Annotated in this window: 53 protein-coding genes and 1 pseudogene (1 of these 54 running past the window's edge); 28 read left to right on the forward strand and 26 right to left on the reverse strand. The window is 38.0% G+C overall.

All coding sequences use genetic code 11. The features are described from left to right. Nucleotides 1-191 precede the first annotated feature (191 nt). The 4 genes from hrpB to GQR56_RS06985 all read left to right on the forward strand — a co-directional run bounded on the left by hrpB (nt 192) and on the right by GQR56_RS06985 (nt 5,104). Nucleotides 192-2,618, forward strand: coding sequence for an ATP-dependent helicase HrpB (hrpB, locus tag GQR56_RS06970; protein WP_166109761.1), 2,427 nt, complete (start codon nt 192-194; stop codon nt 2,616-2,618). Between the two features lie 194 nt (nt 2,619-2,812). Further along, the gene (locus GQR56_RS06975; protein WP_166109763.1) at nt 2,813-4,219 is read left to right on the forward strand and encodes a hypothetical protein; all 1,407 of its coding nucleotides are present in this window, start codon (nt 2,813-2,815) and stop codon (nt 4,217-4,219) included. A 64-nt stretch (nt 4,220-4,283) separates the two neighbouring features. Next, the gene (locus GQR56_RS06980) at nt 4,284-4,640 is read left to right on the forward strand and encodes a hypothetical protein (protein WP_346775751.1); all 357 of its coding nucleotides are present in this window, start codon (nt 4,284-4,286) and stop codon (nt 4,638-4,640) included. 119 nt (nt 4,641-4,759) lie between these two features. Next, complete coding sequence (locus GQR56_RS06985) at nt 4,760-5,104, forward strand: hypothetical protein (protein ID WP_166109766.1); 345 nt, start codon at nt 4,760-4,762, stop codon at nt 5,102-5,104. A gap of 90 nt (nt 5,105-5,194) precedes the next feature. On the opposite strand, the gene GQR56_RS06990 is transcribed toward GQR56_RS06985, so the two are convergent. Together GQR56_RS06990 and GQR56_RS06995 are read right to left on the reverse strand one after the other, a co-directional pair. Next, nucleotides 5,195-6,019, reverse strand: coding sequence for an alpha/beta hydrolase-fold protein (locus GQR56_RS06990; protein WP_166109769.1), 825 nt, complete (start codon nt 6,017-6,019; stop codon nt 5,195-5,197). A gap of 22 nt (nt 6,020-6,041) precedes the next feature. Further along, the gene (locus GQR56_RS06995) at nt 6,042-6,257 is read right to left on the reverse strand and encodes a hypothetical protein (RefSeq protein WP_024610844.1); all 216 of its coding nucleotides are present in this window, start codon (nt 6,255-6,257) and stop codon (nt 6,042-6,044) included. Between the two features lie 171 nt (nt 6,258-6,428). Here GQR56_RS06995 and GQR56_RS07000 point away from each other — a divergent pair, with 171 nt between their 5' ends. The 4 genes from GQR56_RS07000 (at nt 6,429) to GQR56_RS07015 (ending at nt 11,972) form a co-directional block, all read left to right on the forward strand. Next, nucleotides 6,429-8,336, forward strand: a complete 1,908-nt coding sequence (locus tag GQR56_RS07000) for a DUF1800 domain-containing protein (RefSeq protein WP_166109772.1) — start codon at nt 6,429-6,431, stop codon at nt 8,334-8,336. Between the two features lie 10 nt (nt 8,337-8,346). Further along, nucleotides 8,347-9,687, forward strand: coding sequence for a DUF1501 domain-containing protein (locus GQR56_RS07005; protein WP_166109775.1), 1,341 nt, complete (start codon nt 8,347-8,349; stop codon nt 9,685-9,687). A gap of 108 nt (nt 9,688-9,795) precedes the next feature. After that, nucleotides 9,796-10,509 (forward strand): DUF1499 domain-containing protein, encoded by a 714-nt coding sequence (locus GQR56_RS07010; protein WP_166109778.1) that lies wholly within the window; start codon nt 9,796-9,798, stop codon nt 10,507-10,509. A 416-nt stretch (nt 10,510-10,925) separates the two neighbouring features. Continuing rightward, on the forward strand, nt 10,926-11,972 hold the full coding sequence (locus GQR56_RS07015; RefSeq protein WP_166109781.1) for an NAD(P)-dependent alcohol dehydrogenase: 1,047 nt from the start codon (nt 10,926-10,928) through the stop codon (nt 11,970-11,972). A gap of 57 nt (nt 11,973-12,029) precedes the next feature. Here GQR56_RS07015 and GQR56_RS07020 read toward each other — a convergent pair whose 3' ends face one another. Then, on the reverse strand, nt 12,030-13,229 hold the full coding sequence (locus tag GQR56_RS07020) for an MFS transporter (protein WP_166109784.1): 1,200 nt from the start codon (nt 13,227-13,229) through the stop codon (nt 12,030-12,032). A 360-nt stretch (nt 13,230-13,589) separates the two neighbouring features. Here GQR56_RS07020 and GQR56_RS07025 point away from each other — a divergent pair, with 360 nt between their 5' ends. From GQR56_RS07025 to GQR56_RS07035, 3 genes are all read left to right on the forward strand, one after another. Continuing rightward, nucleotides 13,590-14,888 (forward strand): PAS domain-containing methyl-accepting chemotaxis protein, encoded by a 1,299-nt coding sequence (locus GQR56_RS07025; protein ID WP_166109787.1) that lies wholly within the window; start codon nt 13,590-13,592, stop codon nt 14,886-14,888. Nucleotides 14,889-15,021: 133 nt separating this feature from the next. Next, nucleotides 15,022-17,193: a TonB-dependent receptor gene (locus tag GQR56_RS07030; RefSeq protein WP_166109790.1), complete on the forward strand. Its 2,172-nt coding sequence runs from the start codon at nt 15,022-15,024 to the stop codon at nt 17,191-17,193. Between the two features lie 215 nt (nt 17,194-17,408). Next, nucleotides 17,409-18,371 carry a TDT family transporter gene (locus GQR56_RS07035; protein ID WP_166109793.1) on the forward strand — a complete coding sequence of 321 codons (963 nt, stop codon included), beginning with the start codon at nt 17,409-17,411 and terminating at the stop codon, nt 18,369-18,371. 2 nt (nt 18,372-18,373) lie between these two features. On the opposite strand, the gene GQR56_RS07040 is transcribed toward GQR56_RS07035, so the two are convergent. After that, nucleotides 18,374-18,565: a DUF2986 domain-containing protein gene (locus GQR56_RS07040; RefSeq protein ID WP_024610949.1), complete on the reverse strand. Its 192-nt coding sequence runs from the start codon at nt 18,563-18,565 to the stop codon at nt 18,374-18,376. A 137-nt stretch (nt 18,566-18,702) separates the two neighbouring features. Between GQR56_RS07040 and GQR56_RS07045 the strand changes: the two genes are divergently transcribed. Next, complete coding sequence (locus tag GQR56_RS07045) at nt 18,703-20,190, forward strand: dipeptidase (protein WP_166109796.1); 1,488 nt, start codon at nt 18,703-18,705, stop codon at nt 20,188-20,190. 48 nt (nt 20,191-20,238) lie between these two features. Here the strand turns inward: GQR56_RS07045 and GQR56_RS07050 are convergent, their stop codons facing one another. After that, complete coding sequence (locus GQR56_RS07050) at nt 20,239-21,015, reverse strand: EAL domain-containing protein (protein WP_166109799.1); 777 nt, start codon at nt 21,013-21,015, stop codon at nt 20,239-20,241. A 231-nt stretch (nt 21,016-21,246) separates the two neighbouring features. Here GQR56_RS07050 and GQR56_RS07055 point away from each other — a divergent pair, with 231 nt between their 5' ends. Further along, the gene (locus tag GQR56_RS07055) at nt 21,247-21,420 is read left to right on the forward strand and encodes a 2TM domain-containing protein (protein WP_231613090.1); all 174 of its coding nucleotides are present in this window, start codon (nt 21,247-21,249) and stop codon (nt 21,418-21,420) included. Between the two features lie 84 nt (nt 21,421-21,504). On the opposite strand, the gene GQR56_RS07060 is transcribed toward GQR56_RS07055, so the two are convergent. The 3 genes from GQR56_RS07060 to GQR56_RS07070 form a co-directional block, all read right to left on the reverse strand. Next, nucleotides 21,505-21,942: an OsmC family protein gene (locus GQR56_RS07060; protein ID WP_008136991.1), complete on the reverse strand. Its 438-nt coding sequence runs from the start codon at nt 21,940-21,942 to the stop codon at nt 21,505-21,507. A 500-nt stretch (nt 21,943-22,442) separates the two neighbouring features. Further along, a complete protein-coding gene (locus GQR56_RS07065) occupies nt 22,443-22,577 on the reverse strand; it encodes a DUF2256 domain-containing protein (RefSeq protein WP_166109805.1) in 135 nt (44 codons plus the stop codon). Nucleotides 22,578-22,579: 2 nt separating this feature from the next. Beyond that, entirely contained in the window at nt 22,580-24,121 is a 1,542-nt protein-coding gene (locus GQR56_RS07070; RefSeq protein WP_166109809.1) for a deoxyribodipyrimidine photo-lyase, read from the reverse strand. A 106-nt stretch (nt 24,122-24,227) separates the two neighbouring features. Here GQR56_RS07070 and GQR56_RS07075 point away from each other — a divergent pair, with 106 nt between their 5' ends. The 5 genes and pseudogenes from GQR56_RS07075 to GQR56_RS07095 all read left to right on the forward strand — a co-directional run bounded on the left by GQR56_RS07075 (nt 24,228) and on the right by GQR56_RS07095 (nt 29,268). Next, nucleotides 24,228-24,836: a flavin reductase family protein gene (locus tag GQR56_RS07075; protein WP_166109812.1), complete on the forward strand. Its 609-nt coding sequence runs from the start codon at nt 24,228-24,230 to the stop codon at nt 24,834-24,836. A 99-nt stretch (nt 24,837-24,935) separates the two neighbouring features. Continuing rightward, a pseudogene (locus GQR56_RS07080) lies at nt 24,936-26,515 on the forward strand (YHYH protein). A gap of 9 nt (nt 26,516-26,524) precedes the next feature. Further along, nucleotides 26,525-27,055, forward strand: a complete 531-nt coding sequence (locus GQR56_RS07085) for a hypothetical protein (RefSeq protein WP_166109818.1) — start codon at nt 26,525-26,527, stop codon at nt 27,053-27,055. Beyond that, a complete protein-coding gene (locus tag GQR56_RS07090; RefSeq protein ID WP_166109825.1) occupies nt 27,055-28,500 on the forward strand; it encodes an ATP-binding protein in 1,446 nt (481 codons plus the stop codon). Before GQR56_RS07085 ends, GQR56_RS07090 begins: the two co-directional genes overlap by 1 nt. A 93-nt stretch (nt 28,501-28,593) precedes the next feature. Then, entirely contained in the window at nt 28,594-29,268 is a 675-nt protein-coding gene (locus GQR56_RS07095) for a response regulator (RefSeq protein ID WP_166109832.1), read from the forward strand. A gap of 72 nt (nt 29,269-29,340) precedes the next feature. Here the strand turns inward: GQR56_RS07095 and GQR56_RS07100 are convergent, their stop codons facing one another. Further along, a complete protein-coding gene (locus GQR56_RS07100) occupies nt 29,341-30,198 on the reverse strand; it encodes a PA4780 family RIO1-like protein kinase (protein ID WP_024610940.1) in 858 nt (285 codons plus the stop codon). 350 nt (nt 30,199-30,548) lie between these two features. Here GQR56_RS07100 and GQR56_RS07105 point away from each other — a divergent pair, with 350 nt between their 5' ends. Together GQR56_RS07105 and GQR56_RS07110 are read left to right on the forward strand one after the other, a co-directional pair. Continuing rightward, nucleotides 30,549-30,824, forward strand: coding sequence for an EF-hand domain-containing protein (locus GQR56_RS07105; RefSeq protein WP_024612250.1), 276 nt, complete (start codon nt 30,549-30,551; stop codon nt 30,822-30,824). A gap of 12 nt (nt 30,825-30,836) precedes the next feature. Next, nucleotides 30,837-31,289, forward strand: a complete 453-nt coding sequence (locus GQR56_RS07110) for a hypothetical protein (RefSeq protein WP_024612251.1) — start codon at nt 30,837-30,839, stop codon at nt 31,287-31,289. A 127-nt stretch (nt 31,290-31,416) separates the two neighbouring features. Here GQR56_RS07110 and GQR56_RS07115 read toward each other — a convergent pair whose 3' ends face one another. From GQR56_RS07115 to GQR56_RS07130, 4 genes are all read right to left on the reverse strand, one after another. Beyond that, complete coding sequence (locus GQR56_RS07115; protein ID WP_166109838.1) at nt 31,417-32,796, reverse strand: VCBS repeat-containing protein; 1,380 nt, start codon at nt 32,794-32,796, stop codon at nt 31,417-31,419. Nucleotides 32,797-33,162: 366 nt separating this feature from the next. Continuing rightward, nucleotides 33,163-34,002, reverse strand: coding sequence for a glutathione-dependent disulfide-bond oxidoreductase (yghU, locus tag GQR56_RS07120; RefSeq protein ID WP_024612253.1), 840 nt, complete (start codon nt 34,000-34,002; stop codon nt 33,163-33,165). A gap of 255 nt (nt 34,003-34,257) precedes the next feature. Next, nucleotides 34,258-34,839, reverse strand: a complete 582-nt coding sequence (locus GQR56_RS07125) for a rhomboid family intramembrane serine protease (RefSeq protein WP_166109841.1) — start codon at nt 34,837-34,839, stop codon at nt 34,258-34,260. A 161-nt stretch (nt 34,840-35,000) separates the two neighbouring features. Then, on the reverse strand, nt 35,001-35,684 hold the full coding sequence (locus GQR56_RS07130; RefSeq protein WP_166109844.1) for a type 1 glutamine amidotransferase domain-containing protein: 684 nt from the start codon (nt 35,682-35,684) through the stop codon (nt 35,001-35,003). 157 nt (nt 35,685-35,841) lie between these two features. On the opposite strand from GQR56_RS07130, the gene GQR56_RS07135 reads away from it, so the two are divergent. Continuing rightward, complete coding sequence (locus GQR56_RS07135; protein ID WP_166109847.1) at nt 35,842-36,765, forward strand: LysR family transcriptional regulator; 924 nt, start codon at nt 35,842-35,844, stop codon at nt 36,763-36,765. Between the two features lie 43 nt (nt 36,766-36,808). Here GQR56_RS07135 and GQR56_RS07140 read toward each other — a convergent pair whose 3' ends face one another. From GQR56_RS07140 to GQR56_RS07160, 5 genes are all read right to left on the reverse strand, one after another. Further along, entirely contained in the window at nt 36,809-37,543 is a 735-nt protein-coding gene (locus tag GQR56_RS07140; RefSeq protein ID WP_166109851.1) for a dienelactone hydrolase family protein, read from the reverse strand. Nucleotides 37,544-37,625: 82 nt separating this feature from the next. Next, nucleotides 37,626-38,957 (reverse strand): glycerophosphodiester phosphodiesterase family protein, encoded by a 1,332-nt coding sequence (locus GQR56_RS07145; protein ID WP_166109854.1) that lies wholly within the window; start codon nt 38,955-38,957, stop codon nt 37,626-37,628. Nucleotides 38,958-39,026: 69 nt separating this feature from the next. After that, nucleotides 39,027-39,878, reverse strand: a complete 852-nt coding sequence (locus GQR56_RS07150) for a carboxylate/amino acid/amine transporter (RefSeq protein WP_166109857.1) — start codon at nt 39,876-39,878, stop codon at nt 39,027-39,029. Nucleotides 39,879-39,995: 117 nt separating this feature from the next. After that, nucleotides 39,996-42,131 (reverse strand): M3 family metallopeptidase, encoded by a 2,136-nt coding sequence (locus GQR56_RS07155; RefSeq protein ID WP_166109860.1) that lies wholly within the window; start codon nt 42,129-42,131, stop codon nt 39,996-39,998. A gap of 222 nt (nt 42,132-42,353) precedes the next feature. Next, on the reverse strand, nt 42,354-42,563 hold the full coding sequence (locus tag GQR56_RS07160) for a hypothetical protein (protein ID WP_166109863.1): 210 nt from the start codon (nt 42,561-42,563) through the stop codon (nt 42,354-42,356). Nucleotides 42,564-42,761: 198 nt separating this feature from the next. On the opposite strand from GQR56_RS07160, the gene GQR56_RS07165 reads away from it, so the two are divergent. The 6 genes from GQR56_RS07165 (at nt 42,762) to yegD (ending at nt 49,818) form a co-directional block, all read left to right on the forward strand. After that, complete coding sequence (locus GQR56_RS07165) at nt 42,762-43,625, forward strand: mechanosensitive ion channel domain-containing protein (protein WP_024612262.1); 864 nt, start codon at nt 42,762-42,764, stop codon at nt 43,623-43,625. 434 nt (nt 43,626-44,059) lie between these two features. Next, nucleotides 44,060-46,327 carry a TonB-dependent receptor gene (locus tag GQR56_RS07170; protein WP_024612263.1) on the forward strand — a complete coding sequence of 756 codons (2,268 nt, stop codon included), beginning with the start codon at nt 44,060-44,062 and terminating at the stop codon, nt 46,325-46,327. A gap of 112 nt (nt 46,328-46,439) precedes the next feature. Continuing rightward, nucleotides 46,440-46,739, forward strand: a complete 300-nt coding sequence (locus GQR56_RS07175) for a hypothetical protein (RefSeq protein WP_166109866.1) — start codon at nt 46,440-46,442, stop codon at nt 46,737-46,739. Between the two features lie 119 nt (nt 46,740-46,858). Beyond that, nucleotides 46,859-47,515, forward strand: coding sequence for an HAD family phosphatase (locus GQR56_RS07180; RefSeq protein WP_166109869.1), 657 nt, complete (start codon nt 46,859-46,861; stop codon nt 47,513-47,515). A 33-nt stretch (nt 47,516-47,548) separates the two neighbouring features. Further along, complete coding sequence (locus GQR56_RS07185; protein WP_166109872.1) at nt 47,549-48,391, forward strand: DNA ligase; 843 nt, start codon at nt 47,549-47,551, stop codon at nt 48,389-48,391. 62 nt (nt 48,392-48,453) lie between these two features. Beyond that, complete coding sequence (yegD, locus tag GQR56_RS07190; RefSeq protein ID WP_166109875.1) at nt 48,454-49,818, forward strand: molecular chaperone; 1,365 nt, start codon at nt 48,454-48,456, stop codon at nt 49,816-49,818. 18 nt (nt 49,819-49,836) lie between these two features. Here the strand turns inward: yegD and GQR56_RS07195 are convergent, their stop codons facing one another. The 3 genes from GQR56_RS07195 to GQR56_RS07205 all read right to left on the reverse strand — a co-directional run bounded on the left by GQR56_RS07195 (nt 49,837) and on the right by GQR56_RS07205 (nt 52,210). Beyond that, nucleotides 49,837-50,301: a methylglyoxal synthase gene (locus GQR56_RS07195; RefSeq protein WP_024612267.1), complete on the reverse strand. Its 465-nt coding sequence runs from the start codon at nt 50,299-50,301 to the stop codon at nt 49,837-49,839. 68 nt (nt 50,302-50,369) lie between these two features. Then, a complete protein-coding gene (locus GQR56_RS07200) occupies nt 50,370-51,014 on the reverse strand; it encodes a LysE family translocator (RefSeq protein WP_166109961.1) in 645 nt (214 codons plus the stop codon). Between the two features lie 2 nt (nt 51,015-51,016). Continuing rightward, the gene (locus tag GQR56_RS07205; protein ID WP_024612269.1) at nt 51,017-52,210 is read right to left on the reverse strand and encodes a multidrug effflux MFS transporter; all 1,194 of its coding nucleotides are present in this window, start codon (nt 52,208-52,210) and stop codon (nt 51,017-51,019) included. A 183-nt stretch (nt 52,211-52,393) separates the two neighbouring features. Between GQR56_RS07205 and GQR56_RS07210 the strand changes: the two genes are divergently transcribed. Beyond that, nucleotides 52,394-52,867 carry a hotdog fold domain-containing protein gene (locus GQR56_RS07210; protein WP_166109878.1) on the forward strand — a complete coding sequence of 158 codons (474 nt, stop codon included), beginning with the start codon at nt 52,394-52,396 and terminating at the stop codon, nt 52,865-52,867. 1 nt (nt 52,868) lies between these two features. On the opposite strand, the gene GQR56_RS07215 is transcribed toward GQR56_RS07210, so the two are convergent. The 5 genes from GQR56_RS07215 to GQR56_RS07235 all read right to left on the reverse strand — a co-directional run. Further along, complete coding sequence (locus tag GQR56_RS07215) at nt 52,869-53,369, reverse strand: polymer-forming cytoskeletal protein (RefSeq protein WP_024612271.1); 501 nt, start codon at nt 53,367-53,369, stop codon at nt 52,869-52,871. After that, a complete protein-coding gene (locus GQR56_RS07220) occupies nt 53,359-54,522 on the reverse strand; it encodes a M23 family metallopeptidase (protein ID WP_166109881.1) in 1,164 nt (387 codons plus the stop codon). The genes GQR56_RS07215 and GQR56_RS07220 overlap by 11 nt, the downstream gene beginning before the upstream one ends. Before the next feature lie 142 nt (nt 54,523-54,664). Then, nucleotides 54,665-55,978: a fumarylacetoacetase gene (fahA, locus tag GQR56_RS07225; protein ID WP_166109884.1), complete on the reverse strand. Its 1,314-nt coding sequence runs from the start codon at nt 55,976-55,978 to the stop codon at nt 54,665-54,667. 135 nt (nt 55,979-56,113) lie between these two features. After that, the gene (hppD, locus tag GQR56_RS07230) at nt 56,114-57,160 is read right to left on the reverse strand and encodes a 4-hydroxyphenylpyruvate dioxygenase (RefSeq protein ID WP_024612274.1); all 1,047 of its coding nucleotides are present in this window, start codon (nt 57,158-57,160) and stop codon (nt 56,114-56,116) included. A gap of 315 nt (nt 57,161-57,475) precedes the next feature. Then, a protein-coding gene (locus tag GQR56_RS07235; RefSeq protein WP_166109887.1) for a metallophosphoesterase crosses the window boundary here: on the reverse strand, nt 57,476-57,671 show its end. 2,549 nt of this gene lie beyond the right edge of the window; 196 of the gene's 2,745 nt are visible here — the last part of the coding sequence; its start codon lies beyond the right edge, outside the window; the stop codon is at nt 57,476-57,478.

Below are 57,671 nucleotides of genomic sequence, written 5' to 3' on the forward strand. Positions count from 1 at the left end.
CATGAGGGTTCGGTGTAACGTTTTTTAGCGAATTCAATTATACCTCATCCTCATGCTGTTTGTTTTTTATACCGCAAAGATCAACACGCCCTAGTATCGGGTAGTTAATAGCAATTATTAATAAACATCAACCGCAGCTAGGCTTTGGTTTTTTGTTACAATGCCTGCAAAGCAATTTAGGGTAAATAGCTGTGCTGCCTGTTCAAGACATATATCAACAACTCGTTACTACATTACAAAGTAATCCTATTACGTTATTACAAGCGCCGCCTGGTGCGGGTAAATCTACGTGGTTGCCGTTACAGCTTATGCGCGACGGGCATTTTAAACGTATTGTAATGCTAGAGCCTCGCCGAATAGCTGCACGTAATATTGCCAGTTATTTAGCAAAGTGCCAAAACGAGAGTGTTGGGCAAAGTGTGGGCTTGCGGATTAGGGGCGAGAGTAAAGTAAGTGCTAATACGCGCCTCGAAATAGTCACCGAAGGCATGCTAACGCGTATGCTGCAAAACGACCCCGAATTAAGCGATATAGATTTACTTATATTTGATGAATTTCATGAGCGTTCAATTGCAGCCGATACCTCACTTGCCTTTGCGCTCGAGACCCAAAGTGCACTGCGTGAAGATTTAACCATTATGCTTATGTCGGCAACGCTAGATACTGAGCGTTACACTGCGTTTTTTGATTGCCCTGTAATTCAATCAAGCGGTCGCAGCTACCCAATAGACGAAATATACATACCCATAAAAGATGAAAGCCGTTGGCTTGATGCAATTCCTACCATAATAAAACAAGCACTTAATGAGCAAACAGGCAGCGCATTGGTGTTTTTACCTGGGCAATTTGAGATACTACGTGTGCAACAAGCACTGAACGATTTACCCAGTAACTGCATAGTCGCAACGCTATTTGGCGAGCAAGATAAAGCTAATCAGCAAGCTGCTATTGCTCCTGCACCAAACGGCATGCGCAAAGTAGTGCTTACCACCAATGTAGCCGAAACCAGTTTAACTATTGAAGGCATACGCATTGTAATTGACAGCGGCAAGCGCCGTGCAGCGACCTTTAATTTAAAAACAGGTGTTACTGAGCTCACAACACAAAGTATATCGCGCTCGTCTGCTGTGCAGCGTGCAGGGCGTGCAGGACGAATAGAGCCGGGCATTGTTTATCGAATTGGCTCAAAGCAAACCTTTGAGCGACGTAATAGTCACGACAATCCCGAAATACTCACATCAGACATAAGCCAACTTATGCTTGAGGCAAAGCAGTGGGGAGCCAGTATTGATGAGCTAACCTTACTCGATAAACCCACTGAGCAACAAGGCGAGCAAGCAAGTAACCTGCTTAACATGCTAGAAGCTATTGATAAAAAAGGTAAACTTACACCGCTTGGCAGTAAAATATTAGGATTTGGTGCTGATATTCGTTTGGCACATATGCTATTAAAAGCACAAATACTTGATGACCAACTCCCTGGTATTTTTAGGCTCGCTATTTATTTAGTGGCATTACTTGAGAGCCGAGTAAACAGTGCAAACGAGTTGAGTTTAGCGTTGCATAGCCAACAGCAACGTCCGCATCCGGTATTTAAGCAACAGTTAAAATATTGGCAAAGCCGTTTAAAAGTAAAAGACGAAAACAGCGAATTAAATACGCATTATATTAGTTTGCTAGTGGCATTGGCATACCCCGATCGTATTGCTAAAAAACGCGGTAATGGTTATTTACTCGCCAATGGTGCAGGTGCTGAGTTAAATGCCGATTACTGGCACAACGACGATTACTTAGCTATAGCAACCATGGGCGGGCACAAAGGAGGGCGTATATTTACAGCCACTGCGCTTAACCCATTTGAGTTACAAGAATTTTTACCGCATTTATTTAGTGAACTTACTCGCTGTGAGTTTGACGAAAAATCAGCACGTTTTATTCATCAAGATGAAGTGAAACTCGGGGCTATAACACTCACCAGCCAACCTAGTAAACAAAAACTAGATAAGAGCGAGCGTGCTAAAGCGTGGCTTAACTTATTTGCTAAACACGGTTTTGCATTATTTAACGAGCAACCTGATGCGCAGCAATTGCTGATACGTATGAGCTTAGCAAGTAATTTAATGCCCGATAAATTCCCAAAAATAAATGAGCAACAACTTATTCAAAATGCAACGCAGTGGCTAGGTGTGTTTTTAGAAGATATTAAAACGCTCACGCAGCTTAAAAAGTTTAACTACTTTGAAGCATTACAAAACTGTTTTGATTGGCAACAACAAGCAGCGTTAAAAGCACTGTTACCACTGCGCTTAACGGTGCCAAGTGGCTCAAATATAAAAATAGAATACCAGCTTGATGGCCCCGCAAAGCTAAGCGTGCGTATGCAAGAAGTTTACGGCTTGACCAGTACGCCTATGCTTGCCAACGGTAAACTGCCACTGCTTATGGAGTTGCTATCGCCAGGTAAACGCTCACTGCAACTTACTCAAGATTTAGCGCACTTTTGGGCTAGCAGTTACCGCGATGTGCAAAAGGAAATGAAAGGTCGTTACCCTAAGCATTTTTGGCCAGACGACCCTGCCAACAGCGTTGCAACCAATAGAGTGAAAAGCAAAATGTAGATGTTAGTTACTTCGAGTATGAGCTCATTTATTTGTGTTGAAATGAAGTGTTTAATTATTACAGGGTTTATATAAAAGCAGTTCAATAAACATAAATATAAATGTATTTTAACATTTGATTGTTTTTTGTAACTGCATTAATATGTTTTTGGGTACAAAACACTTCAAATTTAATAAATAATAAAGGATTTATAATGAAATTTAAAAGTCTAGCTATTTCAAAGTTAGCTATATTTTTTTTGCTTTCGACACAAGCAGGAGCTAAAACAGTTGTAGTTGAAGATACTGGGCTTACTAGTAGTTTTTTCTGTTTAAACAAAGCTCATAGATATAGCGATGGTTCAAGTAGTGGCAGTGCACAGCTGTTAAACGGCATCCCCAAGTACTGTGGGGCAACTGGTACATACACGCACAAGCATATTCCAGCTGCAGTAAGTCAGGATGGGCATCGTTATGAAGTTTTCAGTGACAACACTCAAAATGGCAATATATTTTATGAAGATAAAGCTTTAAGGATATATTTAGTTAAGGATTCGGGTCCTAAAGTACTAATACATACTGAAGAAAAATGGCACGATGCTCATATGAATGCGGTTGTTGATATTGATGAGGAGGGTTATGTATCAATACATGTTAGCTCTAGAGGTCTGCTACATAATCTTAGAAGTGGTTATGTTTACAAATCGATTGCACCACATTCAGTGGTTATGAAAAGAATTGAGGGGGGGGAAAGTAATCCGCAAAATGAGTCTTATCCTCAATTACATCATACTGGCTTTGGGAAGGTAGTATTATTTACTCGTTATGAAAAGACAGGCTCAATAACTAATAGAACTATTTGGGTTAACAAAGAGGGATCAGAACCTTATAAATTAGTGGAGGGTGGTCATTATCAAGTTAGCTGGTATGACAAATCTACCTCTACGTTATATACAGCATATAATTATCATCCTAATGGTTTATTAGATAATAGAGCCAATGTTTTTGTCCTGAAAACAACAGATGGGTTGACGTGGAAAAATGTTAAGAATCAACAGGTCGCCAGTGTCGGTAGTCCTTTGCCTACACGTTCTGTAAATAGCTTAGTTTACGATAGTGAATTTAGAGGTTTAACAATTTATCTAAAAGATATAATAACGGATTGTGATGGTAGTTTACGAGTGCTAATGACAGAATCCGTATCATTTAATCCAACTAAAGGTGCAAGACAGCTAAGTGAATTGAAAATAAGTCCAAATGGGAATGCAACAATTCAAACTTTACATATGACTAATCATAATTATAGTGCCGGTGCATACTTATATGAGGGGTGCCAATTATACACTCTTAGTAATGGTGATAATGGAGAACCATACTTTGGTGGTGATCTAATACTTAAAAAACTGGTGGGTGGGAGTTATAAACTTGAAATGGAATATAAAGATGGAAAAAATTATAGCTACGTAAGGCGAGTTCGAGGAGCTGGTATGAGTGCAGTTGCATCTCAAGGTAGTATAGAGATTGAACCTTATGAGTCGAACAATCCTAACTCATCACCATTGGAAGGTAATAGAATTATCGATAGTACAACGAGTACTCAAGTAAGGATTTCAGTCGAGTAATTACTTAAAATTATTAGTTTTATTATTATTTAAATTTCTTGCTGAGGGAACACTCATTGTAAACGTGTTATCTCAGCACTACTTTACCTTTATACAATATTCGGACACTTACCTTGCATTGTTAACCGATGATATTGGCAATCAGCACATTCCGTATCAACCGGATGACTCACGTACTCCTGATGGTAAAAAGCAGATGCGCAAAGGTATGAGTTTTTACTTAGGTGCGCACTCGTTGTTTGAAAGCACACTGCTTAATACATTCGTATTTAACGATACAGGCTTTGCTATTCGTTATAAAAACTATGTAAAAGGTATTCACCCGCAAAATAAGCAGCCAATAGAGTACACCTCCACAATGCTGGAAGTGATCGAAATTGAAAACGGCAAAGTGGCGATGATCCGCAAGTATAACGAATAAACGAATAAACGAATAAACGAATAAACGAATAAACGAATAAACGAATAAACGAATAAACGAATAAACGAATAAACGAATAAACGAATAACTAATAACTAATAAAACAAATAAGGATATATATGAAACATTTACTTATCGCACTATCAATATTAATGCTTAGTGCATGCGTTAGTACAAAAAGTGATTTTAGATTTGATGGCTCCACACCAGAGTCAACTCAAATGGGAGTTAATAAAGTTTTAAAAGCATTAAAGCCTCAAGATTCAATGCGCTTTTTAGGCGCCTTAATCTCAATTCAATTTTCTGACGTGCAAAGCGTAGAAGATATTATGGGCGACCCGACCATGATGGGCGAAATGAATTACTTTATTATTGGCAAAAAAATAGATGGTTTAAATTATTATGAAGTATTGGAGCTTGCTAGTTCGTCTTCATCAAAAGTGGAATTTTCTGTAGAGGAATGATTTCAGTTTTTGTTAATTAAAAATATAATTTTACGCCAATGATGCGCTGCATCATTGGCGTTTTTATATAGTAAAGCTATTCATAATTAACTATTTTGAATGGTAGTTAATTTTTGTAAAAGCGTCATATACGGCTAAATGTAGTGTTTCGGTGTGGTCTAGGTTTTCAAAATAGCCAAATTGCACTTGGCTTTTATTACTAAGAATAGGCGCTATTTTTTTATGTAATTGCTTTGCCAATCCTTCCATTAACTCTCCTTCTTTACCTACTCCAATATAAACCGACTGTGGAAAGGTAGTTGGCTCAAAAGGTCCATTCAGTAATTCATTATCGGCCCACCATAAGCTAGGGCTAATTATTACGTAATGATTAAACATTGCAGGTTGATTAAATAAAATCTCTGTAGCTAGCAAACCTCCTAGCGATTGACCAATTAAAGTACTTGTTGAGTTGGTACGATATTTTTTATTGATCAGTGGGCGCAGCTCGTCATTTATAAAGCTAATAAACTTTTTTGAGCCGCCGTGTGTTGGCAAATCTTTTAAATCGAGTGCGTTATTACTAGGGGAGGTAAAGTCGTGCTTACGATCTATATTTGCTATACCCACAACAATAGCTTCGGGTATGTGGTTTATCCATGAAAAAGAGGCAAACTGTACTAGCCCTGCAATATGAATAAAGTCTTCATCTTTTGAGCCATCAAGTAAGTAAATGACGGGGTAATGTTTGCTTGAATTTTGCTGGTAACTATTAGGTATATACACATTTATAGTACGCTGCTGGTCAAGCGTTACCGAATTAAAGGTTAAGATTTCGCCGATGCTAAATGGCTCAGTTTCAAGGTGCTCTGCATAGCCAAAAGAACTCATTAATAAGCATATTATTACGAATGGTTTTAAAATTATATTTATCATTAAGTACCTTTAGTTATTGGTTTTAAACTTCTTTACCACTGTGCTTTTCGGCTAAGTCATCAAGCTCTGTAATTGTGTAATCAAATCCACTTTCATCGTGTTCATACATAACTTTTACGCTGTCGCCACCATTAAAAAGACGCGTTTTTACGTCGTTTACCGACCAGTCTTTTAGCTCGTGTAAAAATCGGTTAGCAACTTGTGAGGATTCAAAACGATAGCTAATTTCTGTTTTCATAAATAATAAGGCTCTGGCTAAGTTAAACCCCACAGTTTGCGTATTTTTGAGGGGTGTTTAAGTTTCGGTTACAAAAAATAAAGAGTTTAATTGTAAATTTTGTGTTTCAATAAATGCATCAAACTCGGTACACATTAACGTACCTTTATTAAAAGACGATGACGACTTTACATGCATTATAAATTTGTTTTAATGGCAAGCTCTGTTTTATTACTTAGTGCTTGCGGTGGTTCTGGCACAGATGATACGCCAACCATTAACGGAAATAAAATCCCCATTTTATCAATAGCGAATATTGAAAACGATATAACCAAAAACCAAACTATTCAATTAGCTGCAACAGCGAGTGATAAAGACGGCACAATTACAAGTGTTATCTGGGAGCAAACTGCTGGGCTCAAAGTACTTGATGAACCAATAAGCGCAAACACTGTAACAATAAACCTTCCTCCTGCGTTGAGTTATGCACCAAGAGAGTATGCCTTTAACGTAACGGCAACCGACAACGAAGGTGCAACTAATGTTAAAACGGTTAGCTTTGTTGCCAGAAACTCGATGGACGAATTTACTGCAGCACGTTTACTGCATCAAGGCAGTATGGGACCAAAACTTAGCGAAATACGCAAAGCCCAAGGATTAAGTGAGCAGCAATGGCTTGAAAGCCAAATTGCATTACCCATTGAGTATCATCGTGGCTATTTAGTTAAAAGCCAAGGCGAGGATGAATTTAGGTATATCAACCGTATTGATGGTTGGTGGAAAGCAACGCTACGCAGTGACGATCAGCTTCGTCAGCGGGTTGCATTTGCACTGAGCGAAATATTAGTCGTGTCGGATGCAAATAGCGGTTTGAGTTCTCAACCTGAGGGTATGGTTAACTACTACGATTTATTACTTAAAAATGCTTTTGGTAATTACCGAGAGTTATTAGAAGATATAACGCTTTCGCCTATTATGGGTACTTATTTAAGCCATTTAGGTAACGAAAAAGCAGACGATGCACTTAACATTCGCCCAGACGAAAATTATGCACGTGAAGTAATGCAGTTATTTACCATCGGGCTTGAAGAGCTAAACCAAGACGGAACTGCAAAGCTTGATGCACAAGGTAATACAATTGCCACTTATGGTCAGTCGCAAATTGAAGGCTTTGCGCGGGTGTTTACTGGTTGGACATTTGCCGGTAGCGAAACATTTAAGCGCAAAAGTCGTGATTATATAAAGCCGATGGAAGCGTTTAGTGAGTACCATTCAAGTAAGCAAAAAACACTTTTAAACGATGAAGTTATTCCTGAGGGTTACGGGCCCGAAGAGTCATTGCAAATAGCGCTCGATAATTTATTTAATCATGCCAATGTAGCGCCATTTATTACTAAGCAGCTAATTCAACGTTTAATTACATCAAACCCAACACCTCAATATATTGAGCGAGTGGCGAATGTGTTTAACGATAATGGTAATGGTGTGCGTGGTGATTTAGCCGCTGTTATTAAGGCAATTTATTTAGATGACGAAGCACGCCATTTTGGCTCAGTTTTAAGTTATCAGGGGAAGCTAAAAGAGCCTTTATTAAAAACAGTGCAGTTTTGGCGTAACCTCGATGCAAAGTCTTTAGAGGGATATTACAGAACATGGAATATGTTTGATAACTACGGACAAGGACCAATGCGCTCGTCATCGGTATTTAACTTTTTTAGACCCGATTACCAGCCAGCTCAATTACGTGATGATGAATTAGTAGCCCCCGAATTACAAATTGCAGGCGATGCGACGCTAATAGGCACCATGAATGAGCACTTTGCCGACTTAGTATGGAGCGCAGCCGAGGGGCATAACGATTTAAACTCAAGCGGATTATACGTATATATTAAAAATGATATGAACACCTTAAAAAAGGAGGGTATTAATACCTTGCTTGATGAGTACAACGTTTTATATTTTGCAGGCTCAATGAGTGCCGACACTCGCCAAGCATTGCTTGATTTAGATGCGTACTTTGATGATGACCAATATCGAGAACGGGTATCGTATTTGCTTTATATGATTGCTATTTCACCTGAATTTAATTTGCAGTATTAGGAGAGACATAATGAGCATTAATAGAAGACAGTTTTTGTCGTTATGTGTAAAAGGTGGCGTATCGGCAGCGGCGTTAACTAGTTTACAACTTCAAGCATTAACAGGTTCGGCAAATGCCGTTGAACTGGGCGACTATAAAGCCTTGGTATGTATATTTTTATATGGCGGAAATGACTCGCTTAATATGCTAGTACCATTAGAGGGCGAGCAGCGTAATTTGTATGAACAGAGCAGGCAAAACCTTGCAGTTGCTTCGCCTATTGCACTAAATAGTACAACTGTATTTGCTGGTGGAGTAGGGTTACATCCTTCTCTTTTACCAATTAAAAGTGTGTTTGACTCTTCTAACTTAGCGTTTGTTGGCGGGCTTGGCACTTTACTTGCTCCTACAACAATTGATGATTATAAAAATAAAACAGTGGTGCTTCCCAAGCATTTATTTTCGCATAATGATCAGCAGGCGTCGTGGATGTATGGACGTGAAAAACAGTCTTTAAATAGTGGCTGGGGCGCACGTTTATTGGAGCGTTTAGATCAGCAAGATCAGTTTGCCGCTAATATATCGCTTGATGGCACAAACCTTTGGCAAACGGGTAGTCAAACTAAAGCATTTGCACTTAACAAAAGTGGAATCAGTAAAATTAATGCATTTGGTGGCTACCAGCCTCGTACAGATCACGTAACCAATATAATGAACCGTATAATGGGCAATACTCAGCACCCGCTTAGCAGTGCTTATGCTAATAGTTTTAAGTCGGCAATTAATAACACCCAAGCGATGAACAATGCACTCGAAACAGCGCCTGAGCTAATTACGTCATTTAGTGATACGAGTTTATCAGAGCAATTAGCTGCGGTAGCTAAAACTATTAGTGTGCAGTCAAAATTAAGTACTCAGCGCCAAGTGTTTTTTGTATCTATGGGTGGATTTGATACGCACGATGATCAACTTGATACACACCCTGCATTATTAAGTACGTTAGCCCAAGGGCTTAGCGAATTTGATAGTGCTATGAAAGAGCTTGATGTTGCCGACAAGGTAACTGCGTTTACTATGTCGGATTTTGGTCGCACACTTACCTCTAATGGTGATGGGACTGACCATGGTTGGGCAGGAAACCAAATAGTAATGGGTGGTGCTGTAAAGGGTGGTGATATATATGGTGAGCTTTTAACTCAACATTTAGATGGACCGCAAGACACAGGTGATGGGCGTTTAATACCACAAGTAGCTAATGAGCAGTATTTTGCTACATTGGCTCAATGGTTTGGCGTACCGCGTTCAGAACTTGTTGATATTTTCCCTAACTTAAATAATTTTGATCAAACAACATTGGACTTTTTTGTTTAATTAGCCGCTAATGGTAATCCAAAAACATTTATTAACGTACAAAGTAGTCGGCTAGTCGCACTAGGCTGTTTGAAAAATAATAATCACACATAATAATGGAGCAATTTAATGAAAATTTTAGTAAGCCTTGTAAGCTTAATCGCCTTTTTACTGGTTTTGTTACCGGGTCCTTTGTATAAGTTTGGCGTTGTAGAGCTAGGTACTGCTTTTACTGGCTTTAAATTTGGTGTTTACGCTGGTGGTGCAGCGCTTTTACTGCTTTTAGTGCAAGTTATTTTTATGCGTAAAACAGTCACACTTGGTAGTGCTGCAACTGCTGTTATATTTTCGGCGATAGCAATTGCAATGCCTTTAAATATGATGAACACAGCTAAAAGTGTACCGCCAATTCATGATATTTCTACCGATTTAGTTAACCCGCCGGAATTTATAGCTATTGCCCCTCTTCGTGCTGATGCGTCAAATCCTGTGGAATATGCAGGTGAAGAAACCGCAGTACAACAACGTAAAGCTTACCCAGAACTCGCAACACTTAACTTTGCCCAATCAAAAACAGATCTTGTTAAAGCAACAGAGCAAGCCGTTCAAAACTTAGGTTGGGAGTTAGTAAATACAGATATAAGTAAAGGCATTGTTGAGGCAACAGAAACAACAGCATGGTTTGGCTTTAAAGACGATGTAGTTGTGCGTATTAATGATGAAGGCAGTGAACGTTTTGTTGATATTCGTAGTAAATCGCGCGTTGGTCGTAGTGATTTAGGAAAAAATGCAGAGCGCATTCATACATTAATTAATGAGCTAAATGCTGTACTGACAAAATAACTAAATTTAGCGCCTAAGTTACCAGGGCGTGTTGACCTTTCGTGGGTGAATTTACAGCAGTATGTTTGGTTTTTAGGCAAGGCAGAGCCTATGTAGTGTGGTTACTTCCCATAAATAGGAGATAACGCAGCATAAATACCAAACATGCGCTGCCCTTTGGGTTCTTTCTAGGGACGATTAACTCTTTGTTGCTCGGTTTTTACTTAGCCCGCTAGGTTACAAACCTCGCGCCGCGATTAAATCCCCCCTAGATTGAACAAATTTCAATCCACAAAGAACAACACGCCCTAGCACTAACGATTAAGCCCAAACACTGTTTGGGCTTTTTTTGTGCCTATTTTATATTGTCAGGTTCTATTCACAGGCTATGTACTATGCTGTTGATGATTTAAATTTTTAACAACTATGGAGTTATTATGAAAACAGTAGGATATGCAGCAAAAAGTCAAGGTTCTGAACTTTCAGAGTTTTCTTTTGAGCGCCGCGATTTACGAGATAACGATGTAGAAATTGAAATTTTATACTGTGGTGTGTGCCATTCAGATTTACATGCCGTGCGAAACGATTGGGGTGGCAGTGATTATCCGCTAGTGCCTGGTCACGAAATTGTAGGTAAAGTCATGTCGGTAGGTAGCGACGTGAAAAAATATAAACAAGGCGACACTGTTGCTGTTGGTTGCATGGTTGACTCGTGTCAAAGTTGCGATCAATGTGATAATCACGAAGAGCAATTTTGCAGAGAAGGCATGATAGGTACATACGCAGGTAAAGACCGTATTACAGGTGAAATGACCCAAGGTGGGTATTCTAAACATGTTGTTGTACGTGAAGAGTTTGTACTTTCAGTACCAGAGAGTTTAGACCTTTCGCGCGTTGCGCCATTGCTTTGTGCTGGTATTACTACTTACTCACCACTGCATAAATGGGGCGTAAAAAAAGGTAGCCGAGTGGGTGTAGTTGGCTTAGGCGGACTTGGTCATATGGCTGTTAAAAATGCAGTTGCGATGGGTGCAAGCGTAACGGTTATTGGTCGTAGTGAATCTAAAAAAGATGATGCCGTTAAATTAGGTGCTCAGCATTACTTAGTGTCATCGAATGACGAAGACATGAAAAAAGCACAGTCAGCATTTGATGTAATTATAGACACTGTACCGGTAAAGCACGACCTATCTGTATATACACCATTGCTTGATGTAGATGGTACTTTAGTTATTGTTGGTCAGGTTGGTCCGGTAGATGAAGTAAATACAGTACCATTATTAACGGGGCGTCGTCGTATTGCCGGTTCGTTAATTGGTGGTATTGAAGAGACGCAACAAATGCTCGATTTTTGTGGTGAACATAATGTGCTACCAGAGTGTGAGATGATCAACATTGACGAAATTAATACAGCATACGAGCGAATGGAACGCTCTGATGTTCGTTATCGTTTTGTTATTGATATGGAATCGTTAAGCGCATAGTTAACGCTAACTATTTAATAAAGAGCTGCTAATATGCAGCTCTTTTTATTTGAGTTATTAAACCTCAGCAGCGATGCTCTTTTTATTCATTTGAAAGTAGCTAAGAATCCACATAATAAATCCACCTACAAATAAAGCGGCTGCAACATAGCCCGTTTGATTAGGCGCAGCACCTTGCGCTATTGCAATTCCACCTACCCAAGGACCAATTGCATTAGCAACATTAAATGCGCACTGCACTAATGCGCCAATCATTGCGTGTCCATCAGGCGACACGTCCATTAATAATGTTTGTACAAGTGTGGCTAAACCTAGGCTACAACCTATAAAAAATATTACCGCATAAAGCATCCAAATATTATGGCTAGCGGTTACATAAGCAAAAGCGAATACAGTAGTACAAATAAGTACCAAACCAGTGGTTTTAATTGCAGATTTATCGGCTGCTTTACCAAGTACATAATTACCGAGGGTTGAGCCTATACCAAACATTACCATTGCAATAGATATTGTATAAGGCGCTGTTTTTGTTACATCTAAAATAGTATCTGCAATGTAAGTATAAATACAAAATACACCACCAAAACCAATAATTACAATGCCTAAAATAGACCACACAAGCTTATTTTTTAGTACGCCAAATTCGTTAAGTAAATTAGATGGCTTAGCATTATCAACATTTGGAACAACTTTATAAACAAAAATAAAAGCAATAAATGCAAGTACGGCAGCGCCTGCTAAACAGTATCGCCAGCTTAGGTTTTGTCCAACAAGTGTAACAATAGGCACACCAACAATAGTGGCCACAGTTAAACCCATAAACACCTTAGACATAAAGCTAGCACGCTTACCTTTTGGGGCAATATCAGATGCTAATAAAATAGCCGCGCCAAAATATGCACCATGAGGTAAACCACTTAAAAATCTAAATATGACAAGTTGCTCAAGCGAAGTTGACATCGCGCTCAACCCATTTGAAATAAACATTAAGCTTATAAAAATGAGTAATGCTTTGCGCTTTCTCATATTTGCTGTTGTTAACATTAAAATAGGTGCACCAACTACAACTCCCATAGCATAGGCACTAATTGCGTAGCCGCTTTGTGATGGTGTTGAGCCAAATGTTTCGCTAATTAGTGGCAGCATAGGCATCATCGAAAACTCAGATAATCCTAAAATAAATGTGCCTAGCGCTAATACGAGTAAAATAGCGGTTCTGTTAAGTTGACTAGATGCCGACGTTACATCTGATGTCATAGATGATCCCTTAAGGTTTAATTTTAAAAATGAAACTGCACAATAGATCTTGAATAGGAAATATTATGTGTATGCTTAAATTTTGGTGTGAGAGGGTAGTCTGTGAGGGCGCTATTTTAAGTTAAAAAAAGTACAGAGTCATGCATAAATTAGTGGTTTTATTAGGTTTTTAAAATGTTAATTAGAAGAAAATACTACTTAACATTTATAAAATAAAAAAACTATTTATAAAGCATATATATATAAGATATTAAATATTAGCCGAAAGGTTATTTAAAGCTTATATTTACAGTACAGCTACATATTGATATCACATTAATTTGCTAATTTTTGTACTAATTCACTCCTTAAGGTTTTTATATGTTTGGTATTTCTAAAAGAAACGCAAAAATTGAAGAAATGGAGCTTCAATTAATTCAAAAACAATCTATTTTATCGGCAATTAACAAGCATGTGGCCTATATTGAATTTACACCTGAAGGAATAATATTAGACGCAAACCAATTGTTTTTAACAACCATTGGTTACAGAAAAGAGCAAATAGTTGGTAATCATCACCGCATGTTTTGCGAGCCTGAATATGCAAAGTCAAGCGAATACAGCCAGTTTTGGCAAGCTTTAAAAGCAGGAAAATCTAAAGCAGGATCATTTTTAAGATACAAAGCTAATGGCGATAAGCTTTGGCTTGAAGCAACTTACTTTCCTGTAGAAGAGCGCGGCGTAGTAACCAAAGTTATTAAAATAGCCTCTGACATTACAACTAGTTATGTACAAAGAAAGGCACAAGAAGCTATTGCAAACGCACTCGATAAAGCATTAGCTGCAATAGAGTTTACCCCTGAGGGTAATATTTTAAAAGCAAACCAAAACTTTCTAGCAACAGTAGGTTACAGCTTAAAAGATATTGTAGGTAAGCATCATAAAATGTTTTGTACTAAAGTGTTTTATGAGAAAAATCCACGCTTTTGGAATGAATTAGCGCAGGGTCAATTTAAGTCTGGAAAGTTTAAACGCATTGCTGCCGATGGTTCAGAAATTTGGCTAGAGGCTACTTACAATCCAATATTAGATAGCAAAGGTAATGTAACTAAAATCATCAAGTTTGCATCAAACATTACTGATCGTATAAACAATAATAATGCAGTGACTGAAGCCGCTGCAATCGCACACGAATCGGCCGTTTCTACAGTAGAAACAGCTAAAAAAGGATCTGAAATACTGCAAAGATCCATAGCAAACTCCGACGCAATTGTAAGCCAAGTACTTAAATCGGTAGATTTAATAAAAGACCTTAATGAGCAATCTGCTGTAATAGGCTCTATTGTTTCTACAATTAGTAGCATTGCAGATCAAACTAATTTATTGGCACTTAATGCAGCCATAGAGGCTGCACGTGCTGGTGAATACGGTCGAGGTTTTGCGGTAGTAGCAGATGAAGTAAGGCAACTTGCAGCCAGTACGAGTCGTTCTACTAATGAAATAGCAACGGTTGTTAAAAATAACCAAGAGTTAACTAATGATATATCAAAGCAAATAACGTCAGTTTCAGATTCATCAAAGCAAGGAAGAGAGCTTATTGCTAATGTATCTGAGGTCATTAAAGAGATTGAACGCGGAGCAGATATTGTTTCTCAAACGGTCGCTAAGTTAAATGCTTAATTTATTATATGACCTTTTAGATTAAACACACCTAACAACATTCTAAATTGATAAAGTGCGACAATATGTCGCGCTTTTGCTTTTGCAACTCATTATATAATTACGCCAATTATTACAGTGGCATAAATTAACAATGGTTTATAAAAGCAAAACTCAAAAAACATATTTACTAACGCCTGTCGCACTTTTTATTAGCGGTGTGCTATCTCCTTTTGCATTTGCCGACGATACGTCTTTAGAAGTGATTGAAGTACACGGACATGCTCAAAATAAGCATTTAGCACTTGGTTCGTCAGAATCGTTATTAAGTGATTTAGGTGTCGACTTTTCAGCAGCGGGCGGCGTATCTAACCTACCTATTTTAAATGGTTTAATGGGCGACAGAGTTAAAGTGTTAGTTGATGGTGCAGATGTAACCGCTGCATGCGCTAATCATATGACCCCGCCACTTTCGTATATCTCGGCTAATCAAATTACGTCTTACAATGTGGTTGCAGGCGTGTCGCCAGTAAGCGCGGGCGGCGATAATATTGCTGGTGTAATAAGCGTTAATTCTATTTCACCGCAGTATAGCGATAGCAATGAATTAGGTTGGCACTCAGGTTATGTGTCAGCAAAGTACAGTAGCGTTGATAACGGACGTAAACTTGGCGTTGGTGCACGTTTAGCAAGTGACACGTTTAGCCTTAATTATCAGGGTTCGTTTAGTGACGCAGATAGTTATGAAGACGGTAACGGCGATGTAGTATTAGATACATTGTATCGAGCACAAAATCATAGTTTAACCGCAGCTATGCGCGATGATAAACAGCAATTAGTTATAAAGCTAACGCATCAAAAAATCCCGTATCAGGGATTTGCAAATCAGTATATGGATATGACCGATAACACCAGTTACGGTGCAATAGCTCAATACAAGCGTTCCTTTGAAAACAGCGAACTTGAAGGGCAAGTTAACTGGCATAGTGTAAAGCACGAAATGGGTTTTTTCAGTGAAGAAAAAACAGGCATGATGCGAATGAAAACCGATGCACAAGATATAAGTACGCAGCTTAAATGGCGTATCGCGCTTGATAAAAACAGCAGCATTTTAATCGGTCAAGAATATTACAATTACAGCATTGATGATTGGTGGCCAGGTATTGAAGGCTCAACCATGATGGGACCAGACGATTACGTAAATATAAATAACGGTAAACGAGAACGAATAGCTGCATTTGCAGAATTTGAGAGCCAAGTAAATACAAAGTTATGGTTAAACGCAGGCGTACGCATTGAAAGTATTAATACCCACGTTGGAGAGGTTCAATCTTACAACGATGGTATGAGCATGACGGATATGGACGATATGAGCGACATGAGTAGTATGGAAAGTATGACCATGAGCGATACGGATACGTCTACAGATAATACCATTGCTGCTGAGAATTTTAATGCTGGCGACAGAGATAAAACCGACACTATAGTTGATGCTAACTTATTAATTAACTACCAAATAACAAATTATGATGAGCTGCAACTTGGTCTTGCCCGTAAAAACCGAGCGCCTAATTTATACGAGCGATACAGTTGGGGTGTAAGCACCATGGCAACCACCATGATTGGTTGGTATGGCGATGGTAATGGCTATATTGGTAACCCTGATTTAGACGTTGAAACAGCGCATACAATAAGTGCTACTTATATTAAATCGGCTAAAGATGACCGCTGGCGATTAAGCACCAATGTTTGGTATACAGATGTGAGTGACTATATTGATGCTGATATTGTAAGAAGCTTCAATAGTTATGACTTGGACAATACAGCGCGTAACATTTTTCAGTTTACTAATGTAGATGCTATTTTGTATGGTGCAAAAATAGATTTAACAGCCAACATTTATGAATCTAAGCAATTAGGTAACTGGCAGTTACACGCTAATGTTACTAATACGAGAGGCAAGCGCGACGATACTAACCAGCCGCTTTATCAAATTAAACCACTGCAAACCCAGCTAGGTATTAGCCAGCAAATAGGTCGATTTGACAATACATTATCTTGGCAGTGGGTAGATACTAAAAGCCGTGTAGATAATAATCGTTTTGAAAACCAAACAGACAGCTACAGCCTGGTTAATTTAAGCTCTAAAGCCACATGGGATTCATTAACGCTAAGCGCAGAAGTGAGTAACGTGTTTGATGAGTACTACCAACTCCCGCTAGGGGGGGTAAGTATTGCGGCACTTAAACAAGATAGCAGCAACGGGTTTGAACAACTTGCAGGGCAGGGGCGTTCATTTAATGTAAGCGTTAGTTACGCGTTTTAATTAACCTCATATTCAAATTTAAAATAAAGCAAAAGCCATAACCACGTTATGGCTTTTTTTGCGCTTTAATAATTAAGCCGTAAACTTATTTTTATGAAATGTTTGTACGCAAAAAGCGTTCTATTAAACACGCTTGTATTAATTTTACAGCGTTATTTTAAGGCAATGCAGTAAAAAGCAGTAACTTGTTCATCACCCAATGATTAGGAAATACAGTGTTTAAGCAATTTAAAAATAAAGTGATGGGTGCGCCAACAGCTATGGCCGGTTTAGCTTTGGGTATTGCTAGTATGGGATGGACATGGGAAAACGTTTTTAATTTAAACTCCCAAGGACAATTTTTGGGAGCGGTACTAGCTGGCGTATTAGTTTTACTTTTGGCTGCTAAGTTTTTACTGCACCCTCACTTATTAAAAGCCGATTTAGCACACCCAGTTGCAGGAAGTGTGATCCCTACATTTGCAATGGCTAATCTTGTTATTTCAAACTCAATTGGGCAATTTAACCCATTGGCTGGTGATATTATGTGGGTTTTAGCTTTTGTGCTGCATCTCACATTTTTGGTGAGCTTTTTATACCAGCGAGCAAAAAAGTTTAATTTTGAAAATATGGCGCCTAGCTGGTTTGTGCCACCAGTGGGGATAATTATTGCAGACATTACTTTTTCGGGAAATCCGACATTAGCGTGGTTAGCTTATAGTACGTTAGTTATTGGTATATCAACGTACGCTATAATGCTGCCAATTATGTTTTATCGCTTTTTGTTAGCATTAAAAAGTGACTACGAAATACAGCCAACACTTGCCATTTTAGCAGCGCCTGCCAGTTTAACATTAGCGGGATATTTTCATATTGTAACTAATCCATCACTCTTTATAGTGGGCGCATTATTTATATTAGCGATAATAAAAACACTGATTGTTTATGTGTTATTTATAAAGTTATTACGCAGACCTTTTACGCCTAGCTACGCTGCCTTTACGTTTCCAATGGTTATTGGGGCAACTGCATTATTTAAAATGACTGATTGGATGCAAAGTATAAACCTCGCAATACCATATGTAGATGCAGTTAATTACTTAGCTACGTTTGAGCTTATAGTTGCCACGGCAGTAGTGTGTTATGTAAGTGGTCGGTACTTTTGCCACTTTAAATTATCAAAACAACAGGTAACGTAAAGTTACTCTTGGATTACCTGTGGCTCATTACTTTCTTGTTCAGCTAGTTTTTCGCGCTCAGCTTTTGACACATAAGACGGTTTATTGCCTTTGTGCAATTTAGCGTTAGTGCGTTTATCTTTCTTTTGAAATTTAGTGACGATTTTTTTACGACGGTTCACAATTAAATACCCTGTTAATTTTAAGTCGCGCATTATACAGCCATCCTCATAAAAGCTGCTATATAAATATTCAGCTTAAGTTACCTGTGTGTTTAGCGTAAAGAGCTATAAGTAAGCGCTTCATAGCGTTATAATTACCGCTCTTAGTTATTAATTAAATGGGAATTGTTTTGAAAAAGTTAGCTTTAGCCAGTATTGCTTTATTTGCGTTTGGTGCTCATGCGCAGTTAAATAAAAATATTGATAGCGTTGCCGATTACGCAGTAAATACCTACCAAAATGCTCAAATACACACACTTACTAACTTAGTGGCTTTTCCGACCGTTAATAAGAGCGATATTGCCGCTCCTCAAAATCCCGATTTTATTGGGTTTAAAGCACTTTTAAAAATGAAAGCCGCAGAGCTTGGTTTTGACTATCAAGATTTAGGGTACACCGTATTAATAGGTATGGGCGAGCAAAGCGAAAAAGTAACGGTAGTAACGCACGGCGACGTGCAACCTGCTAATGCTAGCAAATGGAAACAAAGTCCTTTTATTATTGATACATCTGAGCCGGGTAAATTAGTTGGTCGTGGTACGGAAGACGATAAAGGTGCAATAGCAACAGCGCTTTACGCCATGAAAGCAATTAAAGATAAAGGCATAACGCTTAATAACCGTATTGAGCTGATGATTTATCTTGCTGAGGAGTCTGATTGGGGTCCGCTAACTAAATTTATGAAAACGTATGAGCAACCAAAATATGCAGTAACGATTGATGCATCATATCCTGTAGTGGTTGCCGAGAAAGGCTGGAGCTTAATTGCTCCTACCTTTAATGCAACATCGCCACAAACGGGTTTATATGTAAAGGATGTAACTGGCGGTGCGTTTAGAAGCCAAATTCCAGAAGACGCCAGCTTAGTACTTCACAATGCAGACGCTGCACTTATTAATACATTAAAAGCAAAAGCCAAAACATTAAATAAAGTTGAGTTTAACTTTAGTGAGCAAAATGATGCCTTAGCAATAAGTGTTAAAGGTATGTCGGCGCATTCATCAGAGCCGGAGTCGGGTATAAATGCAATTGCGTATTTAGCTGAGTTATTTAAAGGCGTGGAGCTTGAAAATAACAGTGACGGCGAGCTAATCGACTTTGTGAATCAGTTAATTGGTTTAGATATTCATGGTAAACAGTTTGGCGAAATAGCCTATAAGCACGAGTTTATGGGTCCGATGACAGTGGCACCAACAGTTATTGAGCGCGATGGTAATGCGCTAACACTTGCTGTAAATGCACGTCGCCCTATGGGTAAAGACGAAGCTGTATTACAAAAGCAAATTGATGATGCGCTCGCTAATTGGCAAGCCACTAACAATGTAACGCTTGCCAACATAGAAACAATTATTGGCACACCTATGCTACTTGATAGCGCGCCACATGCACAAAAGCTGCTTGATATTTTCAAGCATTTTACGGGCGACGAAAAAGCTGACTTTGTATCAATTGGTGGTGGCACTAACGCAAAGCTGTTTGATAATGCAGTCTCGTTTGGTCCTTCAATGCCAGGTAAACGCTACACAGGTCACTCAGAGCATGAATTTATGACCATTGAGCAACTTGAGCTTAATTTACGTATGTACACAGCAATGATGATAGAGCTAGGTAATATGTAGTTTAAGCGTACTTAGATTCAATAAGATTTAAATAATAGGTGTTGAGTATTAATCAGCACCTATGTCCTCAAAATTTACTTCAGGCAAGTTTTCAAAGCTTGGTTTGGCAAATAAATACCCTTGCATAAGCTCAACACCTGCGTTTTTAAGCCATATATACTCTTCTACGGTTTCAATCCCTTCAGCCAATGGGGTTATGTTTAAATCGCGAAACATATTTAAGCAATGAGTCACTATTAATTGACGCTTTTTATCGTTGTTTATATCGCGTATGAGCGCCATATCAAGCTTAATAATATCTGTTTGAAAGTCAGCCAGTAGATTTAAACCAGAATAACCTGCACCAAAGTCATCGGTGGCGGTTTTAAATCCGAGAGACTGATAGTAATCAACAACGCGTTTAATGTGTGCGGTGTCTTCTATTTTTTCTACTTCAGTAAATTCAAACATAATATTTTGAATTGGGAAGTTATACTTTTTTGCCGCTTCTAGTGTGGTGCGTATACATCGCTCAGGTTTATAAATAGCATTAGGTAAAAAGTTAATGCTTAGCATTGATGTTATGCCCAGCTTTGAGGCTAGTTGAATGGCTTTAATACGACAAAGCTGATCAAATGCATAGCGGTTGTCTTCATTCACTTTTGAAATAATAGAATAAGCAGACTCGCCATTTAAACCTCTAACCAGTGCTTCATAGCCATAAATAAGGTTAGTTTTACAGTTTATAATTGGTTGAAAAGCCATTGAAAAATCAAATTCGAGATCGTTAGCATCAGCACAGTTATTACACGTAACTTTTTCGCAATCTTTTGATTTTTCGCTCATTTAGCTCATCCTTTAATGTTTATTTGTTTAAGGTTAGTTGAAATTAGAGCCTAACACAAACGGATTAAAGTATTGGGTTTTATGCATTGATGCATGATAAATAACTACATTTTTAGGTGGGGAGTAATGACTAATGTCATGCTATTTAATGACATTTAGCAGCTGTGCACGGTGCTTGTTAAAACAATAATAGTGGCATACATTATTTGGAGAATAAAAATGAGCAATACAATGACATTAGGCAAAAAAATTAAAACATATCTACTTATTTTAACTTTACTCACCGTTATAAATTTACTAACTTCGCCTAGTTATATATGGATAGTATGGCCAGTAATTGGGATGGGAATAGGGCTTGTAGTAAGTACTTTGAGCTGGAATAAACCTAAAAATAATTCTTTATAATAAGCAAGCCAAGTAATTACTTACTTGGCTTTTTTAGTAAGGAACTGTCTACATAGTTGAATCTAAATAGTTAAGTCTAAATAGTTAAAATGCTGATTGAAGTGTCGCATCTAGTGATATTTCGGTATTTAAGAGTTTTGATATAGGGCAGTTCTTTTTGGTTTGCTCACATAAAGCTTGAAACTGCTCATTTTGAATATCATCAATACGCGCTTTTACCTCAAGGGCAATATGCGTCACCGAAAAACCATCATCTACTTCATCAAGGCTTACAGTGGCTTTAGTATCAATTTTATCTGCGGTAAAGCCTGCATCACCTAATGCAAGTGAAAGCGCCATGCTAAAACATGCACTGTGCGCTGCACCTACTAATTCTTCAGGGTTTGAGCCTGCTTTATCTTCAAAGCGGGTATTAAAACCATAAGGTTGTTTATTAAGCGCGCCACTTTGAGTTGATATGCTACCTTTGCCTGTTTTAATGTCGCCAGACCATGTTGAACTTGCCGTTTTTTTAATCGTCATCATCTTCTCCTTGCTTGAATGTAAGCTTTTCAGACTAGATAGGCGTTATTTACAAAATAAGTCTAAATAAAAGCCTTAAAGCACTAATTACTGATGATGTTGCAAAATAGACGCCAGTTACATGAGATCTAACTACAGAAAAATTAAATCTATAAATAGTAATATTTAATTTAAAGGTATTTGGCTCCTCATGTAACTGTGTTTATTACTAAAATAAGGGAATGAATAGTTGAAGCAATAAAAAAATCACTCCTCGATTTATAGTTAATTCACCCTCAATTTTAAATGAGATATTCATTTAAACTTCTCCTGTATTTGATTATTAAAATACAGCATATAGTAGATTTAAATCAAATAAAAGCCTTTATTATCAATGATTTAGTTGACGGTTTCGTCAATTGAGTTATGTTGTTGTCATTTATAGATTTATTTAAAGGAGTAAATAAATTTTTTTTAGATGATTTGGTAGTCAATCATTTTTTCTTAAAGAAGATTTGGTTTTATTTATTACGCTTGCAACGCTCTGAGCAGTAAATAACGTTATCCCAGTCGCGTTGCCATTTTTTACGCCATGCGAAAGGTTTATTGCAAATAGGGCATATTTTTTGAGGCAAGTTTAGTTTTTTGTGCGCCATACTTACTTAGCCTTACTGTTACTTTCAGTAATACTTTTAGTGTTAGTTTTATTTTTCGCTTGGCTTGTTTTTGGTGTAATTGCAACGTGCTTTCTAAGAATTTTCCCTATGGCGCGTTTAACGTCGGCTCGCTCACGGTATTGCCATAAGCGCTCGCGTGCTTCTTTTGAGGCAGTGGTTAAATCAAGCATGGGTTCTGGGTAATCCTCTCCTAGTTTAAAGTCATTAAAGAGTGCTTCCATCGGAGTTTGCTCCCAAGGCTGATGTAAGTATTCAATGGGGAGTTTTTCAAGTTCGGGGCACCACTTTTTTATAAATGCGCCAGTTGGGTCTTGATCTTCCGACTGCTTAATTGGGTTGTAGTGCCTAATGGTATTAATGCCGGTTACTGAGGCTTGCATTTGAATTTGCGGGTAGTGAATACCTGGTTCAAAATCTAAAAAATAATTAGCTAAAGGAAAGCTTGCTTGCTGCCAGCTTATATTTAAATGATGCGTTACAAAGCTCACAAGCATCGCGCGCATTCTAAAGTTTATGTAGCCGGTGGCTTTTAAACAGCGCATGCAAGCGTCAATAATTGGAATACCGGTTTGACCTTGCGCCCAACGTTCAATATCGTTTTTCACATGTTCATCATCACGGTACGGAAATACATGATAACCCGGATTAAGGGCTAAAAATTCCATAGAGCATTCGCTCTCAAACTTTTGCATAAAGTGGCAGTGCCAATGCAAGCGCGATACAAACGCTGCTAGTGGGCGTTTCCAGCCTCTTTTATCAGGGTGTTTTGAATGATATTCATCAATTGCCATTTGATACACTTGCCTAAGGCTAATATTCCCCCACGCTAAATACGGGGAAAGCCGAGAGCAATGTGTTTGGCTTAAACTTGGGCTCGATATTCCTTTTTGATAACCTTTTCCACGCTCGGCAAAAAAACTTTGCATTACAGTTCGCGCATGCAGCGGACCGCCTTGTTGAAAGCTGTCGTGATCTTGCGTGTAGGTAGTTGGTAGCGCTGGTGCTTGGTAGTTGTTGAGGGTAATTGTTTTTATGTTTTTCCAATTAGGAACAGCAATAGGTGCTTGCATTGTTTGCTGCCAGCGCTCGTTCCAATTATTACGATTTTTTTTACCGCGAATAACCGCGCCTGTTTGCGACTCTTGCCAGTTAATGTGGTTATGCTGGCACCAAATTTTAATAGCTTTATCGCGCTCAAAGGTTTTGTTTAAGCCTATTTCTTGATGGCTATATATATTTACTATTTCAAATTGTGCCTTTAATGAATCAAGTAAGTCGCTCATGTTTAAATTAAATATATAAACGCGAGTATTAAATCGAGCTAGTTGGTTGTTTAAATCAACGATTGACTGGTATACAAAACGCCAATGCCGCTCATTGTAATGTGCGTCTTTAAGTAACAACGGCTCAAAGTTGTAAAGCAATAAGGTAGGTAGCTCATTGTTGAACGCATTTTTTAAAGGCTGATGATCGCTAAGGCGTAAATCGCGTTTAAACCAGACTATGTTTATTTTTTTGTTCATGTATCAGTACATTGTTTTAAAAGAGAAAATGAATTAGCTTAGTACTACATGTATACGTAGCTAATTAAAATTTCGATTTAGTATTTAAGTATTAATAAGGAAAGTAATGTTTTTAGATTTAACCGCAAATAAAGATCTCAATGTTTATTCGTATTTAGTTGGTAGTATTAGCCCTCGTCCAATTGCATGGGTAAGCACACTAAGTAGTGATGGTGTCGCTAATGTAGCGCCTTATTCATTTTTTACAATTGCAAGTTGTAATCCACCGGTACTGAGCGTTACTCAAGTAAATCCACGCGATAAGGCAATTAAAGACACGTTAATTAACTTATTAGCGACTAAAGAGTGCGTGATTAACATTGTAGGTCATGAGTTAGTTGAAAAAATGAATCAAAGCTGTGCTAATTATCCAAGTGATGTAAGTGAGTTTGACGCTGCAAATATAGCTAAAGTTGATAGCAAAATGGTGGCAGTTCCAAGTGTAGCTGGCTCGAAAGTACGTTACGAGTGCACGCTACGTGACGTTATTACTTTTTCAAACGAACCCGGTGGTGGGCAAATGATGCTGCTAGACATCGTTGGCATTAGTATTGACGATGAAGTGCTTGTTAATGGCTATATTGATCCTGCACATTTAGACACTGTGGGTCGAATGGGTGGTGATTACTATTCAACAACGAGAGATAAATTTACAGTAAAGCGCCCTGAGTTGTAAAAGAGAGGTATTTACCTTATTTAATGCACATTGTTTGCACTTTTAATTGTTAATGTTGTTTTATTAAACGTTAACATAAAGGTTGGATCATGAAAAAGCATTCAAAAACAAGATATTATAATTTAGGTAAAGTATTTACACTTAGTGCGCTTTGTATTGCTTTAAGTGCATGTAATAGCGATTCAAGTAGTTCAACAGAAACAGATGTGGTTGAAAATAGCGCTCCAACAGTTGATGCCGGTATTGATCAAACCGTTAATGCGGGCGATACCGTTTATTTAAGTTCAACGGTTGAAGATGACGGTGAAGTATCAGTTAGTTGGTCACAAACATCGGGCACTACCGTTAGCTTATCTTCAAATACAGCAACCTCAACTGAATTTGTTGCACCTGAAGTTTTAACCGATGAAGCACTCGTATTTGAACTCAGTGCAAATGACGGTACTAATGATGTTGTTATTGATACCGTTACGGTTACGGTAGTGGCGTCATCAGATTATGATGGTGATACCAGTGTAAAACTCTCTAGCTGGTTAATTAATAATGATACAACCTCTACTTATATACAAAACAATGGCGCAGTGGTTGAAGATGTTCAATCAGTTGAGGTTGTTACCGTTACTGAGGAAGATGCTGACGTTGAATACATGTATGTGCAAACAACTGACATTCCTAAATATGACGTAACGCTTACACAAGACCAAGTAGACACGTTAAATAATCGCCCGCGTGCAGCTACCGATTTTTATAACGGTGTAACCTCAGCAGCAGCAGGTCAAACTATTTCGTTTGGTGAAGATATTGGCTATAACAGCAGCACTGAAAACTGTGATGACACAGGCGGTGCAGGCTATTGGCCTCCAGGACCAGGTTGCCCGACAGAACAAGCTGTTGAGGCGTATTTTCCGATAACACCTACCGATTTATCTGACACTGAAACTTGTGAAACAGGTTTAGGTACAGTTGGCTTAATGGTTAATGGCACCAGTATATTTAACTGGGGCGATGGTATGAGCTACGGTAATAATATTTGGTATACATTAGCGCCAATTGCAGAGCAATACGATGTTGATGTGTGTGGCGGACATGCTGCTAACGGTGAATATCATCACCATTTTTACACTAGTTGTTTAGCTGATTTACTTGAAGATGATGGCGATGCGCATTCACCTATTTATGGGTTTGCAGCTGATGGTTATCCACTTTATGGTCCTTATGAAAGTAACGGTCAACTTGCATTAAGTGGCTGGGAAATGCGTGATTATGGCGCGTCAGAAAGTGAAGGTGGTTGTGGTACTGAAGGTGAGCGAAGCTGTACTTTAGTCGATCAATACGACGTTAGCCTAGGTACACAAACAAGCGATGCAGGTCCTGCTATTGGTGCAGAAGTGACTACGCTTTCAGGTAATACATTAAATGCTGATGACGGTTATTATTTTGAAGACTTCTACTATGCACAAAAAACAGTAACTGGTGCACAGTTAGATGAGCATAACGGACATAATACAAACGATGGCAAGGGTTATCATTACCATATAACACTAACGCTAGACAGTGATGGTAAATTACAGCCTTCTTTCCCTTATCAAATAGGGCCTCGTTTTAAAGGCCAATTAGCCGATAATTCAATTGGTCGCTGTGATACTGGCGAAACAATGGGTCCACCACCGGGAATGTAAGGAGTTACTATGCGTTATTTTAAATACGCATTGATCCTAACTACTGCTGCGCTATTGAGCTTTAAGCTCTTTGCGCAGCAGGAAATGATGGATCATAGCCATATGCCTATAGCAGTGCCAAGCGATGCGCCAACTCCGGCATTAAGTCTTAAGTTATTAAAAGATAGTATGTCGGGTTACAACTTAATATTGGATACGCAGCGTTATGATTTATCAGTGCCTCCTGAGGGCGAGATGAACATGCAACAAATGATGAGTACGACTACAAACGACAGCACCGGCTTTTTACAAGGTCATGCTCATTTGTATATTAATGGGGTTAAAATACAGCGAATTTACGGACATGCATTACATTTACCCGCTAACTTATTTAAAAGTGGTATAAATACCGTATCGGTTACTTTAAATAATCATGGTCATATGTATTGGACCGCTCAGGGCAAAAAAATAGTTGCTACATTGTATGTTAACGATCAAACCAAAGAGTTTATAACATACCGTTTTGAAAGCTTTCCTAGCAAGGTTGAAAACACGCATTAATGAAGATTCATAATAAACTTTTTCTAATACTATTTGGTTTTACTTTTAGTGTTATTACAGGACTGGTAGTACTTATACAATGGAGTATAGGGCAAGGCGTAATTGATTTTGTTAATGCAAAAGAAGTAAAAGCGCTTGAACCACTTGTTGCGCAGCTGTCAAAACAGTACGAACAAACCCCCTCGTGGAAACGTGTTGTTGGCGATGACGAAAACTTTAGAGAGCTTGTTGAATCACAACTAGAAAATAGCCAGTTTTTACCTAGGCTACCAGAAGGTCCTGGTCCTCGAGGACGAATGATGCGACGACCGCCGCAAGATCATATTGGCTTAGGGATGAGAAACCGTCCACCACCTGAAAATATTGCTCACTACGCATTACTTGATGAAAATAAACAGCGAATAATGGGTAGATACCTCAGCGATTTAAACTATATAAAAACAGCAATTATAGTTGGCGATAAAACAGTGGGTTATTTAGCCGTATCTAAAAGAGATAGTTTAGTTGATGGATATGAGCTTGATTTTTTACAGCAGCAAACTAACTACTTATGGTTTATTGCTTTAGCTGCGGTATTGCTTACATTGCTAGTTACCTTTTTATTGTCTCGCCACTTAGTTAGTCCAGTAAAGCAAATTGCTAACGGTATGCATCGCTTAACGCAAGGTAATTATGAGACTAAGCTTACACTTGAGCGAAAAGACGAGTTAGGTCAATTAAGCGAAGATTTTAATATCCTTGCATTTACACTCGCTAAAGACGAGCAAGTGCGTAAACGCTGGCTTGCCAATATTTCTCACGAGCTTAGAACGCCAATGAGTATTTTGCTCGGTGAGCTTGAAGCTATGTTACTTGGCATACGCGAACCTAATGCAAAAAACATTAACTCGGCTAACGACGAGGCATTACATTTAAAACGCTTGATTGATGATTTGCATATGCTTAATAGCGCAGAGTTAGGTGGTATGCATTACACTATGCAACCTACTGATATGGCTTTATTATTAAATACTATTGAGCAAAAATATCAGGTTATACTTGAGCAGCACAATATTAAAATTTACCTATTAAATAGCGCTAAGCATATAACGGTACAAGCAGATAAAACCCGGCTTTTACAGTTGCTTGATAATATTTTAATGAACGCGGTGCATTATGCACAATGCACCACTATTTCATTAACGGCTAACAATATAAGCATAAAAGGGCAAACCTACTTAGAGCTTATAATTGAAGATAATGGCGTAGGTGTAGAACAGTCTCATTTATCACATTTGTTTGAGTATTTATATCGAGTAGATAGCTCGCGTAATCGCCAAGAGGGTGGTTCGGGTTTAGGTTTATCTATTTGCCAGCATATAGTTAAAGGGCATAAAGGTGAAATAGCCGCTGAAAAAGCCACTTTAGGCGGTCTTGCTATTATCATTAGGCTACCAACTATTTAGCTTTAGTTGATTAATATAAAAAATACGTAACTTGAACTTTGTTTGATATAGTATTTTTATCCTAAGTTTGGATTACTAATAACAGAGAACTCTATGAGCGAACAAATACTGATTGTAGAAGATGAAGTAAAGCTGGCTAACTTAATGAGTGACTTTTTAAGCAGCCATCATTTTGTTACTCATCAAATACATCACGGAAATGAAGTATTACCTTGGCTTGAAATTAACAGACCCAGCGTAATTTTGCTCGATATAATGTTACCTGGTCAAAGTGGTATTGAATTGTGTAAAGCAATTAGGCGGTTTTCTAATGTACCTATTATTATGGTTTCGGCGAAAGTAGAAGAAATTGACCGCTTGCTTGGCTTAGAGCTCGGTGCAGATGATTATATTTGCAAACCATTTAGTTATGCCGAGCTGGTGGCTCGTGTAAAAGCTATTTTAAGACGTCTCAATAGCGAAGAGCCAAAAGCAACGGTTATGCAACTTGACGAAAGTACCTACACTGTAAAATTTAAAACCAGCTGTATTGAGCTTACTAACTTTGAATTTCAGTTATTTAAACCTTTGTTTAATAACCCAAACCGTATTTATTCGCGAGACAGTTTAATGGATACAATGTACGCCGATCAGCGCATTGTGAGCCACCGCACTATTGATAGTCATATAAAAAAGTTACGTAAAAAACTTGATGAGTTAACTCAAACCGACAGTGTAATTCAATCGGTTTATGGTGTGGGTTATCGCTTTGTTCATCCACAAGGGTAGTGAATAAAAACAAAGCGTTTTAAATTAGCTTATATTTTAGTTAAATTACATAAGCATGATGAGTAACTTAAGTTACTCATCGTCATCTGAGCCGCTAATGCGCGCTAATCGTTCTTGTTCTTCATCAGCTGCTGCTTGAATTTCTTCCAGTATTGCACCAACATCAGCATCTTCACTATCATCTTCAAACTCGCCGGTAAGAGTAGAGTTTGGCGTTAAGTTTGCTTCTTCAAATAATGACCACATTTCTTTAGCATATTGAGTTTGCAGCAGTTCTGGAGCAAATTCACTGTAATAGCGGCGCATATTATTTACATCACGCGTAAACATGGCTTCGGCGCTGTTATTTGCTGAAGCATTAACTGCTTGCGGTAAATCTATAATAACGGGACCTTTATCGTCCACTAATACATTAAACTCTGATAAGTCACCGTGGATAATACCAGCGCAAAGCATAAGCATGATGTAGTGCATCATTAGTTTATGTTGTTCAATAGCTTCTTGTTCGCTTAGTGTTACATGACCAAGTTGCGGTGCTACGTCGCCAGCATCATCAGACACTAACTCCATAAGTAATACACCATCAATGCAACCGTATGTTTCTGGTACACGTACACCGGCATTCGCTAAACGAGATAACGCATCAACTTCGGCATTTTGCCAAATTTCTTCTTCTAATTGACGACCATAACTCGAACGTTTACCCATAGCACGTGCTTGACGACCGCCACGTACTTTTCTGCCTTCTTGATATTGTGCTGCTTTTTTAAAGCTGCGCTTAACAGCATCTTTGTAAACTTTGGCACAACGTATGTGTTCACCACTGCGAACAACAAAAACATCGGCTTCTTTACCGCTCATTAGTCGGCTGATAACTTCATCGATTAGACCGTCATCGACGAGAGGTTGTAGGCGTTTAGGTATTTTCACAGATTGCCTGCTAAGTAGGATTGGTTATTAATCATTATTTTATCGAAAATGCTCTGTATGTGTTTATATAATTGGCTCAAGCAGTATATCAGCTTTAAAGATTAAGGGCAGTAATGCAACTAGAGCAGTTTATAAAATCTATTAAAATATATAAATAGATGAAATTATTGATTTAAGTAATAAAGTTAAAACAATGCTATTCAAATAGCAAAATAATACATGGCTATACGAATAAAAAAGTAAGATTGTTTTAAATTAGATTATTTATTTTTTATTTCCTCATTATTTGCACATTGTTTGCATTTTTAAAGAGTAATGTTTAGTTATTAACTAAACAGAAGGTTACGACCATGAAAAATTTATCATCACTTGCAGTTATCACATTATTATCGGTTGCTTTTTCAGCAAATGTTGCTGCAAAAAGTGACAGTGAACGTCCTCCAAAGCCTGATTTTTCGACTATTGATGCCGATGGTGATGGTGTAATTAGTTTTGAAGAATTTAGCGCTAAAAAGCCACCACACGGTGATGCGCAAACTATTTTTGACGAAATAGATTCAGACGGTAACGGTGAAATCACTGAACAAGAACTAAGCGATCATAAACCACCTCGCCGCGAACGCTGAAAGGATACTAAAATGATTAACAGTATTAGTGGTTCTGCGAGCTATATGCCGCAACAAAGTAGCCAAGCAGCAAAGTTAACAACAGAACAAAGTGATTTTGTAAAAGAAACGCTTTCTGAATTTGACCCTGAAAACTTAACAAGCGACGATGCACAAAGCATTCAAGCCGCTTTTGAAGAACAAGGTATTGCACCCACAAAAGAGCTAGCCGAGTTAATGGGCGAGCTTGAATTTGATGCTAAAAGTATTGGTGATGCATCTCGACCAGAAGGTCAGCGTCCACCTCCGCCGCCGCAAAATTCACTTGAGCAAGTAAATACCGATGATGTTGTTAGTTATTTAGATGAGCTTTTAGAGCAGTATTCAAGCCAGCTTAATGATGAAGATAAAGATTCTATTTTATCTGCAGTCCAAGAAAAATTCGGTTTATCGCAAGGTGATTCAATACTGAGTGTTAAAGCGTAATTATAAATCAAAAGAGTTTGATTTATGTTTTAGGTGTAAAGCCCTGCATTATTTTATTAATGCAGGGCTTTTTTATTTATACCAATGCGTATAAATTTTTGAACAGCTTAAAATTATGCGTGTATGGTTAATTTAGGCGTGTTTTTATTTTGCTGGTGCCGTCTTCTTCGGTAAATTTAAATACGAAATCTTTTTTACCGTCTTGGTTAATATCGACTAGAAGAATATCTTTATTATTTTTAGGTAATGTTAACTTAAGTTTTTTACGTTTTTTATTAAGCAGTGAATCTTGCTCGCCATAATAAATATACAGTGTTTTTTTGCTGTATTTATAAACAGCATCAATTTTATTATCACCATTTATATCACCTAAGTAGAGTGGGGGATCAATATTGCCGCCGTCCATACTTATTTCAACCTCTAGGTCGAGCTCAATACTTGATTCGCTGGCAAAGGAGCCATCAGGTTGTTGTTTATAAATATTCATTTCGATATCTACATCAGTACTACCGCCACCCATAGCCATTGAGGCAATAGTGCCAAAGCCTATATCTAAGTCCATTTTTTGCAGATCAATTAAACCATCGTTATTAAAATCTGTTTTTAATAACAGCTCACTCGGTCCCTCTGTTTCCAATAACTTAATTGGTGTATTACTAAAGCCATTTTTATTACCCAGATATAAATTATATGCCATTTTTATATCGAGTGAATCCATACCTTGTGCTGGTTTATATTGCTTGGTTATAAAGTCGAGATACCCATCATTATTAATATCAATAAGCTCTTTTATTTTTCGGGTTTCACCACTGTTTAGCTCGCCTAATTCAATATTAAAATTTACAGCGGTCATGGTTTCAGCATAACCATCTACTTTGGCATAAAGTACATTGGCGCCGTCTTTATTTAAAAAAACTAAATCATTTAGTCCATCGTGATTAAAATCGATAATAGTGGGTTTGTTATTAATATCTACTTCGAGAGTTAATCCATTGCTTGTAAATTCACCATCAAAAAGTGCTTTTTTTCCAAAAGAGTGAGCAGTAAATTCCCCCTGTTTATTTTGAGTGTACAAAATAGAGTGATTTAAGTCGGGAAGTAAAATATCACTTAATCCATCGTTATTAGCATCAAAAATAAAATTTATCTTCTCAAACTTATCCACGTGCAAATCATTAAGTACTGATTTGTAATTAAATAATAGTATTGCTTTGTCGCTGCTGGTTTTATAAACGCCATCGCTAGTTAAAATAACAGCTTGTTTATCGTCAGTGCTGGCAAGTGTTGCTACGTCAAAACCAATGGCATTGCTTGGTAAAATAAGTTCATTGCTTTGCTCGGTCAATAAGTTAACAGCCTCTAATTGCTTTAGCTTTTTATTGTAGGCAAACACCAATGCAGAGTCGGTTGTGACTAATTCATTAGTGGTTTTTATTATCATTGTTTGTGCGGATACCGCGATAGGAGCAAGTAAAATAAGTAAGCTATAACGAAGTGGCTTTAACATTCAAATTCCTTTTATACGATAGTAAAAATATCGGTTGTTATTAGATTTATGTGGCTAAGCCTACACTATAAAATATTAACCCAATGTAAGTAATTGTAAGGTTATGTGTTAACCAGTTTTTTAATGTCAATTTAATTAAGCGCATGGTTGTAACAATTAATTAAATAAAGCACTAAAGTTATTAGGGTTGAGTATGTATTTTTTGTAATTGAACTTATTATTGGGAGTGTATATTTACGTTATAAATTGGTAATTAATTTAATCGCTACAGATCTCATTTTAAAATGAAGACTTATAAAATTAAAAAATCAGCCATTGCAGCTGATTTTTTATTTAACCTGAACTTTAATAAATGATGGCGATTATTTAAAAGTCGCTGTCATTATGACGTTCAGCCATTTGCTCTTCTTCAGGTCCCCATGTGCGATTTACGCGACGACCGCGTTTTACAGCAGGGCGTTCTGATATTTGTGTAGCCCAACGTACAACGTGAGTGTATGAGGCAACATCTAAAAACTCTGCAGCATCATATAAAGCACCCAGAACTAACGATCCGTACCACGGCCAAATAGCGATATCGGCAATTGAATATTCATCACCAGCCATATATTCATTTTCGCTTAAATGACGGTTTAACACATCAAGCTGACGTTTTGTTTCCATGGTAAAACGATCAATTGGGTATTGCATTTTACTTGGTGCATAGCTATAAAAATGCCCAAAGCCACCTCCTAAATAAGGAGCCGAACCCATTTGCCAAAATAACCAATTACGGCATTCTGTTTTAGCTTTTAGATCTTTAGGTATAAGTACGTCAAATTTTTCAGCTAAATACTGCAAAATAGAACCTGATTCAAAAATACGAGTAGGTGGCGTTGTTGAATGATCCATTAACGCAGGGATTTTTGAATTAGGATTAATATCTACAAAGTCGGATCCAAATTGATCGCCATCACCAATATTTATAAGGTACGCATCGTAATCGGCATCGGTGCAGCCAAGCTGAAGAAGCTCTTCAAACATAATAGTGGCTTTTTGACCATTTGGCGTTGCAAGAGAGTAAAGTTGAAATGCGTGCTTGCCAATTGATAAGGTTTTGTCATGAGTGGCGCCAGCAATTGGGCGATTAATACTGGCAAATTTGCCACCACTTTCACTTTCCCACGTCCATACTTTTGGGGGCGTGTATTCGTTTTGATCACTCATAAATAACCTCTGTTAGATGAAATACATATAAATGCGATAATACCAATTTTATTAAAAATATGAGCATTCTATTGCATTAAATAACTCACTAACTGCATTAAAAATTATTTATATAGCACAACTATATGAATAATTTTCGCCTTGTTATTGTGCTATTTTATTTGCGCTATAATAGCTCACTTATTTAATGCTATTGATATAAGTAATAAGTGTGGTCATAAAAATTTAATTAAAGGTGTTTTTTTAATATTTAATTTATCGACCTTTTAGCTTGTCGGCTTTTGCAAGTTTGTAGCCTAAAAATAACCCACTTAAGGCACCAAACAAGTGACTTTCAAATGAAATATGAAAACGTTGTGGTAATACACCCCAAATAAAACCGCTATAAAGGACTGCTACAACCACTGCAATAATAATGGATTTTAGTGAACGCCTAACTACGCCGTAGCACAGTATAAAACCCCACAAACCATATATAACACCGCTTAAGCCAACATGGATATTACTGCGACCAAACATCCACACTAACAGCCCACCAACTAAAGCTGTAAAAATAAATACGTTATAAAAGCGTTTTACGCTGTACTGGCAAATTAGCCAGCTTAACACCACAAAAGGAATCATATTGCTGGCAAAATGCCACCAGCTGCCATGTAAAAATGGTGCACATAAAATACCAATTAAGCCTTGAATGCTACGCGGATAAATACCCAAGCCATTGAGATTAATGCCGGGAAGACTATTAATTATCTGCAAAACAAAACAAATAGTAACAACGCTAAAAATTGCAAAGCGTGTGCTGGTTAGTAATAACTGTGTGGTTGGCTTAGCTGCCATATAATCATCCTAATTGACTTTAAGAGTTGCCAGTATAGGAATTGTACTTGGTAATGAAAAGCAATTAAAAAAGCACAGCATGAAAGCTGTGCTAATTTTACTAATTAACCTGAACTCTGGCTAAGAGATTTATTACCTAAAATTCAGGTAAATAATCGCTATTAACCTAACTTAGTTAATAGTTTTTTAGCTGCTAGTTCAGAACTTGCAGGGTTTTGACCTGTAATAACTAAACCGTCTTCTAGTGCTAATACGCCCCAGTCGTCAGTTTTTTGATAATCACCACCTTTTTTAATTAGCTCGTCTTCAACTAAAAATGGCACGATATCGGTAAGTTGCACTGCAGCTTCTTCAGAGTTAGTAAAGCCGGTTACTTTTTTACCAGCTACTAATGCATTGCCGTCTGTATCTTTAACATTTAAAAATGCAGCACTTGCATGGCATACCGCAGCAACAGGCTTTTGCTCTTTAATAAAGCTTTCGATAAGCGAAATTGAATCTGTGTTATCAACTAAGTCCCATAATGGACCGTGACCGCCTGGGTAAAATACAGCGTCAAAATCGCTAGATTTCACTTCACTCAACACTTTAGTGTTTGCCATAAGTGTTTGTGCTGCGCTATCGGCGTCGTAACGTTTAGTTGCATCTGTTTGAAAATCAGAAAGTGTACTTGTCGGATCAATTGGTGGTTGACCGCCAGCTGGAGACGCTAATGTTACTTCAACGCCTGCATCAACAAATGCATAATAAGGGGCTGCAAATTCTTCTACCCAAAAACCTGTTTTTTCGCCAGTGTTACCAAGTTCTGCGTGAGATGTAAGAACCATAAGTATTTTTTTAGACATTGAATATATTCCTTCTGATGATTTGAATTAGTTTATCTTGCTTACCAACTACTATATGCACTAACAGAGCTTTAAACAACGATGATAAATTTAACTTTATTGGTTTAATAATTGATACAATAGAGGGGTTGAATTTAAAACACGCTACGGAGCACATATGAAGGTGTCGTTTGAGCAGTTAAAGAGCATGGTCGTATTTGCGCAAATTGTAGAGCAGGGCAGCTTAACCGCTGCCGCTAAACAGTTAGGGCTTACGCGAGCCGTAGCAAGTTATCATTTAAAAAAGTTAGAAACCCAGCTTGAAGTTACTTTACTAAATCGCTCAACTCGTACCATGGCGCTGACTGAGGCGGGCATTGCTTATTATGAGCGCTGTAGAATAATTACCGAACAAGCTAATGCAGCTAATCAGCAAATAGAAAATATAAAGAGTGAGCCACAAGGTTTACTTAAAATTAGCTGCCCTGTAAATGTGGGAATGCAGCTAATTGTGCCCGCAATAAATACGTTTAAGCGCCAATACCCTAAAATTCAAATAGACTTACAGCTTACTGACGATGTGGTTGATATTATTAAAAATGGGTTCGATTTTGCAATTAGGGGTGTGGCACTGAGTGACTCCAACTTGCAAGCAACCAAGCTTACTACAATGAGCACTTGTATTTGTGGCGCGCCGGATTACTTTACACATTTTGGTAAACCTAAAACACCTTTAGAATTGGCAGATCATCAATGGGTGGTTTATCAGCTAGGAAGTAAAACGTTAACACTTTCAAAAGATGGCAAAAAACACGACATTATAATGCAAGGCGGGTTAAGTACTAATAACGCAGCTGCACGTACTGCCTTTGTAGAAGCGGGGCATGGCATTGGGCGTATTCCGCTTTACGATGCGTGGCCTAAAGTACAAGCTGGGCTGCTTGAAATAATATTAGATGATTATAAAAGCAAAGATATTGAACTGTACGGAGTATTTCCGCCAGGAGCTGCAGGCTCTAAAAAGCTACGGTTATTTATTGATTACTTAAAAGCATATTTTGTAAAACAGCATACCGCCTTGGGTATGCTGAAAAGCGTTTAATTATTTTCGCTTTTAAAGCATTTATAAAGCATTTATAAAACACTTATAAAGTACGGCTAAATAATGCAACCGCTTGTTGATACATATTAATTGCAAGGGCTGCATCGTATCGCTCACCTTCATCACGCATAAAGGCATGCTGGGCATTAACTTCTTGCCATTGGTAATTAATGCCTGTGCTTACGCATTGCTGGTATATTTTAGTGCGACCTTCTTGTGGCACATGCGGGTCTTGTTTACCCCATATAAAGTGAATTTCGCCTTGTATATCAGCCATGCGTTCAAATGAGTTATTACCTGATTTTGCCGGTAATGTGTCGCTGTGAATATCAGTCGCGTATAAGCAGAAAGCCGCTTTAATTTCAGGGTTAAGCGCCGCTCTGTAAGCTAAATGCCCGCCAATACATACGCCCATAGCGCCCACTGTACCTGTGCAGTAATGCTGCTGCTTTATAAAGTCGATAATGGCTTGCGTGTCGCTATCATGATGCTCAAGTGGTTTTGCCCACTTATCTGCATTGCCTTTATCTTTACCTGCATCGTCGTAAGCAAGCACAGTGCCCATAGGATTTAACTCGTGAAATACTTCCGGTACGAACACTACAAAACCATGGCTTGCTAAAATAGCTGCGCTGCGAGCAATAGGTGCAGTTTGCTGAAAAATTTCAGAATAAAAAATAATAGCAGGGAATTGCCCTTGCGCCTGAGGGCGATAGATGGTTGTTCGCATTAAACCTGTAGGTGTTGGCAAGTCTGCGTTATGTTGTTGAATTATCATAAAAGCGCTCAGTTAAATAAAATTATATATAATGATATGGTAACTGAGCGCGATAAAATAAACGACTTTTGTTGTCGAGTATTTAAATACTTGCAGGCATTTTATTACAACTAGCGTAATAACTTACGGTAGCCGGCCAATCTGAAAATATAGCCATTACCCCTACGTCTTTTGCGAGCACATCAACGACTGTCATCATATCGCCATCGTTATCTATAACATCAGCAATAGATTGATAGTAATATCCACCGCCTTCATTAAGCGGACCTGAGCGCTCAAGGCTCCATGCAATAAGCTCTAAACCTGCTGCTTTTGCATCAATTGCGTATTGTGATGGCACGATATTATTTTCGTTATCTATTGTTAGCATCATCCAAATTGGAGGGGCTAAAATTTTAACGCCGTCAGCCACAAGTTCATCCATACCAGGTTGCCATGTTAGTGGGTTACTTGGATCAAACCCAGCTTCACTGTCGCGACCATCTAGGTATACGCTTTTATCTGAAAAGTCAGGGTTAGTGTTAATCCAGTATTTTACGTCATCAAGGTTAAACGATTGCGGATAAACTTTTGAGGCTGGCACGCCCATTTGTGTGTACTCGTCTAGCATTTTTTGCGCATATTGCTCTTGCGTCATTCCATCAAATGGCATGCTTACTTGTGGCGATTTAAGTTCTGGGGTCATTTTTACCCCCATCCCATTAAACAGTGCAATGCTTTGTTTATGGGTCATTAATGTGCCATTGGTGGCATATAAATCAGTGCGCCAATTTGGTGTACCATCCATGTAATCGGCAACGGTAGTTGCATTGGTGTTTGCACCATCCATTTTACCTTTAAGGGTTAAAAATTCCGCTAAGCTTATATCACTGGTACAGCATTTAGCTGACGCAGCAATACCATTAGTAGGGTCTGCGGGTGTAAATGGCACACTGCATTTAGCTGCAAGCTCAGGAATGGCTAAAATATTAGTTGTGGTGTGTAAGTCGCATTGAGAGTGACGACATACTAGTTCTTTATCGTTTGTAAATGTAACATCGCATTCAACAATGCCTGCGCCCATTCTGGCTGCAGCAATATAGGCTTCTTTAGTATGCTCAGGGTATTGCATTGATGCACCGCGATGACCAATAGAAAAGTCGGTACGGTAAAAAGGACCTTCACTACAAGATTCTAATTGTGTTTTTAAGTTGCTGTCGCTCATATCATCTACTAAATAATAAGGACGAGTGCCTAGTTGAATATCTGGCGCACTACCACTTGGTACCTCTACAATAATAGGCGTAGGCACTTCAACAATCTCAACTTCTGTGCTGGTAACAACCACTTCTTTTTCTACTATTTCTACATCGTCGTCGCAGCCAGCAAGTGTGGCTAACAATATACAGCTTGTAAGTAAGGTAATACGTTTCATTGTTTATCCTTAAAAAGTAAAATTTGTACTACCTTAATGATTATTAATGACAATTTAGCTACAAACGTATTAATTTACTTTTTTATTAATAACTTGATTCACTAACAAGGCGCCTAACATTATGCTAGCTCCAATACTTAACCTGACTATGTCAGCGTCTCGGTTCCAAATAAGTACATTAATAATAATACCTGCTGGGATAAGTAAGTTATTCATGACTGCCAAGGCACCTACATTTACAAGCGTTGCGCCTTTATTCCATGCAAAATAGCCAAGACCAGAGGCAATAATACCTAAATAAATAAGCACGCCCCACTGGGTAGATGTACTTGGGAGTTTGCTTGCATCACCAAATAAAACGTAGCATACAATAGCAACAATTAACGCCCCAATAAAAAACCAACCAAATATCGCTTTATCGTCAAGTGTATTATTTACCATTAAACGTTTGTAAGTAACTTGCCCTGTTGCAAAACAAATATTGGCAGCCTGTACGAGTAATAAGCCGATTAAAAAGTTGTTGTTTAAGTCCTCATAACGAATTGCAACTGCGCCAAAAACAGCAATAAGTGCAACTATAAAAAACCGTGGATTGAATTTTTTTTCAAGCGCGTCGTTTAATAAAGTAATGTAAATAGGGGTCATTACTGTAAATAACAGTACTTCGGGGACGCTTAAAAATAAAAAGGAGTGGTAGTAAAAGCTATACATAACACCAAGTTGTATAGCGCCAATCAGCATGAGCTTTAAGGCTAAAGGTTTAGGTGTTTGTTTAAACTTTAAAAATGGTAAAAATACGAGAGTTGCTAGTGCTATGCGAATTAACACACTAAACCATGCATCAACCTGACCTGCTAAATACACGCCAATTAAACTAAATGAAAATGCCCAAAGTAAAGTTACTGCAAATAAGTACCGCATAGCCGTCGTCTTTAAATAATTAATGGCAGCAGTTTATCTGTTATAAATTAATGTATAAACAATAAAAGCCCGCAAGCGGGCTTTTATAAAGCAATAATTAATAAACTAAGTTATTAATTATTCAACTAAACCACGGCGCTTAAGTAGTGCGTCGGTAGTTGGTTTTTGACCTCTAAACTCAATGTAGCTTTGCATTAAGTCGCGGCTGTTACCTTTTGATAGGATTTCTTTACGGAACTTATCACCATTTTTACGTGTTAAGCCGCCGTTATTTTCCATATGCGCAAAGGCATCTGCTGCAAACACTTCAGTCCAAAGGTACGCGTAGTAACCAGCTGAATAACCACCAGCAAATGTGTGGCTAAAAAAGTTTGATTTGTAACGCGGTGGAACAGGGTAGTAAGCAATACCGTGTTTTTCTAGCGCGTCTTGCTCAAACTTTTGAACGTCAGTAATTTTTTCATCAGAGCCAAATGAATGCCATTCCATATCAAGTAATGCCGCAGCTAAATACTCAGTAGTGCCGTAACCTTGATTGAATTTTTGCGATTCAAGTACTTTATTAAGTAAAGCTTTTGGAATTGGCTCACCTGTTTTGTAATGCTTTGCGTAGTTAGCAAGAACCGTTGGTTCAATCATCCAATCTTCATTTGCTTGCGACGGAAACTCAACAAAGTCACGTGCCGTTGCAGTACCCGCTAGGCTTGGGTATTTAACATCTGAGAATAAACCGTGTGCAGCATGACCAAATTCATGGAACATTGTAGACACTTCGTCAAACGTCATTAACGTTGGCTCGCCTGCAGCAGGTTTTGGAATGTTTTGCGCATTGTAAATAACAGGCTTAGTGCCTTTTAGACCACTTTCGCTAACATATGCGCTCATCCATGCACCGCCACGCTTACCTTCGCGTGCATATGGGTCCATATAAAATAAGCCAATAGCGCTGCCGTCAGCGTTAAATACTTCGTATGCTGTTACATCTTCATGATAAACAGGCAGGTCTTTACGTTCTTTAAACGTAATACCGTACAGCTTGTTCATCGCAAAAAATAAACCATCGTGAATAACCGATTGCATTTCAAAGTATGGTTTAACAAGTGCTGGGTCTAGGTTGTACTTTTCTGCACGTACTTTTTCAGCATAAAAAGTCCAATCCCATGGTTTAAGCTCAAAGCTTTCGCCTGAATCGTTAATTACTTTTTGGATAGCGGCTGCTTCTACTTTTGCTTTTTCAACTGCTTTTGGTGCAAGGTCATCAAGGATGCCATAAACGTTTTCAGTTGTTTGCGCCATACGCGACGTCATTACATAAGAAGCCCAATCTTTATAACCTAAAAGCTCTGCTTTTTGAGCGCGTAAGTTGGTTTCTTTAATAATGATAGGACCATTTGTTTTTGCAGCACGGTTTGCAGATGCTTTAAAAATACGCTCACGTAGATCGCGGTTTTCAAGGCTGCTTAAAATTGGCTGTTGCGTTGTATTTACCAAAGTAATCATGTAGCCGTCTTTGCCTGCTTTTTTAGCTGAAGCTGCAAGTCCTGCAATTTCACCTTCAGAAAGACCCGCTAATTCGCTTTTATCAGTAACTACAATGACGTCTTCTTTAAACGATTTTAAAATGTTTTGTGAAAACGCAGTAGATAGCTGAGCTAGCTCTGAGTTGATTTCACGCATTTTAGCTTTTTCAGCGTCGTTTAATTTAGCACCGGCGTTTACAAACTGCTTGTAGTAAAAATCAACTAGGCGTTGATCTTCAGCGTTCAATTTATCTTGGTTGTCGTAAATTGTTTGTACGCGCTTAAATAATTCACCGTTTAAGTAAATATCATCTGAGTGAGCAGATAACACAGGTGCCATTTTTTTGCTTATACGTTGGTATTCGTCATCTGAAATCAAACCAGATAAGTTATAAAAAGCAGCCGATACGCGATTTAATAGCTCCCCTGACAACTCCATTTTAACTAATGTGTTTTCAAATGTTGCAGGAGCAGGGTTATTAGCAATCGTTTTTACTTGTGCTGTGTGCTGTGCAATACCAGCGTCAAACGCTGCTTCGTAATCTTTTGTACCAAACTTATCAAACTCTGGTGCCATGTATTGTAATGGGCTTGGTTTAAATAAAACATTGTCTGCGTTCATATCTTGTATTTGAGCTGCGCTCTCTTTTGCCGTGTCTTTTGTTTCAGTTGTTGAACAGGCCGATAGTATTAGTGCACTAGCTATAGTAGTGGCGATCAGGGTTTTACGCATAATAACTCCATAGGAAAATTAGCCGAAATAGGCTTTGCGAGTCGAAAAACCCAGTTAACTTACCAAATTTTGATTTATATACAATAAAGTTTATCGGTATTAAGGGGGATTTGAACGCAAATTAGCTAATAATTAACATTAAGGTAGGTAAAAGTAGCTCTAAAAACATCCTTTGAGCTACTCTAGATATATAAAAAGGGAATAATTAGTGTATCGAGAATTTTAATTGTAGCCAAGAACAAATCTTTTTTCAGAGCCAAAGCTCGTTGGTTGCTGCTGTCCAAATTCTTTATTAATAGTAGCTAATGTTTGCTCTTGCTGGGCAAGTAAGCATAAAATTCTGTTGCGATAATCTAGGCTACTCTCAAATAAATTTAGATCTACTTGCGGTTGTAGAGTGGCTAGTCGTTGATTTAAAGTAAGTTGTGACATAGTAACCTCCAGTGCTCTTTAACTACATATATAGCACTTGTTGCAATAGTTAGTTAATAAATTGTATATAAAGTACATATTGAACTTATTAACTTCGCGTTTTAGTTATATTATGACGGTTAAACTTACCTAACACTGAACCTATTTCACTTAAAGCGATTTAATTTTAAAGCGCTCCTTGCTTGTTTGGAAAAATAAATGACGTTAGAACAAATAAACCAAATTCTTGCCTTTGTTGTATTTAGTTACAGCGATATACATATAACCGTAGCCAAAATTATTAAAATACCTTTAATACTCTTTGCCATTTGGTTTGTTGTTACGCGCATAGGTAAGTTAATAAAAAGAACCTTACTGGCAAAAAAACTAAGCCAAGATGCCGTACATTTATTTACGCGTATTTATTTTATTATTAGTATCGCTATTTTGGTTTTCACCTCACTAGAAGTGCTCAGTATTCCCGTTACTGCATTTGCATTTGTATCGGGTGCTATTGCCATTGGTGTTGGCTTTGGCGCGCAAAATATTATTAATAATTTTATTAGTGGCTGGATATTAATGTGGGAGCGCCCAATACGTATAGGTGACTTTTTAGAAGTAGGTAATGCAAAAGGTGTGGTAGAAACAATAAATACACGTTCAACACGCATTCGCCGAAACGATGGTGTACATATGCTTATACCTAACAGCCAACTACTAGAAAACACAGTAACAAACTGGACATTAATTGATGGCAATGCCCGATCATCGGTCAGTGTAGGTGTTGCCTATGGATCAGACGTATTACTTGTTAAAAAGTTAATACAACAAGTACTTGATGACCATGAATCTATATTAGTTAATCCAAAGTCGTCAGTGTTATTTGATGACTTTGCTGACAGCTCACTTGTATTTAATGCTATTTTTTGGGTATGTGCAGAGTCTGAAACAATGCTTAGAAAAGTGCGTAGTGATATTCGCTTTAGTATTTATGCTGTATTTGAAAAACATGATGTTGTTATTGCTTTTCCTCAGCGCGATATTCATATAGATGGTGAGATAGCATTTAAACGCACCAAATAAAAACGATTAATTATTTAAAATAATAAAGCTGCCACGTGTGGCTTTTTGTTTTTATGAGGGCGTTTCTGTTTTGGGTTTTTGTTATTAAAGTTAAAGTTGCTACTTTATTAGGTGTTTTTTTAGTAAGGACATATGTCCTCTATTTGGGTGTTTTATGCCTTAAGATGTATAAAAATAGGCTAACGTGTAGTTAAATGTTGCAAAAAAGTTTACTTTTTTGCACATCTTTATGCAGTAAAATTGTCACACAGTGGTATAATCTTCATCGTTCGTTCAGCCTTATAACATCGTTTTTGTACTCTCGGTAATAAGGTCCGCGCAGCATATAGCAAGACGCGAAAAATTGAACGAGCCCGCAACTTACCTTCAAGGTATTAAGTCGCGCAACACAAAAAACCGTTGAACAAGAGTGCACAAAAAAGGTTAAACCCAACATGAAAGCAATGAAAAGATCTACGTTAGCCACCCTAATCAATGCAACGTTGTTCTCTGCAGTAGCAGGTACTTCATTTTCTTCTTTAGCTGCTGAAGAAGTCGCTAAAAAAAGTAACCAACTAGAAGTTATTCAGGTAACAGCTCGTAAACGTGTAGAAAACGCTCAAGAAGTACCAGTAGCAGTATCTGCATTACAAGGCGATAACCTTGACGCGTACAGCTCTGCAGGTATGGATATTCGCTTTTTGAATGCGAAAATCCCAAGTTTATCTATTGAGTCTTCATTTGGTCGTTCATTCCCACGCTTTTATGTTCGTGGTTTAGGTAATACCGATTTCGATTTGAATGCATCACAACCTGTATCACTTGTTGTTGATGAAGTAGTTCAAGAAAATGCAATTTTAAAAGGTTTCCCAGTTTTTGATGTTGAACGCGTAGAAGTATTACGTGGACCACAGGGAACTTTATTTGGTCGTAACACGCCAGCTGGTCTTGTTAAGTTTGATTCTGTTAAACCAAGTCAAGAGTTTGATGGCTATGGCTCTGTTTCATACGGTAGCCGTGGCGCTGTTGATACAAGTGGCGCTGTAGGTGGTGCTCTTACTGACCGTTTATCTGCCCGTGTTTCATTACTATGGCAAGATAAAGACGATTACATTGATAACCAAGCTCCTGGCTTTGAAGCTAAAGATGAGCAAGGTGGTTACACTGAAAAAGCAGCGCGCGTTCAGTTTTTATACGAAGGCGATGATTTTACTGCTTTATTAAACTATCACACACGTGATTTAGATGGCTCGCCTATTGCGTTTCGTGCAAACGTAATTAAAACCGGCACCAATGATTTAGTAGATAACTTTGAAAACGATGTTGTTTTTCAAGATGCAGCATCACGTTCTACTCAACAAGTAGAATCTGAAGGTGCAAGCTTAAAGCTTGAGTGGGAACTTAAAAACCACACAATCACTTCAATTTCTGCATGGGAAAGTGCTGAAATATATTCTCGCGCTGATATCGACGGCGGTTACGGTGCAGCATTTATTGATGACGGTAACTTTCAAGGACCTGGTATAATCCCATTTGCTTCAGAAAGTGCTGATGGTATTCCAGATCATGACCAGTTAACGCAAGAGCTACGTTTATCTAGTAACTTCGATGGTGATTTAAATTATCAAGTTGGTGTATTTTACTTTGATGAAGAGCTAACAATTGAAAACTACAGCTACAATACATTTTCGTCACCTGCTGGTGAGTTAGATGGTTTTGTACGTCAACAACAAGATACAACTGCTTGGGCTGTGTTTGGCTCTGTTGATTATACTTTTACTGAAAAGCTTAAAGTAACAGCTGGTCTTCGTTATTCTGATGACGATAAAGATTTTGTAGCAAACCGTACTCTTAGCCCAATTGGTGGCGGAGCTTTACTTGTAGAACGTGATGTAAGTGATGATCATGTTAGCTGGGATTTATCTGCAAACTATAAAGTAAATGATGATGTTAACTGGTACGGTCGTGTAGCAAATAGCTTCCGCGCTCCTAGTTTACAAGGTCGTATTTTGTTTGGTGATGACGTAACAACTGCTGAATCAGAAACAGTTACTTCATACGAAACGGGTATTAAATCAGACGTGCTAGACGGTCAAGGTCGTATTAACGCAACTGTATTTTATTACACAATGGACGACCAGCAACTTACTGCTGTTGGTGGCGGTGCTAACTTTAACCGTTTAGTTAATGCTGATAAAACAACTGGTTATGGCTTTGAAATAGACAGTCAGTGGGTATTGAGCGATGAGTTTAATGCTACATTTAACTTAAGCTACAACAAGACTGAAATTAAAGATAACGATTTAGCCGTAGCTGTTTGTGCACAATGTACAGTAACTGACCCTATTAATGCTTCAGGACTTGCTGTACTTGATGGCAACAGTTTACCGCATGCTCCTGAGTGGATCTCTAACTTTACTCTTCGCTACACTAAAGAATTAGCTGATGGTAACTTCTTTGCTAGCGGTGATCTTTCTTACCGCAGTAAAATCAATATGTTCCTTTACGAATCAGTAGAATTTGAAGGTAAAGAGCTTATTGAAACGGGTCTTCGTACCGGTTACACATGGTCTGAAGGTGATTACGAATACGAAGTAGCTGCTTTTGTTCGTAACTTATTCGACGAGCAACAAGTTATTGGTGCTGTAGATTTTAATAACAATACAGGTATTGTTAACGAAGAACGCTACGTAGGCGCTGAATTTAAAGTTAGATTTTTCTAATAAGATAATTTAACTTTAAATTACATTTAATTTTAAAAGCCTGCCTTGCGCAGGCTTTTATGTTTTTATAAAGCTGGTAAAGTAGCGTTAATTAATTTAATGAGATAAGAAAATGGCTGGATTTTGGAATTACCGTGTTATTTATTGTGAAGCAACTAAAGATGAAGCTGCGCAGTATCAAATACACGAAGTAGAATATAACCTTAATGGTAAAGTAACTAACTGGTCAGAAACCGGCGCTGCACCTTTTGGTACTACGCTTGATGGGTTAAAAGATGACTCGGAACGTTTAAAAACAGCGTTTGAAAAGCCAGTACTTAAAGTTATGCGCAAAGCTCGTGGGTACGAGCTTGTTGATGTTGAAACCGGTGAAGAAGCCACAGGCGAGCCACCAGCAGGTTTGAGTGAATAACTGTAATTAAATAAAAAGGTGCTTAAGGCGCCTTTTTTATTACTTAATCTGAATGTTGGTTAAGATATTTATTATTCAATAATCAAGTTACTTAAATTTAGTTTAAATAAGGAATGAGGATGACTTTAGAAGCAGTATTGTTTGATATGGATGGCACATTAGTTGACTCAGAAATTATGCACTTTGTGTGTTGGAATAAGGTACTTTCACCATATAATGTGAGCTATACAGAAGATATATTTTGTCAGCGCTTTTCAGGTCGTCCTACTTTAGAAGCCGCTATTGAGATTAAGAACGAGCATAACTTGTCTGTTAGCGCTGCTTATTTAGCTGATGAAAAATATCGCTTGTTTAGCGAACATGTAAAAACAAACTTACCGCCACTCATGCCATTTACTGAGCAAACCTTAAAAGCTGTAAAAAATAGCGGGCTCAAAATTGCTTTAGTAACAGGCAGTGCACGTAGCGAGGCTTTGCCGATTCTTAAAGGTTTAGGTTTTTATGAGTTATTTGATACCGTTGTAACAAAAGATGATGTAGTTAATCCCAAACCAGCTGGGGATCCTTATTTACTAGCACTTGAGCAGATAAATACAGTGGCTGATAATGCAATTGCAGTAGAGGATACATTTACAGGTGTAACAGCTGCAAATAATGCATTTTTACGTGTGGTGGCAATTGCTAATAGCCACACCCAAGAACATGATTTTAGTCAGGCTACGTATCGCATGAACAACTTGGATGAATTTTGGCAATGGGTGCAATCTCAACTATAGTTTAAAACACTTTTGTTTAGCTTGGATGCGTAAATGCCTGTTATAAAATTAATCGTTTTAATTGCAACACTCTTTTTTTCGCAACTTTTAAGTGCTGCGCAACCAAGCGTATTATTAGCTAAAGTTTATGATGAAACTAAGCATCATGATGTAAGCAAATACTTGGTTAGTGAAAAGTTTGATGGTGTTAGAGCTATTTGGACAGGTACACACTTAGTAACCCGAAAAGGGAATACTATTAATGCACCAAGCTGGTTTACCGGTGTACTACCTAATGTGTGGCTAGATGGCGAGCTGTGGACTAAGCAAAACGATTTTGCATCACTCAGTGGTATTGTAAGGACTAAAATCCCGAACAATCATGATTGGCAAAGTGTTACTTATCAGGTGTTTGATATGCCCGATACAGATCTTCCTTTTAGCATTCGCTACGAAAACTACAATAAACTTATTACTAATTTAAACTCGCCACATATAAAAGCGGTTAAGCAGTATCGTTTTATCAATAATCAGTTATTAACAGATTACTTTGAGAGCATAACCAAGCAAGGTGGGGAGGGTGTAATGCTACATCTTGCAAGCGCTAAACATACCAGTGGACGTAGTAATGAGTTGTTAAAGTTGAAACCATATTTAGATGCGGAAGCCGTTGTTATTGCATATTTACCAGGGAAAGGAAAATATCAAGATATGCTTGGCGCGCTTAGAGTAAAAACACCAGAGGGAGTTATATTTTCAATTGGTACAGGGTTTAATGATGATGACAGAAGGAGCCCGCCTCCAATAGGAAGTGTCGTTACGTACCGATATCATGGCTTAACAAAAAATGGATTACCGCGTTTTGCGAGTTATTTACGCGTAAGGGCTGGTTTATAGCGTTTGAAACTTTTACAAAGTGTGCTAAATTACGCGACCTTTTTGGTAATGCGTGGTGAAGTATGTTTGTAGGTTTTGATTACGGTAGTTCTAATTGTGCTATGGGTGTTATGAACGAGGGCAACGTTCAATTAGTGCCATTAGAGCAAGGAAAACATTACTTACCTTCTACGCTTTACACTCATCACAGTGCGTTGGTAGTTGACTTTGTTGCTAAGCATTTACAAGGCACTGCTGACGAACATGAATTTAAAATTCAGCGCCAAGCGCTTTTAAATACACTTCCTCGTATTAAATCAGATCTTGATTTACACCCTTCAGACGAAACCCTATTTATTGGTCGTGAAGCGATTAGCGAATATGTGCAGTTTCCTGAAGAAGGTTATTTTGTTAAGTCCCCTAAATCATTTTTTGGCGCAACTGGTTTAAAGCAAGGTCAAATTAACTTTTTTGAAGACATTGCTACGGCGATGATCTTAAAAATAAAACAACGTGCAGAGCACTCTTTAGGTCAATCTCTTACGCAAACTGTGATTGGTCGACCGGTTAACTTTCAGGCTGTTGGTGGTGAGCAGTCAAATCAGCAAGCCGTTGGTATTTTAGAGCGTGCAGCTAAACGCGCTGGTTTTAAAGATGTGGCATTTTTATATGAACCACTAGCCGCTGGTATAGATTACGAAAGTGATTTAACACAAAATCAAAAAGTACTCGTTATAGATATAGGCGGTGGTACGAGTGACTGCTCGTTTGTGCAAATGGGACCAAGCTTTAGAGGTAACAGTGAGCGCGATGCAGACTTTTTAGCGCACAGTGGTAAACGTGTTGGTGGTAATGATTTAGATATTGCATTGAGCTACCATGGATTAATGCCACTGTTGGGCTTAGGTAGCACGTTTAAATCGGGGCTTCCATTACCAAACCAAGCATTTTGGCAAGCGTGTAAAATTAATGACGTAAATCTACAAAGTCAGTTTTATAGTGCAAACCATGCTCGTGAGTTAAGCGCACAATTACGAGATGTAAGTGCACCTGATCTTTATAAGCGTTTAATACATTTACAGCAAAATAAACAAGGTCATCAGTTAGTACAGCAAGGCGAAGCCGCAAAAATTGCACTTTCGTCAGCGAACGAATTTAACTGTGATTTAAGCTTTTTAGATACAGACCTTTATAAAAACTTATCAGTGCATGATTTATCTGTTGCAGTAGAGAGTAGTATTAGCCAAATAGTAACGCTTGCCAAGCAAGCTATTAGTGATGCTGCAACAACGCCAGATGTTATTTATTTAACCGGTGGCAGCGCGCAATCACCATTAATTAAAGCTGCGTTGAGTAAACATTTAGGTGATATAAAAATGGTTAACGGAGATCACTTTGGTAGTGTAACTGCTGGCCTGACTAAATGGGCCAGCATGCTTTATAAATAACCTGAATGATACTCAGGTTTAAAGATCTATTTGTCGGGTTGCGAGGTATTTTTCGTAATCTGGCAATGTACGTTCAAGTTCTACGTCCATAAGCGGTGAGCTTAACAACATATCTGCACTGACTTCATTACACGCCACCGGAATATTCCAAACAGCTGCTAGGCGCAGCAATGCTTTAACATCAGGGTCGTGAGGTTGCGATGCTAATGGGTCCCAAAAAAATATTAAAACATGTATTTCATGTTCTGCAATTTTAGCACCTAGTTGTTGATCGCCGCCCATTGGACCACTTAAAAGTTGAATTACATCCAGTCCCGTGGTTTTTTGGATTAAATGCCCCGTAGTACCTGTGCCATATAAAGTATGTTTACTTAAAATGCTTTTGTGTTTTTCACACCATAGTTTTAATGCTGCTTTTTTACCATCGTGAGCAACTAAAGCGATATTTTTTTGTGCGGGAAGAGATTGTCTTTTTTGTTCCATGCTGATTCTTTTTTTATTAGTTAACCTAAACTCTGGGTAATAAATTACTTAACCAAAGCGTAGGTTAGTTAAAATAATAGATTGATAGCAAGGGCAATAAATACAATACCGGTGATCCTATCAATCCAAAGCTGACTATTCGGATTTCGTCTAAAAAATTGTGCGATTTTATCGCCAAAATAAATATACGTGCAGTCGATCGGAAAAGCAAAAATAGGATAAAGCAAACCAAAAAAAGCGAGCTGAAATGTGGCAGATGAAAGCGTTGGATCTACAAACTGTGGAATAAATGCAATAAAAAATAATGCAACTTTAGGATTGAGTACTTCAGTCATCATTGCCTGAAACATTACATTACTTTTTTTACTAGTGCTTACATGGGGCTTATCGGCTTGCTTACTTTTAGATACTGATTCTGGCTGTTTTAACGTCCCTTTAATCATCATAAGTCCCAAATAGCATAGGTATGCTGCACCAACATATTGGACTGCTGTATAAGCGGTCGGTGAGGCTCTTAATACTGCTGTTAAGCCTACTACTGCAAAAAAAGTATGTATTACGCCACCCAATGCAAAGCCAAAAGCACTTTGCATACCGGCGCTTCTTCCATTGGCAAACGTTTGCGCCATTAAAAATGCATTAGATGGGCCCGGTGCAACAGCCATTAAAAAGCTAGCGAGTAAAAATGAGCCTAAAAAATCAGGATTAATCATCATTAGGTTTTAGCTGGGTGCAGCGTGTTCGCTTTTTTACTCATTAAAATAAGCCACAATGGAGTTAATAATAATAAATGAAAGGCAATAAGCCATGGTGTACTCATATCTAAAAACTGGGTTAGCACGACTAATATGCTAGCGCCACTCATTTGCATTGCACCTAGTAGCGCAGACGCTGTTCCTGCTTGTTTAGGAAAGCTTGATAGTGCCATGCCTGCTGCAGAGCCTAAGCTTAATGCAAAACCTAATGCAGCAATTAAAATAGGAAGCATAAGTGCAAATGCGGTTTCGATATTGCTAAGGGCAAGCATTAACAAGCCAGAGAAAACCAACAAGCTAACACCAACACGTAACGCACGTTGGCTATTTCGTTTTATGTACGTTGGTAATATAAAGCTTGCGACAATACTTATTACTGCATTTAGCGTAAACCAAAAAGTAAAATCGGCGACTGTGCCGCCTAAATACGTAATGATCCAACCTGGTGCTAGCGTCACATAAACTAATATAGCCGACATAGCGACCATACAAATCAAGCTATTAAACAAAAATACAGGTGTTTTAATTATCGGTGTAAAGCGACGTAAATCTAAAATATGTCCTTGATAGTGGCTATCGGCAGGGCGGGTTTCTCTAAAAAAGAATAACGTGACAATAAGCCCTACAACAGCAAAAACGGTTAAAAACATAAAGTTCATTCGCCAGCCAAATTGCACAGTGAGCCACGCGCCTAAAATTGGTGCCATTGCAGGAATAAAGCACACAATACCATTAAGGTAAGTGATCATTTGTCCGCTGCGCTGCGCACCATATTTATCACGAACAATAGCAAATGCCACCACAAATGTGGCACAAGCTCCTAAGCCCTGAAGGGCGCGTGCAGCCATTAATACTTCAAAAGAAGGGGAATAGTAAGCAAGTAATGCTGAACTTGCATATAAGCTAATACCAACAACGGCAACAGGTTTTCTGCCAAATTTATCAGCAAGAGGACCTGCAATTAATTGCCCCAAACCTACTGTTAGCATAAAAATAGCAACAGTTTGTTGTACTTGTTGTTCTGTAACTGCAAATTGCTCTGCAATGGTAGGAAAAGCGGGTAAATAAATATCGATTGCCATAGGGCAAAATATAACGAGTAACCCTAAGATAAGTAACAAGGTCATATTTGGTTTAGCGGGCTGTGTTTGCATTTAGTCTCCTTTTGCCGAGTATTTTAGGTGTGCACTCATAAAAAAGAAAGGGCTTATGACCCCTGCATAGGGTGTGATTTTAATTTTTTGATTAGATTAAGCTAAAAAGACAGCATAAATGCACTTTTTTAAACTGGTCTGATGTGTTAATTTGAGAAAAGTAATCGTTGACGGAAAATATTAATGAGTAATAAATCTGCACTTGTACAAACATGGCTTAAATTTAAGCGGTTGCCTTTTGGAAATTGGCTTTTTACTAAAGCCGTTTGCTTTAAAGCACCTTATTTTGGTTCTATGAAACCTTATGTACTTGATTTGCGAGAAGGGCATTGCAGCGCGGTAGTTAAAAACCGTCGCAGCGTCCATAATCATATTGGAACTATTCATGCTATTGCGCAGTGTAATTTAGCTGAACTGTGCGCTGGAGTGATGGTTGATGCCACCGTGCCCGTTAAAACACATCGCTGGATCCCAAAAGGGATGACAGTGCAATATTTAGCTAAAGTAGATACCGATGTGACAGCGATTGCTGAAATTGATTTACCACATGAGTGGATTGATAAAGAAGATTTAATTGTACCGGTAAAACTTTATAATACCCGCAATGAACTTGTTTTCACTGCAGATATTACAATGTATATAACAGAGAAAAAATAACTTATTTTTTCTCTGTAGTGTGCTTTTTATCAGCAGCTTGTTTATTTACAAAAGACAAACTGCTGTCGTCTTCCTCTAATAATGCTTTTACTTCGCTTGCCGGCTTTAATTTTTCGCTAATTAGTTCAACATCTTCTTTTTCGAAGCGTTGCTTTAAACTGCCTTCAATAATAGCGCCAGCATCAATACTCAACGTATCGTGAAATACATCACCGTGGACATGTGCGCCGCTTTGAACTTTTACTTCTTCGGCATTTATAGAGCCAATAATTTTACCTTTAACAATAACGCTTTTAGCTTCAACAATGCCTTCAACCATACCCGTTGAGCCAATAACTAAGTGCTCTGCTTTAATATCGCCATCTATTCGACCGTCAAGTTGAACTTCTCCTTGGCTAACTAATGTACCCGTTAAACGCACGTCTTGTGAAATAATAGACGGCGTATGATTCACTCTTTTCAAAGATGTGTTACTTGTTGTTTGCTTTTTTTTACCGAACACGAGAAAGCGCCTTTGTTATTTTTAGAGGATTAACTTGTTTGCCGTTAAGCAAAACTTCGTAATGTAAATGGGTGCCGGTACTTCTTCCTGTGCTGCCCATTAAGCCAATAACATCATTTTTAGTAATTAATTGACCTTTTTTAACTTTAATTTTATTTAAATGACCAAATCGTGTTACTAAGCCATTTTTATGTTCAAGCTCTATAAAGTTACCATAACCACCGTTACGACCAGCACGAAGTACCACAGCGTCTGCTGGAGCAAATATTTCGGTTTTGTGCCAACCAGCTAAATCAATACCTTTGTGAAACGCGTGGTGACTGTTCATAGGATCTTTTCTAAGCCCAAAGCTGCTCGAAACATAATACTTGGAATTGGCTAAAGGTAGTGTGTTTGGTAATTCAGTTAAAAAGTTTTCTAGGTTATTTAATACAAGAAGCTTGTCGACTATAGCTAAAAAATTGCTTGGGATTTTAGTCTCGTCAAATATATCAAGTGGACCACCTTGAGCTGTTTTTTGTGTGTCGAGAGTTAAATGCTGCTCTAACGCCGATTCAAGTCCTGCACCTTTTAGCATCGTTAAAATAACGTTATGGCGTTTATCTATTTCGTGACTGAGTAGCGCAAAATCTTGCTCGTATTGTTTTTCTAAATTGGCTGATCTTGCTGCAAATGTTATTGGAGTAATTAAGTTTGCGTGTTTGTTTTCTGATTCACTGCCAATGAGTGGTTCATGGAAGTCATTATTATCTTCGCTAATTGGCGATTCGAGTTCATCATCAAGTTTAATTGAATCTTTACTAATAGAAGCAGGGAGTGACTCGATCATACTTTGTAAAAGAACCTGCTTTTGTTCAAGTATAGCAAGTTGTTCTAATTGTTTTGAGTGAAGGCGTTGCTGTTCATCGGCCTTTTTTTGCCAGAGTGTTTGCGTATCTATTCGACTTTGTTCAATATCGGAAATTTTGCCAGTTTGCATATAAACACGAAAGCTAGAAACACTCATCCAAGCGAAAGTAACAAAAATAAGCAATGCTACAAGAAGTTGGAACCAAGACGCTAAAACAACATGCTTAACTTCGCCATTTTGGCGTATAAGTAGCTGACGAGTTGGAAAAAATTTATGATAAAAAGACTTTATAAATACTGACATGGCATATAAACACTGGCTATTAACCGGATTAAGATATCAATCTGAGCTTAAAAAGCCAGAAAAAAATTGTAACTGTTCAAAAATTAATAAAAAAGGGCTGCTTTAAAAGCAGTCCTTTGTATATTTAATTTATAAAAATGTGTTACTTAGTTGGAAGTACTTTGCTTTCTACTGAACCAAAGCCAATTCGTGCATATCCTTCTTTTTCACACCAGCCACGCATAATAACGTTGTCGCCATCTTCTAAAAAGCTGCGTTGTTCACCGTTACTGAGAGTTATTTTTTCTTTGCCGCCACGAGAAAGCTCAAGTAGGGAACCTGCCTCTTCATGCGTTGGACCAGATTGAGTCCCAGACCCCAGCATGTCACCTGGCATAAAGTTACAGCCATTTACAGTATGGTGAGTAACCATTTGCGCGACAGTCCAATAAGAGTGTTTAAAGCTAGATGTTGATACACGTGTTGGGTTATGACCTTCGCTGCGCATTTTTTGTGTTTGAATTTTAACGTCCATTTGAATATCAAAAGCACCTTGCTCTCGGTTTGCTTTTGACTCTAAATAATCCATAGGTTGCGGGTCGTTTTTATCACGGGTCCAACTTGTTCTATATGGTGCTAATGCTTCTGTTGTCACAATCCAAGGAGATACAGTTGAGGCAAAGTTTTTAGCTAAAAATGGACCCAATGGTTGGTATTCCCACGCTTGTAAATCCCGTGCAGACCAGTCGTTAAATACACAAAAGCCAAACACATGATTTTCAGCATTTTCGATAGCGATTGCATCACCTAATGCATTACCCTTGCCTAAATAAATACCAATTTCTAGTTCGTAATCGAGACGTTTACATGGACCAAATGATGGTGCTTCTGCATCAGGCGCTTTAGTTTGACCTTTTGGGCGATGAAACGTTTGACCCGATACATCAATAGATGAAGAGCGGCCATGGTAACCAATCGGAACCCATTTATAGTTTGGCAGTAACGGGTTGTCTGGACGAAATAAGCGACCCACAGCGGTTGCATGATAAATAGATGTGTAAAAGTCGGTATAGTCACCAATACGACAAGGCAAAGAAAATTCAATATCAGATTGATGTACAAAAGTGCTGCTAAGTGCTTGTTGATGCTCTGAACCTACTCGTAGAGCTTTTGAAAGCGCCAATCGCAATGCTGACCAATATTGCTGACCTAAGCTCATAAATGAGTTTAGTGTTGATTCACTTGCTGCGTCTGCTGCTATTTGTGCATCACCAGTTAATATATTGAGTTTACTTAGTTGTGCCAAGTCAATTACTTGATCTCCAATTGCAACACCGCCACGAAAAGCCTCATTGGTGCCTTTGAGTCGAAACTCTGCAAATGGTAAGTTTTGAATAGGGAAGTCACAATTTGCAACATTAGCTGACTCAACCCAGCTAGTTAAATTAATATTATGGGTTTCGTTAATTAGGCTCATTACATTTCCTTTGGACTTTACAATATAGCGACAAGGTGCAATTTATTTAATCATACTTGTACTTAGCGCAATACTTTTTAAATACTAAAACGACAAAAGCAGCGAATATCGCTGCTTTTAATCTACTCAAATATATTATAAAACGCCGCGACGCTCTTGATCGCGTTCGATTGATTCAAACAATGCTTGGAAGTTACCTTCACCAAAGCCACCGTCATCAACGCGTTGGATCATTTCTATAAAGATTGGACCAAATAAATTTTTAGAAAAAATTTGTAATAGGTAGCAATTTTCACTTTGGCTATCTACGAGTATTTGATGCTGACGAATTTTTTCTTTGTCTTCTGCAACCCAAGGTACACGGTCAAAAATAGTGTCATAGTACTCAGGAATAATATCGAGCGTTGCAATTGTTGATTTATCAAGCTTATCAAGAGAGCCTACTAAGTCATCTGTTAAAAATGCTAAATGTTGAACGCCAGGACCGTTGTACTCACCAAGGTATTCGTCGATTTGATTGTTATCGTTACCTTTACCTTCATTAATAGGGATAGAGAAGGTGCCACATGGTGATTTAAGTGCATACGAAATAAGCGCCGTTTTTTGACCTTTAATGTCAAAGTAACGTACTTCGGTAAAACCAAATACATCTTTATAAAAGTTAGCCCACTTTTCCATGGTGCCTTTATAAACATTATTAGTTAAATGATCGATTCGGATAAAGCCTTTATCTTCAACAACGCTTTGCGTTTCTAAGTCTTCAAAATCACTTTCGTAAATAGTACCTTTGTCGCCAAATTGTTCAATAAAGTAAATAAGGCTATCGCCAATACCGTAAATTGCAGGGTAAGGTAGATTTTTATGAGTTGAATCGGTTGCTGGTTTTGCACCGCGCTCAACTGCGGTTTCAAATGCTTTTTTTGCATTCTCAACACGCCAGCCCATAGAACAAATAGCAGGACCATGACTTTTAGCAAATTCGGCAGAAAATCCTTCACGTTCATTATTTAATAAAAAATGAATGTCGTTTTGGTTGTAATAAACAATGTCTTTACCTTTGAATTTTTTTAGTTTTGAAAAACCAAAATCAGTAAATACTTTATCCATGTAATCAGCATCAGGTGTTGCGTATTCGGTAAACTCAATACCAACTAAACCTAAATAATTATTTACTTCACTCATTATTATTACTCCCGCAATTAAGCACTGCGATTATGTGTTGTTGTCATATTGCAGTAGATAATCAACCAGATTTTTGATTTGGGGAAGAGGGAGGTGTTATTTAGTACGTAGCGAGTTTGTAAATTTAATGGGACGGTTACACGCAAGTTGCTTTTTTGAAATACAGATGACATTAATTTAAGTGTATTAGAGTTTTAATAATACGATAATGTTTATCTTATACTATTGATTTTAATTGTTATTTTTAAATTAATAAAGAGGTTTAGGTATATCTAAACCTCTTCAGTATTTGTATAAAACTTACCTTTTTTGTAATTAATTATTTACAGTTTCACTATGAGAATTGAAAAACTTGTTTCTCTGTTCTATCCATAAGTTAGTTTTAATAGCTGGGGCTGTTTTGTAATGACGTTCAATGGTCTGATTTAGTGTTCGCGTTGCTTGCTCATAGTTAAGTTTTTTCTGCGCACTTCCCATACTTTTTATTTCGCCACGTGTCATTGCACGACCA

Source organism: Pseudoalteromonas sp. Z9A5, assembly GCF_011378875.1.
Classification (GTDB): domain Bacteria; phylum Pseudomonadota; class Gammaproteobacteria; order Enterobacterales; family Alteromonadaceae; genus Pseudoalteromonas.

Coding starts and splice junctions, on each gene's coding strand:
- GQR56_RS06975 (WP_166109763.1), top strand. CDS start 2,813: ATGAAATTTAAAAGTCTAGCTATTTCAAAGTTAGCTATATTTTTTTTG.
- GQR56_RS06985 (WP_166109766.1), top strand. CDS start 4,760: ATGAAACATTTACTTATCGCACTATCAATATTAATGCTTAGTGCATGC.
- GQR56_RS06990 (WP_166109769.1), bottom strand. CDS start 6,019: ATGATAAATATAATTTTAAAACCATTCGTAATAATATGCTTATTAATG.
- GQR56_RS06995 (WP_024610844.1), bottom strand. CDS start 6,257: ATGAAAACAGAAATTAGCTATCGTTTTGAATCCTCACAAGTTGCTAAC.
- GQR56_RS07000 (WP_166109772.1), top strand. CDS start 6,429: ATGCATTATAAATTTGTTTTAATGGCAAGCTCTGTTTTATTACTTAGT.
- GQR56_RS07005 (WP_166109775.1), top strand. CDS start 8,347: ATGAGCATTAATAGAAGACAGTTTTTGTCGTTATGTGTAAAAGGTGGC.
- GQR56_RS07010 (WP_166109778.1), top strand. CDS start 9,796: ATGAAAATTTTAGTAAGCCTTGTAAGCTTAATCGCCTTTTTACTGGTT.
- GQR56_RS07015 (WP_166109781.1), top strand. CDS start 10,926: ATGAAAACAGTAGGATATGCAGCAAAAAGTCAAGGTTCTGAACTTTCA.
- GQR56_RS07020 (WP_166109784.1), bottom strand. CDS start 13,229: ATGACATCAGATGTAACGTCGGCATCTAGTCAACTTAACAGAACCGCT.
- GQR56_RS07025 (WP_166109787.1), top strand. CDS start 13,590: ATGTTTGGTATTTCTAAAAGAAACGCAAAAATTGAAGAAATGGAGCTT.
- GQR56_RS07030 (WP_166109790.1), top strand. CDS start 15,022: ATGGTTTATAAAAGCAAAACTCAAAAAACATATTTACTAACGCCTGTC.
- GQR56_RS07040 (WP_024610949.1), bottom strand. CDS start 18,565: ATGCGCGACTTAAAATTAACAGGGTATTTAATTGTGAACCGTCGTAAA.
- GQR56_RS07050 (WP_166109799.1), bottom strand. CDS start 21,015: ATGAGCGAAAAATCAAAAGATTGCGAAAAAGTTACGTGTAATAACTGT.
- GQR56_RS07055 (WP_231613090.1), top strand. CDS start 21,247: ATGACATTAGGCAAAAAAATTAAAACATATCTACTTATTTTAACTTTA.
- GQR56_RS07060 (WP_008136991.1), bottom strand. CDS start 21,942: ATGACGATTAAAAAAACGGCAAGTTCAACATGGTCTGGCGACATTAAA.
- GQR56_RS07065 (WP_166109805.1), bottom strand. CDS start 22,577: ATGGCGCACAAAAAACTAAACTTGCCTCAAAAAATATGCCCTATTTGC.
- GQR56_RS07070 (WP_166109809.1), bottom strand. CDS start 24,121: ATGAACAAAAAAATAAACATAGTCTGGTTTAAACGCGATTTACGCCTT.
- GQR56_RS07075 (WP_166109812.1), top strand. CDS start 24,228: ATGTTTTTAGATTTAACCGCAAATAAAGATCTCAATGTTTATTCGTAT.
- GQR56_RS07085 (WP_166109818.1), top strand. CDS start 26,525: ATGCGTTATTTTAAATACGCATTGATCCTAACTACTGCTGCGCTATTG.
- GQR56_RS07090 (WP_166109825.1), top strand. CDS start 27,055: ATGAAGATTCATAATAAACTTTTTCTAATACTATTTGGTTTTACTTTT.
- GQR56_RS07095 (WP_166109832.1), top strand. CDS start 28,594: ATGAGCGAACAAATACTGATTGTAGAAGATGAAGTAAAGCTGGCTAAC.
- GQR56_RS07105 (WP_024612250.1), top strand. CDS start 30,549: ATGAAAAATTTATCATCACTTGCAGTTATCACATTATTATCGGTTGCT.
- GQR56_RS07110 (WP_024612251.1), top strand. CDS start 30,837: ATGATTAACAGTATTAGTGGTTCTGCGAGCTATATGCCGCAACAAAGT.
- GQR56_RS07115 (WP_166109838.1), bottom strand. CDS start 32,796: ATGTTAAAGCCACTTCGTTATAGCTTACTTATTTTACTTGCTCCTATC.
- yghU (WP_024612253.1), bottom strand. CDS start 34,002: ATGAGTGATCAAAACGAATACACGCCCCCAAAAGTATGGACGTGGGAA.
- GQR56_RS07125 (WP_166109841.1), bottom strand. CDS start 34,839: ATGGCAGCTAAGCCAACCACACAGTTATTACTAACCAGCACACGCTTT.
- GQR56_RS07130 (WP_166109844.1), bottom strand. CDS start 35,684: ATGTCTAAAAAAATACTTATGGTTCTTACATCTCACGCAGAACTTGGT.
- GQR56_RS07135 (WP_166109847.1), top strand. CDS start 35,842: ATGAAGGTGTCGTTTGAGCAGTTAAAGAGCATGGTCGTATTTGCGCAA.
- GQR56_RS07140 (WP_166109851.1), bottom strand. CDS start 37,543: ATGATAATTCAACAACATAACGCAGACTTGCCAACACCTACAGGTTTA.
- GQR56_RS07145 (WP_166109854.1), bottom strand. CDS start 38,957: ATGAAACGTATTACCTTACTTACAAGCTGTATATTGTTAGCCACACTT.
- GQR56_RS07150 (WP_166109857.1), bottom strand. CDS start 39,878: ATGCGGTACTTATTTGCAGTAACTTTACTTTGGGCATTTTCATTTAGT.
- GQR56_RS07155 (WP_166109860.1), bottom strand. CDS start 42,131: ATGCGTAAAACCCTGATCGCCACTACTATAGCTAGTGCACTAATACTA.
- GQR56_RS07160 (WP_166109863.1), bottom strand. CDS start 42,563: ATGTCACAACTTACTTTAAATCAACGACTAGCCACTCTACAACCGCAA.
- GQR56_RS07165 (WP_024612262.1), top strand. CDS start 42,762: ATGACGTTAGAACAAATAAACCAAATTCTTGCCTTTGTTGTATTTAGT.
- GQR56_RS07170 (WP_024612263.1), top strand. CDS start 44,060: ATGAAAGCAATGAAAAGATCTACGTTAGCCACCCTAATCAATGCAACG.
- GQR56_RS07175 (WP_166109866.1), top strand. CDS start 46,440: ATGGCTGGATTTTGGAATTACCGTGTTATTTATTGTGAAGCAACTAAA.
- GQR56_RS07180 (WP_166109869.1), top strand. CDS start 46,859: ATGACTTTAGAAGCAGTATTGTTTGATATGGATGGCACATTAGTTGAC.
- GQR56_RS07185 (WP_166109872.1), top strand. CDS start 47,549: ATGCCTGTTATAAAATTAATCGTTTTAATTGCAACACTCTTTTTTTCG.
- yegD (WP_166109875.1), top strand. CDS start 48,454: ATGTTTGTAGGTTTTGATTACGGTAGTTCTAATTGTGCTATGGGTGTT.
- GQR56_RS07195 (WP_024612267.1), bottom strand. CDS start 50,301: ATGGAACAAAAAAGACAATCTCTTCCCGCACAAAAAAATATCGCTTTA.
- GQR56_RS07200 (WP_166109961.1), bottom strand. CDS start 51,014: ATGATTAATCCTGATTTTTTAGGCTCATTTTTACTCGCTAGCTTTTTA.
- GQR56_RS07205 (WP_024612269.1), bottom strand. CDS start 52,210: ATGCAAACACAGCCCGCTAAACCAAATATGACCTTGTTACTTATCTTA.
- GQR56_RS07210 (WP_166109878.1), top strand. CDS start 52,394: ATGAGTAATAAATCTGCACTTGTACAAACATGGCTTAAATTTAAGCGG.
- GQR56_RS07220 (WP_166109881.1), bottom strand. CDS start 54,522: ATGTCAGTATTTATAAAGTCTTTTTATCATAAATTTTTTCCAACTCGT.
- fahA (WP_166109884.1), bottom strand. CDS start 55,978: ATGAGCCTAATTAACGAAACCCATAATATTAATTTAACTAGCTGGGTT.
- hppD (WP_024612274.1), bottom strand. CDS start 57,160: ATGAGTGAAGTAAATAATTATTTAGGTTTAGTTGGTATTGAGTTTACC.